General features: G+C 47.6%; 46 protein-coding genes and 1 pseudogene. 4 read left to right on the top strand and 43 right to left on the bottom strand.

The genetic code is table 11. The features are described 5' to 3' along the window. From DXA13_RS00980 to DXA13_RS00930, 10 genes are all read right to left on the bottom strand, one after another. Positions 1–712 (bottom strand): hypothetical protein (locus DXA13_RS00980; RefSeq protein ID WP_147347976.1); only part of this gene is annotated, 712 nt, incomplete at its 3' end. Between the two features lie 1,575 nt (positions 713–2,287). After that, positions 2,288–3,760 carry a DUF87 domain-containing protein gene (locus DXA13_RS00970; protein ID WP_181995482.1) on the bottom strand — a complete coding sequence of 491 codons (1,473 nt, stop codon included), beginning with the start codon at positions 3,758–3,760 and terminating at the stop codon, positions 2,288–2,290. Between the two features lie 4 nt (positions 3,761–3,764). Then, positions 3,765–5,777, bottom strand: coding sequence for a hypothetical protein (locus DXA13_RS00965; protein WP_118241290.1), 2,013 nt, complete (start codon positions 5,775–5,777; stop codon positions 3,765–3,767). Then, a complete protein-coding gene (locus tag DXA13_RS00960; RefSeq protein WP_118241289.1) occupies positions 5,771–6,421 on the bottom strand; it encodes a dynamin family protein in 651 nt (216 codons plus the stop codon). The genes DXA13_RS00965 and DXA13_RS00960 overlap by 7 nt, the downstream gene beginning before the upstream one ends. A gap of 27 nt (positions 6,422–6,448) precedes the next feature. Continuing rightward, positions 6,449–7,363: a hypothetical protein gene (locus tag DXA13_RS00955; RefSeq protein WP_118241288.1), complete on the bottom strand. Its 915-nt coding sequence runs from the start codon at positions 7,361–7,363 to the stop codon at positions 6,449–6,451. 13 nt (positions 7,364–7,376) lie between these two features. Further along, positions 7,377–8,162, bottom strand: a complete 786-nt coding sequence (locus tag DXA13_RS00950; protein WP_118241287.1) for a hypothetical protein — start codon at positions 8,160–8,162, stop codon at positions 7,377–7,379. A gap of 25 nt (positions 8,163–8,187) precedes the next feature. Beyond that, positions 8,188–9,615, bottom strand: coding sequence for a radical SAM protein (locus DXA13_RS00945; protein WP_181995481.1), 1,428 nt, complete (start codon positions 9,613–9,615; stop codon positions 8,188–8,190). An 11-nt stretch (positions 9,616–9,626) separates the two neighbouring features. Beyond that, positions 9,627–9,983, bottom strand: a complete 357-nt coding sequence (locus tag DXA13_RS00940) for a hypothetical protein (RefSeq protein ID WP_118241285.1) — start codon at positions 9,981–9,983, stop codon at positions 9,627–9,629. 41 nt (positions 9,984–10,024) lie between these two features. Further along, a complete protein-coding gene (locus DXA13_RS00935) occupies positions 10,025–10,207 on the bottom strand; it encodes a hypothetical protein (RefSeq protein ID WP_118241284.1) in 183 nt (60 codons plus the stop codon). 28 nt (positions 10,208–10,235) lie between these two features. Next, positions 10,236–10,661, bottom strand: a complete 426-nt coding sequence (locus DXA13_RS00930) for a hypothetical protein (RefSeq protein ID WP_118241283.1) — start codon at positions 10,659–10,661, stop codon at positions 10,236–10,238. A 350-nt stretch (positions 10,662–11,011) separates the two neighbouring features. On the opposite strand from DXA13_RS00930, the gene DXA13_RS00925 reads away from it, so the two are divergent. Then, positions 11,012–11,335 carry a helix-turn-helix transcriptional regulator gene (locus DXA13_RS00925; RefSeq protein ID WP_118241282.1) on the top strand — a complete coding sequence of 108 codons (324 nt, stop codon included), beginning with the start codon at positions 11,012–11,014 and terminating at the stop codon, positions 11,333–11,335. A 139-nt stretch (positions 11,336–11,474) separates the two neighbouring features. Here the strand turns inward: DXA13_RS00925 and DXA13_RS00920 are convergent, their stop codons facing one another. From DXA13_RS00920 to DXA13_RS00885, 8 genes are all read right to left on the bottom strand, one after another. After that, positions 11,475–12,245 carry a hypothetical protein gene (locus DXA13_RS00920; protein WP_118241281.1) on the bottom strand — a complete coding sequence of 257 codons (771 nt, stop codon included), beginning with the start codon at positions 12,243–12,245 and terminating at the stop codon, positions 11,475–11,477. 21 nt (positions 12,246–12,266) lie between these two features. Next, on the bottom strand, positions 12,267–13,049 hold the full coding sequence (locus DXA13_RS00915; protein ID WP_118241280.1) for a hypothetical protein: 783 nt from the start codon (positions 13,047–13,049) through the stop codon (positions 12,267–12,269). Further along, positions 13,034–13,933, bottom strand: coding sequence for a hypothetical protein (locus DXA13_RS00910; protein ID WP_118241279.1), 900 nt, complete (start codon positions 13,931–13,933; stop codon positions 13,034–13,036). The genes DXA13_RS00915 and DXA13_RS00910 overlap by 16 nt, the downstream gene beginning before the upstream one ends. A 19-nt stretch (positions 13,934–13,952) precedes the next feature. Beyond that, positions 13,953–16,916 (bottom strand): NACHT domain-containing protein, encoded by a 2,964-nt coding sequence (locus DXA13_RS00905; RefSeq protein ID WP_118241278.1) that lies wholly within the window; start codon positions 16,914–16,916, stop codon positions 13,953–13,955. A 111-nt stretch (positions 16,917–17,027) separates the two neighbouring features. After that, positions 17,028–18,146, bottom strand: a complete 1,119-nt coding sequence (locus DXA13_RS00900; RefSeq protein ID WP_118241277.1) for a hypothetical protein — start codon at positions 18,144–18,146, stop codon at positions 17,028–17,030. A 212-nt stretch (positions 18,147–18,358) separates the two neighbouring features. Further along, on the bottom strand, positions 18,359–18,514 hold the full coding sequence (locus tag DXA13_RS00895; protein WP_243008907.1) for an aspartyl-phosphate phosphatase Spo0E family protein: 156 nt from the start codon (positions 18,512–18,514) through the stop codon (positions 18,359–18,361). Further along, positions 18,511–19,392: a prolipoprotein diacylglyceryl transferase gene (gene lgt, locus DXA13_RS00890; protein ID WP_118241276.1), complete on the bottom strand. Its 882-nt coding sequence runs from the start codon at positions 19,390–19,392 to the stop codon at positions 18,511–18,513. Before lgt ends, DXA13_RS00895 begins: the two co-directional genes overlap by 4 nt. Positions 19,393–19,585: 193 nt before the next feature. Next, positions 19,586–19,774, bottom strand: coding sequence for a hypothetical protein (locus DXA13_RS00885; protein ID WP_118241275.1), 189 nt, complete (start codon positions 19,772–19,774; stop codon positions 19,586–19,588). Between the two features lie 66 nt (positions 19,775–19,840). Here DXA13_RS00885 and ychF point away from each other — a divergent pair, with 66 nt between their 5' ends. Then, the gene (ychF, locus tag DXA13_RS00880) at positions 19,841–20,938 is read left to right on the top strand and encodes a redox-regulated ATPase YchF (RefSeq protein WP_118241274.1); all 1,098 of its coding nucleotides are present in this window, start codon (positions 19,841–19,843) and stop codon (positions 20,936–20,938) included. 198 nt (positions 20,939–21,136) lie between these two features. Here the strand turns inward: ychF and DXA13_RS00875 are convergent, their stop codons facing one another. From DXA13_RS00875 to DXA13_RS00780, 21 genes are all read right to left on the bottom strand, one after another. Then, positions 21,137–21,919, bottom strand: a complete 783-nt coding sequence (locus DXA13_RS00875; RefSeq protein WP_118241273.1) for a protein phosphatase 2C domain-containing protein — start codon at positions 21,917–21,919, stop codon at positions 21,137–21,139. A gap of 2 nt (positions 21,920–21,921) precedes the next feature. Continuing rightward, positions 21,922–23,160: a CpaF family protein gene (locus DXA13_RS00870; protein ID WP_118241272.1), complete on the bottom strand. Its 1,239-nt coding sequence runs from the start codon at positions 23,158–23,160 to the stop codon at positions 21,922–21,924. Further along, a complete protein-coding gene (locus DXA13_RS00865) occupies positions 23,157–23,723 on the bottom strand; it encodes a TadE/TadG family type IV pilus assembly protein (RefSeq protein ID WP_181995480.1) in 567 nt (188 codons plus the stop codon). Before DXA13_RS00865 ends, DXA13_RS00870 begins: the two co-directional genes overlap by 4 nt. A 24-nt stretch (positions 23,724–23,747) precedes the next feature. Beyond that, positions 23,748–24,383: a hypothetical protein gene (locus tag DXA13_RS00860; RefSeq protein ID WP_118241270.1), complete on the bottom strand. Its 636-nt coding sequence runs from the start codon at positions 24,381–24,383 to the stop codon at positions 23,748–23,750. Then, the gene (locus DXA13_RS00855) at positions 24,365–25,498 is read right to left on the bottom strand and encodes a hypothetical protein (protein WP_147347975.1); all 1,134 of its coding nucleotides are present in this window, start codon (positions 25,496–25,498) and stop codon (positions 24,365–24,367) included. Before DXA13_RS00855 ends, DXA13_RS00860 begins: the two co-directional genes overlap by 19 nt. Then, a complete protein-coding gene (locus DXA13_RS00850) occupies positions 25,417–26,586 on the bottom strand; it encodes a hypothetical protein (RefSeq protein WP_118241268.1) in 1,170 nt (389 codons plus the stop codon). The genes DXA13_RS00855 and DXA13_RS00850 overlap by 82 nt, the downstream gene beginning before the upstream one ends. Before the next feature lie 28 nt (positions 26,587–26,614). Next, positions 26,615–27,277 (bottom strand): hypothetical protein, encoded by a 663-nt coding sequence (locus tag DXA13_RS00845; protein WP_118241267.1) that lies wholly within the window; start codon positions 27,275–27,277, stop codon positions 26,615–26,617. Positions 27,278–27,291: 14 nt separating this feature from the next. Beyond that, positions 27,292–27,879, bottom strand: a complete 588-nt coding sequence (locus DXA13_RS00840; protein WP_181995479.1) for an A24 family peptidase — start codon at positions 27,877–27,879, stop codon at positions 27,292–27,294. Positions 27,880–28,025: 146 nt separating this feature from the next. Continuing rightward, on the bottom strand, positions 28,026–29,363 hold the full coding sequence (locus DXA13_RS00835) for a WG repeat-containing protein (protein WP_147347974.1): 1,338 nt from the start codon (positions 29,361–29,363) through the stop codon (positions 28,026–28,028). 167 nt (positions 29,364–29,530) lie between these two features. Beyond that, entirely contained in the window at positions 29,531–29,797 is a 267-nt protein-coding gene (locus DXA13_RS00830; RefSeq protein WP_118241264.1) for a Flp1 family type IVb pilin, read from the bottom strand. 56 nt (positions 29,798–29,853) lie between these two features. Continuing rightward, positions 29,854–30,738 carry a type II secretion system F family protein gene (locus DXA13_RS00825; protein ID WP_118241263.1) on the bottom strand — a complete coding sequence of 295 codons (885 nt, stop codon included), beginning with the start codon at positions 30,736–30,738 and terminating at the stop codon, positions 29,854–29,856. Positions 30,739–30,752: 14 nt separating this feature from the next. Beyond that, on the bottom strand, positions 30,753–31,544 hold the full coding sequence (locus tag DXA13_RS00820) for a type II secretion system F family protein (protein WP_118241262.1): 792 nt from the start codon (positions 31,542–31,544) through the stop codon (positions 30,753–30,755). Between the two features lie 76 nt (positions 31,545–31,620). Further along, a complete protein-coding gene (locus DXA13_RS00815) occupies positions 31,621–32,391 on the bottom strand; it encodes a protein phosphatase 2C domain-containing protein (RefSeq protein WP_118241261.1) in 771 nt (256 codons plus the stop codon). A 3-nt stretch (positions 32,392–32,394) separates the two neighbouring features. Beyond that, complete coding sequence (locus DXA13_RS00810) at positions 32,395–34,146, bottom strand: DUF6382 domain-containing protein (RefSeq protein WP_118241260.1); 1,752 nt, start codon at positions 34,144–34,146, stop codon at positions 32,395–32,397. 21 nt (positions 34,147–34,167) lie between these two features. Next, positions 34,168–35,058: an AAA family ATPase gene (locus tag DXA13_RS00805; protein ID WP_118241259.1), complete on the bottom strand. Its 891-nt coding sequence runs from the start codon at positions 35,056–35,058 to the stop codon at positions 34,168–34,170. A gap of 28 nt (positions 35,059–35,086) precedes the next feature. Further along, positions 35,087–35,239, bottom strand: a complete 153-nt coding sequence (locus tag DXA13_RS20825; RefSeq protein ID WP_181995478.1) for a hypothetical protein — start codon at positions 35,237–35,239, stop codon at positions 35,087–35,089. 28 nt (positions 35,240–35,267) lie between these two features. Beyond that, the gene (locus tag DXA13_RS00800; RefSeq protein WP_181995477.1) at positions 35,268–36,017 is read right to left on the bottom strand and encodes a hypothetical protein; all 750 of its coding nucleotides are present in this window, start codon (positions 36,015–36,017) and stop codon (positions 35,268–35,270) included. Between the two features lie 39 nt (positions 36,018–36,056). Then, the gene (locus DXA13_RS00795; RefSeq protein ID WP_118241257.1) at positions 36,057–36,623 is read right to left on the bottom strand and encodes a PASTA domain-containing protein; all 567 of its coding nucleotides are present in this window, start codon (positions 36,621–36,623) and stop codon (positions 36,057–36,059) included. Further along, positions 36,620–38,224, bottom strand: a complete 1,605-nt coding sequence (locus DXA13_RS00790) for a protein kinase (protein ID WP_118241256.1) — start codon at positions 38,222–38,224, stop codon at positions 36,620–36,622. Before DXA13_RS00790 ends, DXA13_RS00795 begins: the two co-directional genes overlap by 4 nt. Before the next feature lie 3 nt (positions 38,225–38,227). After that, a complete protein-coding gene (locus DXA13_RS00785; RefSeq protein ID WP_118241255.1) occupies positions 38,228–38,923 on the bottom strand; it encodes a hypothetical protein in 696 nt (231 codons plus the stop codon). Continuing rightward, positions 38,866–40,389 carry a serine/threonine-protein kinase gene (locus DXA13_RS00780; protein ID WP_118241254.1) on the bottom strand — a complete coding sequence of 508 codons (1,524 nt, stop codon included), beginning with the start codon at positions 40,387–40,389 and terminating at the stop codon, positions 38,866–38,868. The genes DXA13_RS00785 and DXA13_RS00780 overlap by 58 nt, the downstream gene beginning before the upstream one ends. A gap of 244 nt (positions 40,390–40,633) precedes the next feature. Between DXA13_RS00780 and DXA13_RS00775 the strand changes: the two genes are divergently transcribed. Both DXA13_RS00775 and DXA13_RS00770 read left to right on the top strand, forming a co-directional pair. Continuing rightward, positions 40,634–41,233: a helix-turn-helix transcriptional regulator gene (locus tag DXA13_RS00775; RefSeq protein ID WP_118241253.1), complete on the top strand. Its 600-nt coding sequence runs from the start codon at positions 40,634–40,636 to the stop codon at positions 41,231–41,233. A 116-nt stretch (positions 41,234–41,349) separates the two neighbouring features. Then, the gene (locus tag DXA13_RS00770; protein ID WP_147347973.1) at positions 41,350–42,108 is read left to right on the top strand and encodes a hypothetical protein; all 759 of its coding nucleotides are present in this window, start codon (positions 41,350–41,352) and stop codon (positions 42,106–42,108) included. A gap of 52 nt (positions 42,109–42,160) precedes the next feature. Here DXA13_RS00770 and DXA13_RS00765 read toward each other — a convergent pair whose 3' ends face one another. The 4 genes and pseudogenes from DXA13_RS00765 to gltX all read right to left on the bottom strand — a co-directional run bounded on the left by DXA13_RS00765 (position 42,161) and on the right by gltX (position 46,599). After that, positions 42,161–42,496, bottom strand: a complete 336-nt coding sequence (locus DXA13_RS00765; protein WP_118241251.1) for a DUF1292 domain-containing protein — start codon at positions 42,494–42,496, stop codon at positions 42,161–42,163. 63 nt (positions 42,497–42,559) lie between these two features. Beyond that, positions 42,560–43,087, bottom strand: a complete 528-nt coding sequence (locus DXA13_RS00760) for a cob(I)yrinic acid a,c-diamide adenosyltransferase (protein WP_118241250.1) — start codon at positions 43,085–43,087, stop codon at positions 42,560–42,562. A 62-nt stretch (positions 43,088–43,149) separates the two neighbouring features. Continuing rightward, positions 43,150–44,981: pseudogene (locus DXA13_RS00755) on the bottom strand (ATP-dependent helicase). A 166-nt stretch (positions 44,982–45,147) separates the two neighbouring features. Further along, a complete protein-coding gene (gene gltX / locus DXA13_RS00750; protein ID WP_118241249.1) occupies positions 45,148–46,599 on the bottom strand; it encodes a glutamate--tRNA ligase in 1,452 nt (483 codons plus the stop codon). Positions 46,600–46,601: the final 2 nt, after the last annotated feature.

Below are 46,601 nucleotides of genomic sequence, written 5' to 3'. Positions count from 1 at the left end.
CCAGGTCGGACAGCAGTTCTGAACGGACCGCGCAGAATTTCTCGGACAGCAGTTCTGAACGGACCGCGCAGAATTTCTCTTCCAAGGCAGTTCTCATATATCTGCCCCCGCAGCCTCCCGTTCCTTCCGCTCCCGCGTCCTGCCCGACATAAGCGTTCAGGAGAATCAGGACCAGCAACAGGACGTGGCGGAAATCATCAGAATCCAGCCTCAGCCGGTCCGGCTGTATTTCGTCTCCTACGGAGCATCCATCCGTAAAATAATATAGATTTTCGATGGATACCATGGACTGATTCACGCAGTCGCATGCGTACTGCTTCAGACGGGAGAACAGACTGCCGGATACGGTGAAGGGAATCGATATCTCCCCTTTACTCGCGCCTGATGACTCCGGGCAGATCACAGCCGCCTCCGGTACGTCGCCGAATTCCACTACCGCAGGGCAGGATGTGCCGATGGTCTGGCAGGAAAGAAAAAGGGGATATCCGATGCATACGTTCAGCAGCGTCGTCTTTCCGGAGGTCTGACGCCCAGCCAGGCCGATGGTGCACGGCGTCTTTATGATTTCCTCCAGTCTCTTTTGGAGCCTTCTTTCAGAAGGCGGCATTTTATTATCCTTCCCATAAATCATATCCATAATATTGCAGATATTCTGCAGCTGTTCCCTCGTCATACGCTCACCATCTCTGCTCTCTTCTATGCTCCCGTCCATGCGCTCAGATACTGCATAACGTAACTTTTCAGGATCATAACTACAGGTTCCTCCGGCATTTTATAAAAAATCTTCCCAAGCTGCCTGTCCACCGCTTCGTTCAGTTCCTCTTCCTTCCCTTGTGCCGCCCATGACCGAGGCTGTTCTTTGCCCTCAACCCGGATATGACGTCTCTCAGAATTCCACAGTACATCGTCATCTCTCTGCACCCGCCAACTATGTCACAGATAGCGGGGTCCTGGCTGTATGCATAAATGGACGCCAGCCTGTCGTGAATCTGGACTGTCCGGAAATCGGCAAACATCTGGAACTCATTTCCTGTAATTTGATGCCCAGGCGCCGTTTCCAGGTCGATCAGCCTCCTGATGTACATGAGGGCAATTTTGTGGAAAAAGTACTGTTCCGGATACTCATCTGCCAGAAATTTCGATACCCCATAAGACACGAGCACCGCTGTGATTCTGCCGCTGCCGCATACAACGGCGAGCTCCTGGTATCCGTGGCTGGAAATCAGAAGGTCACAGCGTCGCCAAAGAATCTTCATGCCTTCCCGGATGCCTGGCAGCCCGTCAAAAAATGCCTGTAAGACAAATTTTCCACAGACTGCTTTCAGCTCTTTGCATAGGGCTGGGTTGAGAAGCATGGTGTCTACGGCGCTTCTTATAGAAAAAGTCTTTTCATCCTTTTCATCCTTTAATTTTTCAAGGACAAACGCTTCCTTCCTGCTGCAGAGATTTACCGCAATTTTAATCGGCGCCTCCATCTCTCCATACCTGACGAGAGCTGTTCCCCGTTCCAGGGCGGCCGTCACTTTGTCCTTATCTTCCAGCAGCAGCGCAGACCGCATCATTTCCATGTCTCTGCCAGAATCCACACGGTGAACGATCTTAGTTCCCGTATTTTTTATAATGCCTTCCGATACGCGGGACGGACTCTGGTCCACGATAATCACGCCTTCCCCGTATTCCCGGATCTCCGCCAGCATGTTATTCAAAGTCTCGACCATCTGCTTTCTTGCGCTGCTGCCATTGGACGATTCCGTATCTTCCATAAAAAGATGGTGGGCCTCCTCCAGCACGATCATATGCCTCATCCGGTGATGGTCCGTACCTGGAACGCAGCACTTGATATACTGAAAATATTGAGTGAGGAGCGTACCCATCACGATACATTTATCCGCATCTTCCGCCAGGGCGTCCAACTCGATAATCACGTTTTTCCGTGAGGTGAACCACCGTTTCACCGGCGTACTTCTGCTCGTATTGAGCAGCAGGCCCTTCGATCCCGTCGTAAAGGACTGCAGTCTGGAAAGCATGGCTCCTTTATAGTTGCCCCTGGCTTCCCCTTCGAAATCGCTGGATTCCACATACCGTTCGATTTCGTCGCACAGCTCGCTGAAGGTTGGATACATCATATCCTCGGGCAGCTTCCCCTGATAAATATTTCTGCTGGTGACCAGATCCCAGCCCATATTTACGTAAATACGGACCAGGCACTGCTGCAGGATGTCCGGCATGGCCGCGTAGAGGTCAAATGCAGACGAGATGATCGTCCTCAGGCTGTCAATATGGTACCTCAGATTGCTTCCATAGGGGAACCAGAAAGGTTGATGGAAAGCGTTTCTTCCGTCTCCGCCTCCATCGTATAGACCTCCGTATCGGGAAGCCCCAGCGATCTGTATTCCCCTTTCACCGGTTCGATTACCAAAAACGGCAGGTCCAGCTGTTCCAGCAGGCCGCATACCGTATTCGTTTTTCCTGAGCCGGTCATTCCGCAGATGAATGCATGCCTGTTGAGTTCAGACAGGGAGAGGGCAAATGAACGGGCCGTTCTTTTCTCATTCCACATGACCCTGCCGATTTCCACTCCCCTGTCTCCCTCTTTCAACGTTGGAGCCTCCAGAGCGAAGCCGCGGTTTTCAATTCGCTGAAAGCCTGGAAAATGATGTTCCGGCAGCCGGAACATGCTGTGTATCCTGTCCCCTTCCAGTATCGCGGATGCCTCCGTCCGGCGGTACGGTTTTATACGATCCCATGTCACAGACAGACCGGAAAGGAAAAAAGCTCCCGAGGCCGCCGCTTCCAACGCTTCCAGTACTCCCTCGTCCTCCGCTTTTGCCGTAACTGTAACCGACCATCCTCCGCTCCTTTTTATATGATTCATCTGCTCCAGGCGGTAACCAGCTTCGTTGGCCGCCGCTTCCGCAAGGGACTGCCGGAGAGAGGCCGACAGGGATACGCTGATCCCGCTGCTGTCCGACTGGTTCGTCCGGCCCTGCAGGTTCTCCACCACCTGTCTTGGAAGCCCCTCGCTTACGTTTACATTGGCTCCCGTGTTGGCGGAAACCTGCCATGAGGTCTGGGCGTATTCATTTAAAATGTCCTGCAGCCTTCTGAGTTCCCGTTCCCTCTCTTCCACCCACCGGATGTCCAGCGGGTCAAACCGGATCTCAAGGGAACAGGGATCATCCGGCAGGGCGGCGGCCGCTGCGTCAATCACGCTTTCCATAAGTTCCGATGAATCCTGTTGCTCCATGGCGTTTCTGTCCTGATATGCCAGGCGGCAGCGGGCAATGGCAGTATATTCTGCCCCCTTTTTTTCCGTCTGCTCCGCCGGCTCCAGTTTAACCTGTCCGAACGCCCCCCGCAGACTGCTTCCGATTATCCTTTCCGCATTTTTTCCGGAAAGTCCTATCCTGCACATGCTTTCCCCTCTTTCCGTCACTATGTAAGACAGAGAAAAGGAGCGGCCTAATGAGGCTATGGATCTGGCTGCGCCCAGCTGTGCTGTTTTTTCCTTTTTGTCGTCTCTTTCAGACGACCTGCCCAGCATGCGGAGGCTGCAGAGCTCCATGTCTTCCAGACCGATTCTGCCTTCCGGGAGCCTGTTTATCTCTTCCAGCGTCTCTCTTACGGTCTCTTCTGCCTTCCCGCCTGTAATGTCGTCCGGCGACCGGTCCAGCGTGCGGTAATGGGAAAAGAGAGACTGAAGTTCATCCAGGACCTCATTTTCTATATGGTATTTCTGTTTTGAAATGTCATCGTACATGGACTCACCTCCCTGACTCCCTATCAGCATTCCTGTTGTTCACCGTATCTTCGATCTTAACGAATCCGGCCAGGACGGCCTTTACGTCTTTTTCCGCCCAGCTCTCCTTCTTCATTGCGTCCAATGCCGGCAGAACTTCGTCTTTCAGCCTGCTGATCCTGTTGCCGAAATCTTTCATTCTCATTACCATCTCGTCGATCTGGCTGTCTATGTTGATTACTCCTGCCTGGACCGTATGCTGGATATATGTATTCAGGTTCCGCATATTATTAACAAAATCCTTCTTCATATCCATGGTGTACTCATCCTTGATCCTGTTTAAGGAGGATTTTACCCCTTTATCACCGTTCTTGTAATCGTCATAGATATCATTAACCTTTCCAGCCATCAGCCCGAGCGTTTCTTTACTGAAAAACGGATCGTCCACATTGCTGATAATTCCCTTGTAGTTAAAGAAATCCTTTTCCACAAAGAATGTCTTACCCATTGCGGAACCGATGTATTTTGTAAAAGCTTCCTGATACAGCTTTTCTACAGCCAGATTATAGGAGGCCAGCTGGTCGGCGGCCGCATTCTGAGCCTTCTCCATCTTCTGATCCGCCGCCAGGCTGGACGCGGCGCCGTTTACATATGCAGCCACCTGGACGCAGACCATCTCCTTGAGCTGGTTATACAAAGGCTTAAAGTGTTTCTCAAACTCTTCTTCCGTAATTCCTTTTTCCTTCATGGCCTTTAAAATGGCGGCATAGCTCTTGTCCATATCCTGCCGGAACGTTTCTGCAAACGAATTATACATACCACACAGGTCGGCGATTTTATTTTTGTAGCTCTTGTGGATATCCCCCGTGGTCGTTTTAAACTGATCGTTACTTTTCTTTAAATAATCACGGACGGAAAAGTTCTGAAGCTCGTTTTTCATATCGTTATAGATTCTGTAATTTGACTTCGCCTTGTCGTTGCCGTCCTTATCGATTACCATATGGCCGAAGAAATCCTTCTGCATACGGCCGATTTTATCTTTAATAATACCGGATACCTTTTTCTCAACATCGTCGATTCCTTTTATATATTCATCCTTTGACCGGTCGATATCCTTATCCTTCCTGTTCAGTTCAGCGATCATTTCGTCATTCGCCGCGGTGAATTCGGTGCTGAACTCCTCGACCAGTTTTCCTCCCGTCTCATCGATCGTCCTGATCATCGTCTCCGCCAGACCGTCTCCGCTCTGCCTGATATACTTGAGAATTTCCAGCCTGGTGACGATGTTTGTAATCACCATATGATAATTTTCCAGTCCGGCGTTCAGAAGCTCCAAACCTTTCAGGCAGCGCATCTTATCGACATAATCCCTTGTAATCATATTTACAAAGCCTTCCAGATTGATCGACTGTTTTTCCCCGTCGGCTCCAAAATAGGCGAACATGCGGCCGTAATTATTCTTCAGCTTCTTTTTGTACAGGAGCTTCATCTCCTCATCGCCTGCCAGATCCTCATCATCCCTCAGCTGGTTCTGGTAATATACGGTTCTCTCAAATGGAAAGCCGTTTTTCATGTGAAGATAGTCCCCGTACATAGAAGCCACCGGATATACATACGGCACATTCAGATCGTACAGGATTCCCTGTATCACATTCGTAGAAGATTTAATATTGGTGACCATGTCTGCTTTATTAATAACGGGAATAATACGGCTGTCCTTATTTGCGATCTCTTTCATCCGCTCTCCGGTGAGAATCACTTCCAGTAGATCGGGAATTTTCCCGGCCTGGACTTCCGGCGTAAAGATCATCATGACCGCATCAGCCTTCTGCACGTACCCAAGAGTAATTTCATCATGGGATTTCAGAACCTTTCCGGCTTTTTTCGCCGTTCTCACGGCGGAATCCAGGCCCGGAAGGTCGATGAGATGGAGGCCGGACTTGAGAGCCGGATGGTTCCAGTAAAGCTTTAATGAATAATTCTGGCATTCCTCCGGAATCTTGAGCAGGCGGAACAGCTCTCCTCTCTGTTTCAGCACTGCAAGTTCAATTTCCGAAGGATTCTCATTGTTCTGCCTACATACGTATCCAATAGGATCATCAGGAGTACTGCCGTATGGCGCGGGTCGCCTACATTCAAATCCAGATCCGCCCCATAGATCACTTCTTCGCCTTCTGTAACTGATTTATCGCAGAAATACTGGAGGCTCTCAATCCCCATCACGCTTTTATTCAGACAGAAGCATGCGTAGTCCTTCAGTTTTTGGAAAATAACGGGGCTGAAGCTCTCCGTTATGATCAGGCTGATTTCCTTTTCCCTGACCATCCCCTTTTCTTCAGTCTCATAGAGCACCGTGATTTTAACCGGATCTCCATACAGGATCTCCACCGAATAAGAAGTGGTGGCCGTCTGGCATACAGGCAGGATAGGATATCCCAGAATTACGTTATAAAGGGTGGATTTTCCACAGGACTGCGTTCCGGAAACAGCCAGTGAAAAATGGAAGCTTCCCATCTCGTTCATCAGCCCTTTATACCGCATACCGGATGGGATTCCTTTTAATGATTCATTTAATATCTTTTCCATCTGCTCAAAGTGCAGACGGGGAACTGTGTACAGGGCGTTCCCATGATCCCTGATATCATTTTCCATGTTGTCCATGGTCATATTCTCTTTCATCATACGTTCTCCTTTAACACATACAATATATTAAACAAAGCTTTCCGACAGCCGGTCGGCGGAACACAGCGCTTCCAGAAACCGGGCGGCCGCCGCCGGCGCGTATTCTGGTCTGACCTGCGGAAGGCCGTAGTCGTCCCACATCACGAACCGCTCATCCACCAGAAGGGTATTCACGTAGGTCTCGTCCAACCGGACGGCCGTCCTCCAGCTTTCGTAGAGCGCGCTGCCTGTGTAAAAATGTGGATATTTCTCCGGCAGAATCCAGTCTCTCAGCCCCATCACCTGCCGTATGCCCTGCCACAGGCTTTTCTCGTCCCGGCACCGCTGGAGATCCAGGTCCATTCTGTTGTACCATAATATGACGGTTCCATCCCACACAGCCGGATGAGCCAGTGAAAAATCCTGCAGGCTTCTGCCCATAACGATAAGCTTCTCCACATCCCTGCTCTCCTGTTCTAATACGGCTTCGTCACCTTCTGCGACAGGAAACTGCCATCCGAGACATTTTTCCGCCAGCAGGGCGGCCAATGTCTTTTTGCCCGTATAGGGGCGTTTCGAATAGATCAGGCAGGTCTTCCTCCGAATGACAGGATGGCTTTCTATCGCGCTTTTTAACTTCTCCATCCCATCTCCCTTCATCTGAATAATTTCCAAAGGAGAATCCACATCGCCCAGAATATCCTTTAGACGCGTAACCGTTCTGGAATTGCCATCATAGGCTGCGATGAACCACTGTCCCACTCCCTTATTTTCTTTTATAAAATCAATCTGATATCTCAAGCCTCCACTGGACAGGGAAAGAAAATACACCGCTCTGTCTGCATTCCCCAGGGCAAGGGAATGATCTATCGTCAGCTCTTCCACGCTGTACTCTGTCAGGTCCCAGCCTTTGAGCGACGGCCGTTTCATAAGATTTTTATCGTAAATTATTTTTCCAACCATACCGTTCCTCCCGTCAGGCCATAATACCTCTCAGTTTTTCGCCCAGGCATGCATTGTATACCTCTACCAGATAATCATCATATGCATGAGGATATGCTTCCATCTCACTCGTTATATACTCTTCAAAGTTCTGTCCCGCCACGTTGCCCATATTCGTCCTGCATGCCTCCTCGATTTCATTGCGCCACAGTTCCTGATGAGCCGATTCCAGAATTCTGCCGCCTGATTCCGTCACAGAAGACTGCTGCAGCACGTGGAGGGATTCATGAAACAGGGTTTCCATCGCCTGGTCAAAGGTGGCTCCCTCAGACAACAGGGCGCTGTTCAGTGTGATGGTCGGATTCACCCTCTCATCTACTACCAGCTCTCCTCCCTTTTCCAACCGTACAAAAAGATTGGTCGCTCCCAGAGTTCTTTCGTCCAGGACCGCCGTTTCCAGAGTCAGCCTCTTCTGAACTTCCCGAGGAAGCTCCAGTTCCTCGCCGAATATCTTCAGCATCCGGCCCATCATGACCTGCCGCCCCTGAACATCCGCCCTCTGCCATGCCGCAGGACCGAATGCCTCGTAGTTCTCCAGCAGCCTGTGGGAAATGTCCCTGCACAGTTTCGAAGGATTTCTCTCCAACGCCACAGCATGGTCAACTCTGTTCCTCGCCGCCTCTGCGAATCCTTCTATGGATAATGGATTCCTGACATTTTCTGAAACCTCACCCAAGGCTGACTTCAGATTTTTCTTTATTGCCTCCGCAACAGGAGCTGCCTCTTTTATTAATACCTTGCTTAATGCCGATGATACCATACACTCCACCTCTTTCTTTATACTGTCATACAGCCGCTGCTTCCATCCGGCCGTACCGCTTTATCTTATCCGGGGCCTCCTCTGCCGCCGTGCAGTAAAGCGCCAGATTGTCTCTGATCCTGTCCCGCATGAGTTTACATTTTTCGTCCATGCTCCCCTGATCGCTGCTCCCGTCTGCCGTGATATCTTTAAAACATATAGTGCAAAACCGCTGGGCCCAGCAGCCCGGACATCTGGCATTTCGCACGCTCAGATATTCCGCCATAAGCCCTTTTGTTTTCGCCATGTCAAAGCCTGTATCCACACTGCCCATATCCATATCATAAGGCGCTTTTTCGCATAGGTTCAGCCTTCCGTCTGCCTGCACGAAGATGTTGGTCAGAAACGGAAAACAGCAGTTTTCAATCTCCATGTGTCCCGTCAGCTGTTCCGGGCTTCTCTTGTGAATAACTGTCATCTCTGAATCAAACAATGAGCGCAGGAACGCGTCCTCTTCATATATGTAAGCGCGGCGCAGCTTTTCATATATTTCCTGACCGCTCTCTTCCCGGCCCTGCCCCAGACAGCGGATATATTCGTCCCCGCCTTCCCGTTCGATGCCTGTAATCAATGCAGGCGGACGACTCAGCACATGTTCATAATACGCTCTCAGCTGCTCGAGTTCCCTTCCTCCGGCATAGTTACAGATAAAGTTTACCTGCCTGGAATATACCTCCGGAAAACTCTTTTTTAATTTCATAAGGTTTCCCATAATTATGTCAAGACTTCCCCTTCCGTCAGGAAATTTTCTGTACCGGTCGTGGCTGTATCCATTTACCGTAACGTCAACCATGACCGACCGGTTTTCAGCCAGCCAGTGGTTTACCTCTTCCGTCAGGGCCGCGCCGTTTGTCGCTATATGAAAGTACACTGCTCTGTCTCCAAATACTTTTTCTGCGTAAGAAACAATTTTCCTGATCTTTTCAAATTCCAGCAGCGCCTCGCCGCCGTAAAAGCTGATGCATACCGCCTTTACGGCTGTCGAATGTTCTGCAAAGAGACGCACCGCTTTCTTCGCCGTCTCCAAAGGCATTGCCATGTCCTGATGGGTTCTTTCCCTCTCATATCTGCCTGAATAAATGCAGTAGGAACACCTCATATTGCATCGTCTTGTCAATTCCAGAGTCAGCCTGGAGGCTCCGCAGGAAAGCGTCCTGCAGTATTCTTCCCACCCGGCCCTGTACTCCATCTTCATCACACTCGTCTCTTTAATCAAGCCATGATCTTTCAAATAGATATGCAGGACAGAAGGAGCTGTGCAAGATGGTTTCACCTCTCCCTTTCCTTCTGTGGTTTCTATGGTTTTTGTGGTTTCCATATCTTCCATACCTTTTAGTCCGGCCATTCGGTTGGTCACCGCATCATAACACCATCCGGTCCCCGTCTGGGACCGGAATATTTTGTATAAATACATGAAGCCGCCTCCTATGTATGACCGATGGCACTGTTGGGCCCGTGGGGATTTCTGCTGTTGATCCCTCTTGCAATATCCACAGGATAACAATAGCTCGAGATACATTTATAATTACAGGCGGATAATCCGCCCTTAAAGGTTACGTCCCTGGCGCCAGGTTCCAGGATAACCGGCGTGATTCTTTCCTCATACGGACGGACCAGCAGGCCTTCCGGATCCCCGGCCGGATTCCCAACTGCGTCCGCCGTTTCCTCTTTCACGGTCTCTGCCGCTTCATGAACGGTTTCATCGATACCTTCCTTAACCGCGCTTCCTTCTTCCAGCCCATTAACCAGGCTCTCCGCTGCTTTTTCCAGCCATCGTTTCATATCATTCTCACCGCCCTTTCATATCTGTTTGATTTCCATATTTATGTTCCGCTTTTTACCGCTTCCATAATATATCTGTACAGATCATCAAACCATTTTTCCACTAATCTGCCGTTCGCCCTGTACTGCTCTTTTAACACTTCATCGATCGATACGGCTGGAGCTGAATTCTGTCTTTTCTCCGTAAACATATTCTTCTCATCTATTTTCTGTTTTGCAAACAAGGCCCCTCCCAGCAGAATCAGCGCGCAGCTACGAGATTCGAAGCCTTGGGAATTGCAATGAACAGGCCTCCCGCCAGGCGGATGCCGACGGCAGCAGATAACCGCTTCCTGCGCTCTTTCCTATGCCTGAGTCTTTTCCCATACCGTCTTCCGGCCCCGTAAATTCTGCGGCCCCAATATCACACAGAATAAAACTCGGTTTTTTGAGCTTCAATCCGATTTCCCCCCATGTGCCTGTCACCATAACGATGCCGTTCTCCTTCATGGTTTCCTTGATTTCCATTTCTGTATCCCGGAGCATATCAAAATAGAAGTCCGACAGCATCGCATTTTCCGTCTGCCTGATGGTTCTGGGATCATGTTCCACCTTCCGCCTGATCCCCTTGTATTCTTCGTCCAGTTTTCTGGTCTGTTTTCTACAAAGCTCTTCTGTTTTATCCTTGTAAATATCCATAATCCTACCTCCTTAAATTGTTTTTAAATTACGCCTTTCTATTGGTCATTATAACGTTTTTACGTTATTATTGCAACGCTCTTCAGTTGTTTTGACCAATTTTCAAATAGCTCGGACGAAGTTTCTGCTGCCTCTATTCCGTTTTAAGACACCCTCATTGTACTCTTATCAAAATTAAAATCTCTGCAAGTTTTTTCCGCAGCTCCGGCTGTTTGCTTTTTGACGCTTTGACGTTTTTTCGTCTTATATATAGCGTTTATTAATATCTATACTATTTTGTCATTTCCTTTATGATGAAAGGTAGAAATGGTCAGAATATTATTGAAACACTACAAACAGCGAGGTCTTACATGAACGAGATTAACCCATTAGAGCGGATTCAGGAGCTATGCAGAGAACGGAACTGGTCTTACTATCAGCTGGCCAAAGCGTCCGGCATCGCTTACTCTACGCTCAATACCATGATCAACAAAGAAAATATGCCGTCCCTGCCGACGCTTCAGAAGCTTTGCCACGGTTTTGGCATATCCATTACCGATTTTTTCGAGCCTGACAGAAGCCAGTCGGGACTTACCGAGGAGCAGGCTCAGTGCATATCTCTCTACACCGCCCTGCCTCCGGAAGACCGGAAACTGGCTGTCGCCTTTATGAAAGGGCTTTTAAAAAAATTGTAGTCATAACAGCGGACGTCATAAAAAAACAGAATAAGCCCCCGATACCAGATTCCGCGGCTTGACCGCCGCCTTGGACGGAATCTGGTATCGGGGGCTTCTCTAATGCTGTTTTCTCAGCTCCCTGCGTTTTAACGCCATTTTATTCAATTACGGCTTCTTTCTCCATCTGGTACAGCTCCTCCTGATGTCTGCCGATATCGTCCATCAGTTTATCCAGCTCTTCTGCTATTTGGTTCGTATAGATCATGGCTTTGTCTTCTATGGTTTTTTTATCCGTCTCCCATTTCATATCATCAAACCAGAATGACTTCAGGTCAGTCATGATCGTATCCTTCACATAAGCGGTTAATTCCTCATCCCATTCTGCAAAGAAGTAGTTAATCTGGCAAAAATAAAATCTGCGGGTATATTCTTGAATTGCAACGTCCTGCTCATAGATGAATTCCAATGTCTCCCTCAGCAAATCTCCTTCTGTTTCTGCATCCAGATAATATTTCAGTACCGTCAGGCTGTCAATATAGCTGGACAGCTCGACATTTCCCATTTCAGCCACTACCTTATATTCTGCGGCATCGATACCATATTCGTCGAGAAGCTTTAAAAAATCATCATCCATCTCCATAACTTCATAGGATTCGCTCTCTTCTGAAAACGCATCGATCTGCTTCTGTACCGCTTCACGGGCCTCCTTCAGATGATCTTCTGTGGAATCTTTTATATATACACCTGTTGTCTCCAATACCTGGTCGAATGCCGCACTGTCCTCATCCTGCTGAATAACCATCTCCTTAAAGTGGTCCACGATTAATTGATAGTCCTCAGATTGTGTTTTCTGGCAGCCGCAGACAAAGCAGATAGCAAAAAACACGGCAATACAATAACAAAAATTCTTTCTTCCTGACTTTATCATATATACACCTCCGTCTTCCCATTAAAATCCAAAATCTGTTTTTATTTGCTGTATAATTCGCTCAGTATTGTTCATCAGTATGCGTATAATCTCCATTTTCTCTGCCTTGTGCTCTTGCACATCTGTTGTACTATAGACTTTCAGCGTTCCCAATGCTATATCAAACTCCTTGAACATCAAATGAAGGAATTCCGTTTGTTTTTCTGGAATTTCTATATAATAGGAGTATAATGAATTTTTCTCATCGTTCAGTTCCCTCCAATACTTATCCTCAAAAGTTTCAGATTTATTAAAAATTTCAATACAATGCTGTCCCAGGCTCTCACTACTATTTTGAAATGCCATATACATTCTGTTCATTATAAGGAGCCGCACTTGACTTGACGGATTCGGTTTCATTGATGCATCTCTTGTATTGAAAGCTATATTGATATACCCGTACATGGTAAGCAGACGTCTGGTAAGCGGATCCAGCTGTTCTATATTAATATTTCTCAACTGATCCTTATACTTATCGATAATTTGCAGAATAGCTTGCTCCATTTCAGCTATCATCTGTTTTCTTTGCTCATTCAGCTCGCCGATTATAGTTTTAATTACTTTCTCATCTGCTATGCCTGCGAGTTTTCTCGCCTGAATCAGATCAAACTTTTCCTGAATCCCCGTTTCATATTCCGTTCCCTTAAACGGACTTGGACTTTGCGTCATATCGAACTTTGTTATGTCTCTGAACTTAGTGTTTAAAATTCCTCCATATTCAGCTCTGGCATCTCCGTTCTGACTTAGAATCAGCCAAGACAGCACTTTCGTAAATGCTTTGTTTTGTTTTTTCGGAAACTCACTAAAGTTTTCCTGATACTGAGCCTCCAGGCTTGGGGATTTACCATCGCTGCTGACATTGCAGCAGACTCCTGCGCGGGCCTTCCCGCGTATGTATTGTATGCAGCAGGCTGCATACCCGTACGCTCAACAGAATCCACATCCAACAGATATGATGCTCCGCTCAAATCAAAGGTTCCTGTTCTTTTCGCAATTTTTGAACGAGCCTTCCCCGTTCCCTCACCTTTACCGGATCCCTTCCCGGCATATCCCCTTGTTGCAAAAGGGCTGTATGCATAGGCATCATTATAGGATACAATAATCTCCTGAAATAGCTTTCTCCATTCTACATGGTTAAAATTATTAACGCCTGCCATCTCCTGAAAAGTTACATTAGCCTGTGCCACCCTTTTATTCGCTTCTTCAACACGTTTCGCATCCTCTTCATTTTGGACCGGAAGAGTTAAATCCGTCTCTAATTCCAGAAACAGCGACCGGTAAAAATCAACCGCCTCATAAAGTAGACGGCCTTTCACCACCTCTTTCTGATATTTTTTTATAAATGTATCAGCTATCGTGTGGGCGCCCTGAGCATCATCCACACCTGATTTCAATCCTGTTTTGGACCGGCCGGTTAATTTTATGGTATCTACTCCCAAAGCCTCCATCGGAACCTTCTGGTCTCGTTCTTCTACTCTGTACAGGGAAACGCCGGCCTCTACTTCTCGTTGTATCACGCCTCTTCCGTCTCCGTTCAGACGCAGCATTGCAGAATTCCCCATAAGTTGGGCTATATCCGTATCCCCCTGCCTGTAACTGCCCTGCTTCTTGTTTTCCTTCTCCTGATCCTGTTTTTTCATAAACTCCATCCCTATGCCTCCCCTTTATCTATGGCCATACGGCCATATCAAATTTTTGCATCCGCATTTCGCCCTCCGCATTCTTCAGAGAATTTTTTGCTGCATTCAGCCGGTTCTTAAGTTCATCTTCTGACAGAGCACCATAGGAACTGTCCGTCATATAAGAACTGAACAGCTGTGTCTGAACCATAACTGCCGTAATATCTTCTTTTGCCTCCCTGTCCAGAGGTTTCGTGACCTGCAGATATTCCAGATAGGCCACCGCTCCGTAATTTCTGATATAGTCCTCATATGCTTGTATTAATGGTTCTTTCTTCTCTATGCTGCTGTAAATACCGTCGGGGTTCATCCCTTCTTCCAGATGGGACACTGCCTGTCGGAAGAATTCCTGCATCTCCTTCGGCTTTTCGTACAGACCCCGCAGCGTGTCCAAAGGTACTGTATTTCTCGAGGAAGACAGCCTTTCAATCCAGTTTTCCCCGTCTCCTGATCCGCGGCTCATTCTCTCCGTCCCATTTAATTTTCGTTCGATCAGCTCACTCAGCTGTCCGTACGCTCGTTCATCTCCCTCAATCACATCCGTTTCCCTAGCCTTGTTAAGAATATCCAGCTGACCAGACAGCTGCATATCCAGAATTCCCATATTCCACGAAAGCATATCCATCGCATCCTTGACCGCCCCCTTCTCCTCTTCCGAATATGGAAACGGCCGGATTTCCGACACATGATGCGCCGCTGCAAAACTGATTGCCAGCACTGCTGCTCCCGCCGCAGTTCCCCGAATTACCCAGGATTTTCGTAAATACCTGTTCATAATCTTCCTGTTTTCTCTGTTATTCCGGTTCAGATATTCCATAAAATTATCGTGAATCAGATGATAGCTTCCTGATTCGGTCTTCTGCATCAGATTCATTCTTTCGATCAGCTGTTCTTCTACAGCATAATCAAACCATTCTCTCTGGTCTCTGATATCCGCCAGCATTTTTCTAGATTTCCCAAGATAACATGGAAATGCAATGGAAAATGACTTTGAGCGCAGGTTTCTGTAATCCTTTTCCAGCGCCGTCGTCAGTTCTTCTACCGATAAAACTGTCTTTTTTCTCTTTATCAGCTCTCCTGCAATTTTAGGAAGAAGATGGTCCAGAATATAGGAAATCCTCAGCTGTTCCTCTTCATTTCCCGAACTTGTTCTCAATTCCTGCATTTTCAGAGCCTTCAAATATTCCCCCAACATATCATCCATGGTCTGAATCCGCTGCAGTCCTTCCTTTTCTGCCTCTTTCCCATCCGTCTGCAGGGATACCGTCTTTTCATAAAGAGACAGCATCATGGGATTTCCCAGGAGCTTTAACAGGCTGGAATCTTCCGGAACTGGAACTTCTCTCTGCAGCAGGTACTCCTCCGTCTCCTCCTCGCTAAGGTGCAGAAGCTCTGCTGTCTGGAAGCGGGAGAGGCCATATCTTTTCACCTTGTCGGTACGGTCTGTTATAAGGACTGATACACCCTTTTTTTCTTCCAGCGCCTCGATCTCCGACAGAAGATATTTTCGCCTGCCTCCCGTTTCATTCAGACCGTCCAGCAGCAAAATCACTGACGGTCCTCCCTTTAACGGTTCTTCCAGAACCTTTTCCAGGCTGTGCATCGCATCTTCGAAGTGTGTTTCCTTACTGCCGAAGGAAAGCTTTTTCAGCAGAAATTTTCGTATGAAAAATGGCTCTCCTGTAGTCTCCTGATAACCGGAAAGAGGAATAAAACAGACGGCCGGAGAATCAGGTCTGTAGACGGCCGTCCCCTCTCCCCACATCCTTTTCAGAAAGCTGGTTTTTCCCATACCTCCTTGGCCTTTTAACAGCATGCTTTTCCCATCGAGAAGCGCCTGCGGCATTCCTTTGCAGGAGAAAATTTCTCCGTTTTCTGCCCAGGCTCTTCTTGGCAGGTAGACTTCTTCCCCGTTTTCCGGCTCCCCTTCTCTTACTGATATGGTATGAAAAGCCTCAAGGTATGCCTTTCTGCTGCTTTCCCACAATGCGCAGTGAGTAATCCCTTTCCCGTCGATTCTGGCGATCAGTTCGTCGATATCCCGGATCATCTCCTCCGCGGTCTGATACCGTTTCTCAGGAATGCCGTATATCCCCTTTGCTATGATCCGGACCGCTTTATATGAAGCTGAGGGAGGTGCCTCCCGCAGGATGGAAAGAGATTTGGGAAATGCCCGTTTCAAACCACTTCCCATTCGGTCCCTGTCCTCCAGTCTTCTTCCTGTCACCAGCTGGAAAAACACGGCGCAGACGGAAAATATGTCGGCTGGTATGCCGATCCTGTTTTCCTCTCTCATTTCCACTTCCGGAGCCGTATATCCGTCCTTAAAGCTCCAGCAAAGCTTCTCTTTTCCATTTCGTTCCACCGGCCAGACGCTATTGTAATCAATCAGTATCAGCCTCTCCTGCATGACCAGAATGTTGTCCGGGCTGATGTCCAGATGAAGATACCCGTTTCTATGGAAACAGCCAACCGCCGCAAGAAGTCGTTTGATGCAGACAGCCGCCGCCCGGAGCGTCCCAAAACTTCTGCCGTCCTCCATCAGCTCTGCTAATGTCTTTCCTCCATGCAGGGCCATAACGGAATAGTACGTTCCTCCTGCCTCATAGGAATTGATATTACCGGCTACGTGATCCGGCTCTGCATCCAGAAGTTCCAGATTCACTTCATTTCCGCTGTAAAAGCTCTGCCTGTAGGTTTCAAACAGTTCTATGCTCTCTCCCTCGCATACAATGCCGCCGTCTTCACCTCTGTATATGAGGCCCCGGGGATGATAGGGAAAAAGTTCCTTAATCAGCACCTGATGATAGCTGCCTTTATTCAGGCTATCTTCATATACTGCCCTGTATACAATCGAACTGTTGCCCATACCTTCCGCCTGTTCAATGACATAAGCCACCCCGCCCAGCATGAGAACATGGCCCGGAGCCAAGAGTTCTCTCTTTCTTTTCACCCTCCTGTCACCTGTCCTTTCCGAAACAATCCCTTTATAACGCTATAACGTATGTTGTCATCGTCTATACATTATAACGTACAATTTCCGGCCGGTGTGCAACTTTTTTCCTCACTCGCCCTGTTCACTGTCAAACAGCTCTGCAATCACCGCTTTTATTTTTTCGTCCATATACTCCTCTTCCTGAGTCTTCATGGAATAAAGAATAAGATAATCAAAGGGGCAGCAGGGGTCCAAACGGCTCATGCCGCATTCGTCCAGGATTCTGTTCATATTTTCAAACCTCAATTCCAACCTCGTATCCGGATCGTCGTCCAGATAATCGTCGTCCAAAAAGCTGTCTTCCTCTTCCTGCTCCTCGTCCAGCAGAAATTCAAAGCTGGTATATAGAAGAATCAGGGCCTTCCTGCTCACATCTTCCTTCCTGGTATACATATTCTGCAGTTTTCTGCTGTTCGGCCAATACTTTTTAACTATTTTCTGAAGCATGGTGAAATCTGCGGACTCTTTCGTCAGAGGAACATTCAGGCGGAGATACCGGTCTGAAATCCTGTTCATGCCGTATCTGCTTTCCTGCTCTGCTCCTTCAGGGCTTTTCAGCCGCCGCATCAGCTCCCTGAATTTCCGATACGCCGTATTATGCAGTTCTCCCATCCGTCCCTTATTTCTCCGGAAGAACTCCGCCAGCTCTTCCGTACTGTCCACATCCTTCAGTTCATCCATAATGAGCTGCGTATAAAAGCGGGTATCTTCCTCTTTTCCGCTTTCGCTCTCACCTTCTATTTCAGTAACCTTTTGCAGGAGATTTTGAGCCGCCTCATAAGACAGTTTCTTTTTCAACGCATAGGCATACACCACTTCTTTCGGATTTCTGTAGTGAATTCCGCTTTCCGATGTCATTCTCAGAATCTTCTCCGTCTCTTCAGTCCCCATATCCAAAGAGAAGCAGATCTGAAACAGCGTTTCTCTGTTTTGCGGAATGTTTCTGTCGCTCAGCCAGTTGCGCACTTTTCTCGCCACGCTGCCTGTCTCTTCGCCGGAAGACCTGGAGATTCCATCCGTCAATCGCCATACCAGATCGTCTTTCTGATAAATCCGGCGCAGGGTATCGCTGAACTTCCGTATCACGGCCTCTTCCTTCAGAAATTCCACAATTTCACGCGGTGTCTTTTCCCTTCCCATCAGATAATCTATATTTTTTTCAGACATCTGAGTCAATTCCACACGCATCGGCTGTACCTGCCTTTCATATGTATTTTCCTGCGGCCATTATACCATAAATAACCTGTTTTTTCCATGTTTTGGGGGCAGGCGTATCGGTTCGTAACAAGAATAATGCCTTTCCTGGAAAGTAAAAAAAGGCGGGCTGCCCGCTCATCGCCGGCAGCCCGCCTTTTATTCTTTTCCCATCCATTGGATTTATCTTTGGTAATCTTACTGTTTTAATACCCCGCTGTAAAATACTGCTCAATCAAGCAGTCCAATCTGATACTGTTCTGATAAATTTCTTCATACTGCGCATTGTCTTCAATGCTTTCATCAAGAGTTTTTCTGGCCCATTCAATTTCACGCTTCAATTCCTCTTTTGAATTTATCATATGCCCTCTCCTTCTGTAATGGTTTTCAGTTTCCTTCGCTTATAAATCAGAAAACAGAATGCCGCCAGTACAAGAAGCATGGATAGCGCCTGTGATACGGGTATGCCTGTCCCAAAGAAAATCAGCTGGTCTGTACGAAGCCCCTCAATCCAGCATCTTCCGAGGCCATATCCGATAAAATAAATGCAGAGCATCTCTCCATCGAACTTCTTGTGCTTCCTGTACCATAGCATAAACAATAAGACTCCCAGATTCCACACGGATTCATAGAGAAACGTTGGGTGCACCTGGATGTACTCCACACCGTTTTCTACGATTAAGTGGTTCAGAAGATCCTGTGAAATCATGCTGGGATTGACGATGCTTTTTTTAATTCTCATTGCAAAAAGACTTTCCGTATATCCTCCGAAAGCCTCACAATTGACGAAATTTCCCCACCTCCCGATAATCTGACCGGTAATCAGCCCAATGCAACCGCTGTCGGCCATAGAGAAAAATGACAGTTTCTTTGCTTTTGTGAATATCAGGAGCGTTAGAACCGCTCCAATTACGCCCCCATATATCGCCAGTCCGCCGCCTCTAAGATTCAGGATTTCTATTGGATTATCCTTATAGGCGTCCCACGAAAACAATACATAATATAGCCTTGCCCCTATAATAGAAAATATGATTCCATAAAGTGCAAAATCCAGATAAATCTCCGGATCCTGTCCTCTTCTTTTTGCATCTGACTGGGCAATCCAGATACCCGCCAGCATGCCGATTCCTATGATAATCCCGTAATAAGCAATTCGGAATCCAAAAATGGAGATACTGTTTCGCATATGCTCGATGGTAATACCGAGATTCACGAAACTTAAGTCCGCTCCCTGCTGCATAATATGTAATCTCCTTTCGAGGTTTTCTTCATTATTCTACCCCTAAATATGTCAAAAATCAAATATTTTCGGACGACACCATATACATATTTTCGACAAAGAACGTCGTCCATCTATTTGCACCGCCATATTCTCAATTTATCCGCTTCCTTTTTCCTACTTTTTATGATACAATGACCGCAAAGCGGTCGTTCTATCCGCGGCTGATTTTCTGCGGCAAACGCGGAAAATCAGCCGCCAAATTCCGACGAAGGTTTATGCCCGGGACGGTAAACATAGTAGGATAAGAGCCGCCTGTCAAGCTTGGATAACGCAGTTGTTCCTCTACTGGAAATGCAGGAGCAATAACCTGTTTGCAGTCAGGTTTATCACTGATTTTCATCTGTACTCCCGCCGTCCTGAACAGCTGCCAGAAATAAATTATACGATATAAGGAAGGTAATTGATTATGAAATTAGGTATCGTCGGCCTGCCGAACGTAGGCAAAAGTACCCTTTTTAACTCTCTGACAAAGGCCGGTGCAGAATCCGCCAACTACCCGTTTTGTACCATCGACCCTAACGTAGGCGTCGTTGCCGTACCGGATGAACGTCTGAAGCTTCTTTCCGATCTCTATAACTCCGAAAAAATCACCCCGGCAGTTATTGAATTTGTGGATATTGCAGGTCTTGTAAAAGGCGCATCCAAGGGAGAAGGCCTTGGAAACCAGTTCCTCTCCAATATCCGCGAGGTCGATGCCATCGTCCACGTAGTCCGTTGTTTCGAAGATCAGAACGTAATCCATGTGGAGGGAACGGTCGATCCGCTTCGCGATATCGAAACCATCAATCTGGAACTGATCTTTTCCGATCTGGAAATCCTGGAAAGAAGAATTTCCAAAACGGCCCGTGCTGCTATGAACGACAAGGCGCTTGCAAAGGAAGTCGCTGTTCTGAAAGAGCTTCAGGCACATCTGGAAGATGGAAAGCTGGCTAAAAGCTACGTGCCGGACGACGAAGAAATGCTGCCTTTCGTCGCTTCCTTAAATCTTCTCACTTATAAGCCTGTTATATTTGCGGCAAATGTCTGTGAAGACGACCTGGCTGACGACGGCGCCTCTAATGAGTACGTGCAAAAGGTGCGCGGATTCGCCGCTGAAAATGGATGTGAAGTGTTCGTTATCTGCGCTCAGATCGAACAGGAAATCGCAGAACTGGATGATGATGAGAAAAAAATGTTCCTGGAAGATCTTGGTTTAAAGGAATCAGGACTGGAAAAACTGATTGCTGCAAGCTACAGCCTGCTGGGACTTTTAAGCTATCTGACTGCCGGTGAAAAAGAAACGAGAGCCTGGACTATTACAAAAGGAACGAAAGCACCTCAGGCTGCAGGCAAAATCCACAGCGACTTCGAAAGAGGCTTTATCCGTGCAGAAGTCGTAAATTATCAGGACCTTCTGGACTGCGGCAGCTACACAGCCGCTAAGGAAAAAGGCCTTGTACGGCTGGAAGGCAAGGAATATGTTGTGAAAGACGGAGACGTCGTACTGTTCCGATTCAATGTATAATGAAATTTGATAGGATATTGTTGTTTACCAGATAACACATTAATATATTAAAAAAGAGGGGATTGCAAAAAGGAAATAAAGCATTGCCACTGATACCAGAATCCGTTCCAGATGTGGTGACTTGGCCGCCGTCTGGAACGGAATCTGATATCAGTGGCACAGCTAATTCGACTTTTTGCAGCACCCTCTTTATTAATTTTATCTTCTTTTAAACAACCTGGAAAACAGCCCATTTCCACCGCTGTGCTCCTTCTCTTCTCCCAGAAATATCCCTATGGCCGTATAGTTATCCATATTCTTTCCTTTTCCATTCTTCAGAACAACGGCTTCCATCTCTTTCAGCCACTCCTCAGGCCCCGCCGCTTTCTTTAAACAGGCTGTCATCTCCTTCTCTTCGATCAGTTCCCAGAAACCGTCTGAACACAGCAGAAATACCAGGCTGTCATCCCAATCCACCGGCTTGGAAAGCTCATATTTCGGCTTATCCCAGGGCGCGCCCATAACCCGCAGTAAGCGGTTCCTGTCCTCATGACCCCGGATGTCCTTTTCCTTAATTTCACCTGAAGCTACCAACATCTGAGGAACGCTGTGATCCAGCGTTCTTGCCGTTAAATGGCCTTTATAAAAACAGTACAGGCGAGAATCCCCGATATGGCCCCACTGCACCTTATTTCCATCGGAAACAAGAGCTGTCATGGTCGTTTTCATCTCTCCCTGCGCGTGCTCCTCTTCCTGTTTTGCAAGCAGCCTGGCCTGGCCGTTCTGAAAACAGCCGTTCAGAAATTCTTCCGTACTTCCGTAAAAACTGTTCCACATGGAGAGTCCGTTGTCAACGACCAGCTCAGAAGCTACTTCCCCTCTTCCATGGCCGCCCAGTCCATCAGCCAGAATGGCGCAGAAACCGCTCTTATTTTCCGTCACTCCTGCATAGTCCTCGTTGACCGTACGGCCACCTGTTTTGCTCAGTACATGATAAATCATAATTATATCTCCATCTTATAACCTGCCTGCCTTAACTTCTGGTCGTGCTGCAGCTTATTGTTCGTCCTTTTCAGCTTGCCGGATACTTTGTCGATTGTAGACTTTTCATCCTCCACAAATTCATATAACGGATTCAGCTGAATCCGGCCGTTTTCGTAGCCCAGCACCTCCGTTATCTCCATCGTCTTTCTCGAATGGTCTCGGAGTCTGGAAAGATGAATAATGATATCGACCGCAGAAGAAATCTGCTGGCGGATCGCTTCCAGCGGAAGACCGGCCGCTCCCTGCAGCACCATGGTTTCAAGACGGCTCAGCATATCCCCGGTGGAATTAGCATGTCCCGTACTCAGGGAACCGTCGTGTCCCGTATTCATCGCCTGCAGCATATCGAGCGCCTCGCCTCCACGGACCTCGCCCACTACGATGCGGTCAGGACGCATTCGCAGCGCCGATTTAATCAGATCGCGGATGGTGATCTGTCCTTCTCCTGACGTATTGGCGTTGCGCGTCTCCAGCGTAACCAGGTTATCGATTCCTACAATCTGCAGCTCGGCAGAGTCCTCAATTGTAATGACACGCTCTGATTTTGGAATAAAATTGGACAGGGCATTCAGGAATGTCGTCTTACCGGAACCTGTTCCTCCACTGATAAAAATATTATATCTGGCTTTTACCAGTGTCTGAAGCACTTCCGCAATTTCCGGAGTCAGGGAACCATAACGGATCAGCCGTTCCATGGTCATCGGCTCTTTCGAGAACTTACGGATCGTCAGCACCGGCCCGCACAGGGAAATAGGCGGAAGAACGACGTTTACACGGGAACCGTCGGGAAGGCGGGTGTCCACAATCGGCGTCTTCTGGTTTACCTCTCTTCCCGCCTGCTCCACAATTCTTCGGATTACCCGTTCCAGCTCATCTTCGCTTTCGAACTTCTGATTCAACTTCTGCTGCACGCCTTTTTTCTCTATAAAAATATGCCCCGGCCCGTTGATCATAATTTCCGTTATCTCGTCGTCATTCATGATGGAATCCAGCAGGCCGAACCCCCGCTGTCCGCTGTAGAGCTGCTGGACGATAAAAACCTTCTGTTCGATGGATACGTACTGGTCCTCCAGCGATTGATTGACGATCTTTTCTATCTCCTGGAACAGCTCGTCATCCTGCAGGGTCTGGAAGTAGCTCTGGCTGCGCAGATACTCCCTCAGCTTATCAAGTAATTTTTGTATATTTTCCTCTGTCATAACTGATCTCTCCATTTTTTCCACAGCCGCGACCTGACATTCTGCCTCAGCGTGATCTCTTCATACCCGAATACCTTAAACGGCAGTTCTACTGTATACTGTGCTTTGACCAGGAGATCTCTATCTCCATCCTCCAGACACGTTCCCTGAAAGCTTATGGAACCGACGCCGTCCTTCAGCCCGTACCGTTTCAGCACATCATCGGCCTTCTGATCGGAACCGGCTGCGCATGTTCCGTACATCATCTGCACAAGTTCTTCCATATCGCCGTCTTCCCATGCTGCTGCCAGTTGGATACTGTCCAATGCATTCTCGCCAAAAATCTTATCGGCCCACCACTCGACTGCCGTCAGCAGTTTGCTCATATTCGTATCGCGCTCCAGTTCGAAAGATACAGCAGAGAGTGATTTTGATGTCTGGATCAGACCGTGAGTTACATAGTTCTGCGCCTGATAAATCCGCCCCATGTCAACCAGGAACATGATGAGGAACATAAAGGATGTAAGGGCGATCGCCGCTTCGATGGACAGAATGCCGGACCTGTCTTTTAATAAATTTTTCAATCGAATATCCTCCGTACGAATATGCTAATATCCTCCATAATACACTTTTTCCAGATTCAGACCATGGCCGTTCGCGCCTGGAACGGTAGGAATCGGCAGCAACGGCACTGTCTGCGCCCTGACATCCACCCTGACATACGTATATGCGTCTTTCATCAGGAACGGGCCGATATCGCCGCTCACCTGCCGCTTTTTCGACATCTCCATCTGGATCAGGTCGGCCGTACGCTCCAGCTTGATTTCGTTCGGACGGAAACAGAGGAGCAGCCATATATACTGACTGTATGTCCAATCACCCAGGAATTCCGATATGCTGTCCAGTGCTGATTTATCCTTGCTCAGATCGACTTTCCCGCTTTCATCCGGTTTCGACAAATCCACTTTTCCGGAGGAGCCGCCTCCGCTGCCGCCGCCTGATCCGCCAGTACTTCCGGAACCGGCATTTCCCCATGCGGCAGGGTCCTTCATATCATTCATTCCTGCTTTGGCGGTATCAGAAATTTCCTGCACCACATTCCGAACCGCGTCATCTCTGGATGACATAGTATCATAGCTTCCAATCTTTTCCAAAAGCTTATCAATCCCGTCCATTGAAAGATAGATGCTGGATTTAATTAATGGCACTCCGTCATTCATCAGCGTCAGAAGCTGCATATCCACCAGACATTCTGCAGCCAGCCATACGAGATATACAATTGGGAAAAACGGTCCTGATGCCTCCATAACACCATGAGCGGTCTCGTCAAGCGCCACGGGCACACAATTGCTGAGAAGCCTGATAAACAGAATCTGCTGGAATGCCGCCGTCTGGTTCTGCACTTCCGACATGTCGCCGCAGAGTACGTATTCCGCTTCTGCCCCGAAAAGCGATATCCTTTTCCATAACCAAAAGTTTTAAACTCTATAACATCCCTGTTTAACCATCCCATCGTTTCATCCAACCCTGTTACCGTTTCTGACGGGGCCCGGTAGGATGAGTATTTTGCGAAGCTGCCAGCATTTGTCCTGTCGCTGAATTTTCCCACGATATATGTATTCAGAAGAACGCCGCGCATAATATATTTTGTGAGTTCACCCTGAAACATGATCGCAACGGCGAGCAGGGAACCCAGCATGGAAACGACATCAACAATTATACTGATAATCGTGGCGAGCTGGGTTAATCCCATAGACAGCAGATCAAAAATACTCGGATTCATCAATTTGTTACAGGATTCCAGCAGGCGCTGCAGACGGTAGGAAATATTATTCATTTCCCGTTCCAGCTGACTGTTCCCATTGTCATAATTTTCTGAAACAGGCATCTCATTTAAGTCATATCCGATTTGATCCGCCACTTCCCTGGTCTTGTCCAGTTCATCCCGGACCGTATTCAAATCCCCCTCCATGTGAGGACTTTCACTTCCGAACATGCCAGTTCGGCTTGGCAGCTGGCCTGCCGCTCCGCTCTCTATATTGACAATATACTGCATATCGAAAGTACTCGGTCCGCCTGCAAAAAAGGCGACAATTTTCAGAATCTTAATCAGAATTGCGAATGATTCCACAAGCTCCGAAAAGAATGATTCTATCATATTGATAACCTGGGAGATGATGTCCATAGGGCAGAGCATCTTAATCGGATCAATATGATAAGCCGCCGCAAGGCTGTCCGCACTGCTTTCTTTCGTAATGGAATCAACAGTAGTTTTGTTTACACGACTGTACTCATCATCCAGGTCATTCTCATAGCCTGTGTAAAGATCCGTATTTTCCGCTGCGAAATGCTGTGACAAGTAGTCCCAGGCGCCTCGTATTTTCTGTGAGTATCCTGGATAGCCCCTGAGATTTTATTAAACTTCCTCTTTTCATCATCTGTCATGGTTGTTTTATTTATGGAATACTGATCCATCTGCTGTTTATAATCCGGCAGGATATTTTTGTATGAGCTCAAAGCGGTCTTAACAGCTTCGTGCGCTGTTTTATAAGCTCCCATACCGCCTTTTAATCCTTTAATCGCCTGCATATAACTTGTTTTTGCATCCCCAAACGTTTCTTTATACTCTTTTAATTCCTTCTTATATTCTTTTACCGACTCTTCGTATTCTTTCTTTGCTTCTTTATAAGCCTCTACTTCCTCCTTGTATGCCTCTTTTTCATCATCCGTCATGTGATCCGGCTTTTCAGGAGGCTCCGGCTTGGAATCTTCCGGGTCATTCTCCTGCATAAACGTAATCAGTCCATCCAGGCCGGAATAATACTCTTCATAAGCAGTGTTGTATGTATCGATCAGGCCCTTAAACTTCCCGGCCTTTTCGCTGTAATCCACAACGCTGTATATGGTATTCACTGTGCTTTCAATCGCCCTTGCTGCGGCCTGCATCTGATTGAGTATCGGGAGCGCATTTTGTATTGTTGTCTCCAGCTCTTTAATAATCTTATCCAGATCCAGTGCGGAAGCTGCGAGATCAACAGGGCCTCTGTACTTTGTGTATTCCATGATCTGGCGTTCCAGGACGTCTCTGTCATTTAATGCGAACAGCTTTTCCGCCTCTATTCCCGACTCCTGAATACTCAGCAGTTTTTCTATATTTTTCGGGTCCTGGAGATATTCATTGGCCGTCTCCATCATATATTTATCCATTTCATCGATGCTGACATCAGGGTCCATAGCCAGAAGGCCGAACCTGCTTAAAAGATCAGGATCATAAAATGCCAGCATAGAATACAGGCCGTTATCAGCGATTTCGCTCAGTATAGCTCTGGCACTGTGAATTCTGGCTGCTTCCATCAGCACGGAACCAAAAGCGAGCATGGGAATCAGAATGATTGCCAGCATTATGGAAATAGCTCCGTTCTTTTTTCTTGTAAACCATTGAATCATAACTGCTGCCTCCGCTGCGCCTTATTTTCTACTTCGTTGCATCCGTAAACATTTTTATGAGCGGTTCGACCGCCTTGCTCCATACGGTCATGCCTTCTTTGATGAACTTTCCCAACGTCGTACTTTTTTCCGCCTCATACGCGATCTCATCACAGAACGTGATGCCATTGATATATTCGATCATATCGTAGCACTCTGCCACTCCTGTTGCCTTAATGGAATACTCTTTATCCAGACCGAACATGACAAAGGGAAATTCCGTCAGATGGGGATAAGTCCGCTCTATCGTCACCTGTACCTGCGTCTTTCCAAAGCTGTTCTTTTTCAGCTTGGCATCCACCAGTTCATAACCGGAACCGGCAGGAACATATTCGCCTTCTTTCAGGCGGTAGCAGGCGTACCATTTTCCCTTGTCCTCAACAGCTCCGTCATGACTCGCTTTAAAAATAGAGTGGCGGTAAAGTTCATGCTTTGTAAAGTAATCCAGCTGGGTATAGTTTTCAAAAGGGTCTTTATAGCTGGTTCCGTATGTCATCGCCACGTCAGCCGCCGCTTCATTGGCCGCCACAGACAGATTAACCTGATGATACACCGCCATACATATACTCATAAAAAGAAATATCATCATGGTTGCAATGAAGGCTACAAAGGTTCCTTCAATCATGATCTCTCCCCGTTCTCCTCTTCTCATATGCCTGCCTCCTGTCAAAAAGCCTGCAAAAGCACTGCCGTCACATAGCCTGCAAAAATAAATGGAGCGAATGGAATTCTCGTCTTCCTGTCCGCCTTTTTAGCCGCGAGAAGTACAATTGATACGACTGCGCAATATAGGAGAGAATAAAACAGCACATTAAACGTTCCCCAAAATCCCATATAAATTCCAATCGCAGCAAAAAGCTTCACATCTCCGAAACCAATGGATCTCTTTGACAGAATACTCACAAGAAATAAAAAGCCAAAGCCGAACAGCAGACCCCAAAAGGACGCCGCGGTGCTCTGCAGAAATGTCTCTTTCCGTAGAAAAAACTCCATGATAAGAATGATGAGACGAATGATCAGTGCTGCTGCGACCAGGCGGTTGGATATGATCCTTTTTTTCCAGTCTACAACAGAGGCTGCCAGTAATGCAGTGTAGATAACCAGTATCTTGATATTCAGAAGCAGATCCCACTCTCTGATCTCCAGAATCACTGATAAGAAGACTGATAAAAGGATGGCTGAGCCTCCGAGAGCTGCTTCTTTTCCCTTAAGCGGCCGGAATTCACAGACCGCTTCTTTTTTCCAATACCACATGCCTGCCGCGCCGCGGCAATTCCAGCCAGAGCATAAACTGCCTCCATTATAATCTCCTCCAAATTTTATTCTCCGCGGTTTGACCTGACAGTCAAGCCGCAGCATATAGTTCCGCGCTTTTCCGACATCGCTTTCACATCGCGTAACTATTTTTTGTAGTACAGGATGTCCAGTCTGAGGATATCCCAGCCGTTTTCTCCTTTGACCGGAGCAATTCCTCTCTCCGTTACGTTTCCGGCCTCCTGAAACTGCGGTTCTACAATGAGTTCATTATCTTTATTGATGTAGCCCCATAAGCCGTCTTTTTTTACTGGCGCATATCCATTGCAGAAAGGCCTTGCATCTTCATACTGAGGCTCCAGATACCAGCGGCCGTCAGATACGGCAAATCCCCATTTTCCGCCGGCCATAGCTGCCGTCGGCTGCCTGCTTTCAAATGCCTTCACATCTTCAAAGCCTTCTTCCGACAGAAGATTGCCTTTTTTATCCGCAAACCAGTATTTACCGTCTTTTTTTACTGCAAAACATTCGTTCATATAGGAATATCCAAAATTATTTTCCTTAACGTCATCAAAGGTGTAATCCGTAATTTCCTTCAGGCCATCCAGGCTGAAAAGCGCCCATTTCCCGCCTTTTTTCGAAGCCGTAAAGCCGTCATGGAATGCGCCGATATCATCCCATGTATTGTTTGATACCTTCATCCCACTGTTGACCAGATGGTATGTTCCTCCTGTAACAGCAGCGCCGTATCCCTGAGATATCCGTCCAACCGTATCAAAACTCACATCTTTATTATTTGCCAGGCTGTATCCCTTCTGATTTACGATCTTCCAGCTGCCGGATTCATCTCTTACAAGAAATTCATCCTGTTTATCTGTAAATTCTATCTTTGAATAACCGATATCCATCGCTTTAAAGCCGCTTTCATTTATTACGATTTCTTCCGTTATGTCTTTTCCATCTTCTGTTATTTCGGCAAACCGCTCCGCCACTGCCATTCCATTTTCAAATTCAAAAAGCGCGTCGAATCCTTTTTCTGAAATCCGGTATATCTTTTCCAACTCGTGAAATTTATCCTGAAAAACAGCGTTTTCAGGGAACCGCTCTTTTGCTGTATAAATAAAAGGAATCAGCTTCCTGTTACTTTCCTGGCTGCTGTAGTATTTTAATAATTTCTCATAAGCCTCCGGCCGATCCGGAGTTCCGTCAATGACCTGACGGCAGAGCTTAATACAGGTATTTTCTTCCCCCAGCTTTTCGTAGAGACCGATCACCTTCATCTTGATCTCATAATCGTCTTTCATAAACTCTCTGGCCGCCATATACTCTTTTATAGCGTTCAGATAAAGCTCTTTTTCCTCGTATTTCTCAGCTGCCTGCAAATGCTGTTTCATCTGTTTTGGTCCGCTGTGTCCGGCCTGGACCGTACACACCCATGCGGCTATAATCAGCAGGATCAGCCCTGCCGGAATCAAACGCTTCATTCCGTCTTCTCCTTTTGTATACACTGTTTTAACGATAATCTGCACGCTCTGCGCACAGGTCACCGCCTTCAAAAATGTGATACAGCATCCGGAAACCGGATACCATATCACTTTACTGCCGTTTTCATGCAAAGTATTGCTTAAAACGAATCCTGTGTATCTGATTTTTAGCTGAAATTCGTATTAATTTCGGCATCCGTTCCGCTTGCTCCGCTGAACTTCTCAGAAATGCTTTCCCACATTGCTGATACCATAGCAGCAATATTCTTTCTGAAGAGTGCAGCCAGGGCAATCACGATTACCAGCACCAGAATGATGGAAATCATATTGGTGTCCCCGTTTTCATCCGTAAAGAAATCCTTTACCGTATCCACTACCTTTTCTCTTGCCTTAATCAGGCCGTTTTTCAATGCAACCTCATATGTAAGCAGCATATTTCATTTCCTCCTTAAATTTAATATATATGGTAAATTCCCGCCTGGGACTTTACTTACATTTTTGAAAGAATCGGAACCAGTACAAGGATCATGATTCCTCCGAATATAATAATGATCGGCAGCAGGAGCTTCGCAGAAGCCTTTTCTCCCAGCTGTCTGACGTGGCTCGTCCTCTCCTGCCATACGGCTCCTGAAAGCTCTATCAGACTGGAAGCCATTTCCGAGCTCCCCTTTTTTATATTCTGAATAATGATCGTTGAAAATTTCCTGATTTCCGCGATCCCGCACCTGTCGGCCAGATTTCTCATCGCTTCGTATTCAGGCGTTCCGTTTCTGATCTCCAGAAGCGTTGCCTTCAGTTCCTGATACAGAATTCCATTTCCGCCTTCCGTGACTTTGCCGAGTGTCTCCCAAAGGGGCACTCCCGCGTTGACGAGAAGGGCAATCTTCGAAAGAATATGGGGAAAATCAGTAATGATTTCCTCCCGCCTCTTTTCCACCTTGTCCGACAGGTCGTACTCCAGGTAAAAGACAAGCGCTCCCGTAAGAAGCAGAGTCAGAAGCGCGATCGCTCCATCTCTTGCTATGGCGGATATCAGAAATCCAAAAGGCATAAATGTGAGAGCATACGTAAACTCTGCGCCGAAATTCATATAACAATAGGAACGGGCATTATCAGCCCCTTTCAGTTCTGCAAATAAGAGGCTCCTCTTTCTGCAGAACTGCGTATCCAGGTTCCATCGGCACATGTCCATAAAGCCAAAGCCGATGAAAAAAAGTTCCGGAAAGAGCCATGTGTTTTTTTCCTGTGTCTTTATGTAGGCGATATACTCCTGAAACTGTCCTTTATAATGGAAATAAAGCTTCAGCCACAGAATGCCAAATCCTGTTCCCAGCGCCGCAAATACGGCGGGAACTGCCATCGCACCAAAATCCATACTGCTCTCCTTTGCTATATCCTGATTTTAATCATCTTCTGTCCCATAATGTAAGCTCCTGCAAACAGGATGAGAACCAGAATTTTAACGCCCGTATCGATCAGAATGCTGCCCAGATCCCCGCCCGTATTGTTCATGCCGCGAAGCTGGGACACTACGATGAATGGAAGGACGATCATGATGTTCAGTTCACTTTTCTTTCCGCTGACAAGGGTCTGAATCTCCAGCTCAATGGCCATCTTATCGCTGATCACATTCTTCGTTTCGAATATGATCTCCCTGATGTCTCCGCCTGCCCTGTTGGCTGCTGTAAATACGTCTGCAAAGCTCTGGATGTCCTCATTCCCGCTCCGCTGGCCGAAATTCATCAGCAGGTCTTCGATTCTGATATTATTGTTAATGCCAATCATGATCGCTTCCAGTTCCCTGCAGATATAGGAATCTTTTCCATACTGGCCGTCCATATCGCCATACGCTTCTGAAAAGGAATCCACTATATTTTTTCCGGCTCCCAGGGAAGTGCTGACCGCTTCCAGCATATCGCGAAACTCGATCGCCAGCATGCGGTCGCGCTTTTCTTTCAGCCGTCCGCCGTATACGCGGATTCCCATGCGGGACGTCAGCACGGCACAGATCAGGCTGACAACCGGCTGAGCAAAGAAAATATAGATTACCAGAAATCCCAGAATCCCGCCTGCCAGGGCGCCTGTCCGCTTTTCTTTTCTGGTCATGTGATAGACGTGATAATCGGTCACGCTGCCTGCCAGCCCGGGAATCTCCACATAAATACTCTTTTTCTTCTTCATTCTGACTTTCATCCTGACTTCAGCTAAACCTTTCCTTTCTTTCTCATTCGCTGTACGCATGACCAACGGTTTTACGTCAGCTGTTTACTCGAAATACGAGAACTGAGATATTATCTGCTTCTCCCCGCTGCTTGACAAGCTCCGCAGCCCTTAGACTGTTGATTCTGATTGATTCCGTATCACTCAAATGTTCCGGACTGAAGAAGCCATATAATTCTTCCTCGCTTATATGATGCCAGAATCCGTCGGAGCACAGAAGAAATGTAACCTGATCTCTCAGATTGCCTCTGAAAAAATCCGGCTCGACCTTCGTTCTGGCTCCGATACACTGGAGGATCAGATTGCTTCGCCCGTCTTTCTTTGCCTCTTCTTCCGTCATTCTTCCGCACCGTACTTCTCTTGCAAGGAAGGAATGGTCTTCCGTAATCTGATATACTCCGGACGCAATTTCATACGCTCTGCTGTCTCCCACGTGGGCTACGAAGTACTGCCTGTCCCAGATGAGTACGGCTGTCATTGTCGTTCCCATGGTAAATCCGTTCTGCTGTCCGAAGGTGTATATTTTTTCGTTAATTTCATCGATCAGCTGTTCCCATCGATTCTGAAGAATATCCGCTTCTCCCTCCTGACCGATGATCTGGGGCAGCTCATAATCGAACCAGTCCGACAGACGCTGAACCGTCTCACGGCTTGCTTTCTCGCCCTGACTCAGCCCCCCGACGCCGTCACAGACAGCACCCATCGCCACCTTTATGTTTCCTGCCACTGCGGTTTTAATCACGAGAGCATCCTGGTTCGTCTGCCTCGTGGTCCCTATGTCCGTGTGACCAAAATATTGAAAATCCATCCTTTACTCTACCCTGAAATCGAATTCTTCATTTGACAGTTTCAGCACATCGCCGGAATGAAGTTCTCTCATTTCTCCTGCTTCCACTAAAATCCCATTTACATAAGTGTGATTCAGGGAATTCATATCGCGGATAAAAAACTGACTGCCGTCGCAGATAATATCTGCATGAGCGGAGCTGACCGTTGCATTGTCACCTATATAAAAATCTGCAAAGCTGCTCTCCTTACCCATATGGAATATAAGTTTATTGATAACCATACTCTGACCGTTCCTTCTTCTGATGACAGTGGCACGCAAGTTTCTTCCTTCTACTCCTGCCGCTCCCTTGCTGCCGCCTAGCATCATCGTACTGCTGTCATCTGCGCTCTCCCCACCGATAATGATGGTTCTGTTCTCATCATCGTCCGCGCTGCCTCCCATAAATGACTGTGGAACCGGCTTCTGAACCGGTGCAGGTCTAAAGCTATCCGACGGCTGCCGGCCGAATACAGGCGGCTGAACCGGAGCGTTCTCGAATACAGGCGGCCTGCCCGGCTGATGAGGCTGCGGCGGCTGGACGAATTCGTTTCTCACCGGCGGCGGTGTGACAGGCGGCTTTGCTATACCGCCCACTTGGGGGATGAAAGGCGCGGCTGGCTGTCCTGGTGCACCCTTCATTCCAGAGCCGCTTTGGACGCCCGGTACTCCTGGTATCGGCTGCTGTCCCGGAACAGCCGGAGCGCCCGGCGCCTTCAGGGCATCGGGGATACCTGGATATGTTTCTGCCGCTTTCCCGCCTTTTTTAGCTGCCTTCTTAGCTGCCTTAGCTGCTTCCTTTGCGGCTTTTTCTGCTTCCTTTATCGCCTTTTTTTCCGGATTTCCGTTAAAGAGGGCAAAGCCCTTTTTCTTTTGTTCTGCAGCAGGCTGCTGGATATTTACAGGGGGCATCACCGGAGGCATCATACCGGCCTGCTGGCTCTGTCCCTGAACCGGCGGTACTGCCGATGGTATATTATGATACGTCCCGGCCGCCTCCGGCTGTACCGGCATAACAGAATGGGCCGCCGCTTCCGGCTGCGGGCGGAATGGCGCTCCTGATACAGGAGGCGTATCCTTTCTAACCACCGGACCGTTATTCATATTTACAGCGCCTTTTGGCTGCTGCACCGGACCAGCCGGTCTTGCAGCCGGTGCTGCCTTTTGATCCGTCTTTACCTCGGCCGTTGAATCCAGCTGTTCCAGAAAATGATCCAGTTCCTTCATTCCAGGTTCTTTCGCCTGATTCAGATAGTTGATCAGCTTTCCTATGTAACCCATGTCTTCATGCTCGTCGTATGTGATCTCGGTGAGCATGGATTTATAGAATTTCTTTAAGCTCTGCCCGCCCTTCTGCTCCTCCAGAGGGAGATAGATCAGGCTCGCTTTCCTTGCAGATATATCCACATAAATATCAGCCATATCCAGAAGGAATCCTTCCGGCATCAGCATGTATTCCTCAGCTGATTCCAGCCCTTTTATGATAGAACGGAATATATCCATGATTTTGTGTTTCGTCATTTTTTCCCTGAAATATTCTTCCAAAGGCATTTTCGACGTAATGCTGTATTTCAGAAACTGCTCCGCATCTTTCTGAACGAAAGCCGGCTTTAAAACGCCCTCAATCTCATTGTTCTGCAGCATTCCTTTGGCGAAGCTGTCCACCTTTTCATCAGATCCCACGTGATAGACGAGATACGTATCCGTCCCCTGATTTTCAAACGTAAATTTTTTCATGGCCTTTCCTGCCTCTCTATCCTATCGTAATCTCTCAAAAATTTCTGGCTTTGTCAGCATAATCTGCATGATTTCGTGGACAGAAGCGTGTTTGACCGGCGGTATCTTTCCCACAACAGGAACTGCCGTCTGACCGATTTCATTGCTGGACTTGCTGCTGCTGAATTTGTTGTAAACCATACTCATATGGTCAAGAACTCTGATCTGCTTCTGCTCTTCCATAATTTCCAGCGCCCGCAGTGTACGGATTACCTTTGTATTTGCAATGTCCGTTCCGTCGTTGACCAGAATTATTTTGTCCACATAGTCCATGACATTCATACAACGGTCTGTCAGCGCAAAATCCATATCGATCATAATTTTCGTATAATCGCTGGTATTCTTAAGCGTTGTAAGGATTTCCATAATATCTTCGTCCGCCATTTCCAGCATGAACATGGCCATCTTACATGGCGCAAAGTAATAAACTCCATTGGCGTCACGTCTGACGCTGCTCTCCATCTTCAGATACAGATCAGTTTTTTTGCTTTTCAGCGCATAGATTACGTCTTCAAAACTGTAATTGCCCTCTCCCCGGAAGAAGCTGGCTGAGCTTCCCGTTGTTTCCAGGTTGAGGTAAAGAACCTTTTCTCCTGTCCTGGCGAAGTGAACGGCTGCGGCTACGGCTACGGTCGAAGCTCCTGTACCTCCGGCAAAGCTCTGGAAAAGAAGCATGTCACACCGGCTGTCCGCATTTTTCCGGTAACCGCTTTTTCCAGTTCCCCGCTCTGCATACAGGGCCAGAATATCTTTATAAATCAGCTCCGGCTTTTTAAACTTTCCGATCGCCGGGACGCCGTCGATTTCCGTCCTGCTGTTGTCATTGGACAAATATGCCGCCTTCACATCCGCCGGAACCTCTTCTGCTTTCATTCCAAAGTCTTCATCCAGGAGTACGAGATCAGCCGTATTTTCCTGGAGGAATTTTTTTTAAAAGCTCAGGTGTGGAAAACGCCCTCACCTCCACCTGTTCCATATAATTTCTTTCCAGAAAAGCAAGCATGGTATTCATATACCTTGCATCCTGCTCTCCCAGAGCCAGTTGAATCCTCATCGTTATCTACCTCCCGCCGTAAATCATTCTAGTAATAATACCTATTGTATCTGTCCTCGTTTCTCTGATAGATATCGTCATTCAGGTCTTCCACCATATCGATAAACTCTGCAATTTCCTCTTCTGTCAAAAGTGTCTTCAGGTTCTGGTAAGCATCAGATTCAAACTGCGCGTTCGTATAATATTTTCCCTCGGAATACTTCTTTTCCAGCCCTTTCATAACCACATCGGCCGTGTCGGTCGAATCCGGCATATAATCCCATTCATGGGTGTTGGAATTGTAGTAGGAGATTTTCCCGTCTCTGTCGTACTTGACGTTTCCGTCCTTCTTTCCCCGGATGATCTTTCCGTCGGCTCCGGCCTGGTATCTGTATCCGTCGAATTCAAATACCCCGGTTACCATCGCTCCCGTGTCATAATTCAGGAAAAACAGATCGTTTCCTATTGTCTGAAATCCTACCTGCATTACGCCTTCTCCGTTGAAATAAAACCACTGGCCCCCTACCTCGACCCAGCCGGTCTGAACGGCTCCTGAAGCGTCCATATAGTACCAGCACCAGTTGTAATTGTTCCATCCGGTCTTTAAATAGCCGTTCTCATCAAAGAGATACGTCTTCCCGTCGATCTGCTTCATGCCCTTTGCATAGGTACCGTCTTCATATTCGTACCAGTAATTTCCGTTCTCTCCCTGCTGCCAGCCTGCGGCAAAGGAAACGGTTGCTGCTGCGATCGAAATCCCCAATCCTAATCCCATTGTCAATAACTGTTTTCTCATCATTTTCCTTCCTCCTTCATTCATCATAATTACGGGAACTGCCTAATCCTCTCCCCATTTATCTATTAAAGAAATATCGTTCTTTACCTGATTATCCGCAGTCTCTTTCTTCGCTTCTGTCTGTGCCTGTGTCGTCTGAGCTGCTGTCTGGGGCGCTGTTTGAGCCTGGGTCTGGGGTGCCGAAGCGGACGTTCCTCCGCCTCCCGCCTGCGTCCTGTTCGGTTTGGCCGTCGTCGGCTGAGGTTTGTTGATTTGTACAGGCCTTGGTCCCATGCTCACGTAGAATACGACGGAAGTTCCTTTTTCCACCATGGATTCCGCTTCTGTCTCCTGGCGGGTAACGACTCCTGATGCGACGTTGTCGCTGTACTCTTCCCGCCTGTCTGCTGTAAGCCCGCTCGACCCAAGAAGGGTCATCGCTTCCTCTTCGCTCTTATATTGAAGATCAGGTACGTGTACCATCTCTCTTCCTTCACTTACTTTAATATGGATCGTCCCATTCTGTTTCAAAACAGTTCCAGGAGCCTCTTCCTGGCTGATAATCACGCCCTTTGGCACCGTATCGCTATATTCTGATATTTTGGCAAGGTATATGTAGTCGGCAATCATCTTCTGGCTGCCTCATCGTAACCATAATTTGTCAGATCGGGAATCGTTACGTCGATGCTGCTGTCCCCGCCTTCAATTCCAAGAGAAATTTCCAGGTCGATTCCCGTCCCTGTATCTACCTGTGTATCGGGATCTATGCTCTGGCTCACTACGGTTCCGGGAGGTGTCAGGCCGCTCAGTTCTTTATACGTCCCCTTCAGTCCCACATCCAGAAGCTTTGCTTCCACATCTTCTTTCGCCATCCCCGTAAAGTCAGGCACATATGTCTTTTCTATACCTGCGCTTATAACGATTCCAAGGGTTTCGTTGCATGCAACGAGCGTTCCTTCTCTCGTCTTCTGTGACAGTACCTTGTCGGCCAGTATTTCATTGGAATACTGTTTGTCATAGATCTGAACCGTCAGCTGGGCGCTCTGTCCCAGCTCAATGGCCTCGGCCCGCTCTCTGTTCACCAGATTGGGAACCCTTGTTTTCCCGTCCGGAATCTCTGTCTGCGGAGGGGCCGCAGGATTAAACCGGAGTATGGCTGCAGCCGCAAGAGATATTCCGACTGCAAGGGCGCATGCTCCCATAATAATTTTCATTCCAAGGGACCATTTCCCAATATCTTTTTTCTTTTCCTTTATGATAATTCTCTTTACATCGGCCGCCCTAAGTTCCTCTTCAAAGGCTTTCGCCGTTTTTGTCCGGCCTTCGATTTTTACATTCATGGCATTCATGACTGCCGTCTCGACACTCTTTTTAATCGGCACGCCCAGCTTTGAAGGCTCTTTTACCGTATCTTTTACGGCTCGCTCCATGGCGTCTTCCGGCGTTATTCCCGTCACCATCTTATAAAAGGTCGCCGCGGCCGCATATACATCGGTCCAGGGGCCCTGGTCCCCGCGGCTTCTGTACTGCTCTTCCGGCGCATAACCTGGTTTAATGATTACGGAAAGGCTTTTACTGTGGCGGCTTGTAGCATAACGGGCCGCACCGAAGTCCAGCACTTTCACCACGCCTTCTTTTGTCAGATAAATATTATCCGGGGCAATATCCCTGTGAATGATCCCAACTGCATGGACGGCTTCAAGGGCTTTTAAAACCGCCATCAGGATATCCAGCGCTTCATCTGCCCCCAGCTTTCCTTCCCGCTCCAGTTTTTCCCTCAGGGACTCTCCCTCCAGGTACTCCATGACGATGTACGCCGTATAGTTTTCTTCCAGACAGTCGTAAATATGGACAATACCCGGTTCTGACTTGAAATTTGCAAGCCTTCTGGCCTCGTCCAGGAATTTTTCCATGCCTGCAATGAACTGTTCCTCCCTGTCACCGGAATAGACGGTAATCGCCTGCTGCTCCGGCATTCTGGTGGAAAATTCACTGGGCAGGTATTCCTTAATCGCTACTTTATGGTTCAGAACCGTGTCATATCCAATATATGTAATTCCAAAGCCCCCGAATCCCAGCACTCGGCCGATTAAATACCGGTCCTTCAACATGGAACCCGGCCTGATGTGGTATGCTTCCTTCGGCGGCGTTCCTTCTTCATAGCCGCAGTTCGGACAGAATCGGAACTCCTCTTCAAATTCTTCCATACAGCCCATACAACGCTTTGCCATATCCTATCTCTCCTCTGCCGTTTCTTTCAGATAGCCTGCTGCAGTCTCTTTTCTGCCATACAGCTTCTGATACAGTGTTTCGCACGCTTCTTCCATCTCGTTTGCAGGGATGATTTTCACGTCTTCTATGATCTGTCCCAGGAAATCCATTTCTCCGTTTACCCCCAGGTAAACTTCCATCTGGTTCCTGCCAAGAGGCAGAGAACCACGGTTATTGATATGGAGAACTTCCTGCCCCTTATCACTTAAGTAATAATAAAGCAGCCGTTCTGCGGCCAGCCTCTCCGCCCTGGAAGCAGACCTGCTCACGCTCCACATATGGTTGAACCTTCCGACTGCTTCTTCTTCCGGAATGGCCTTCACAACGTAAAGTCCTTTCAGAATTTCCTGTACATCGTGATATTCCGACGTACTTCCTGCATACATGGCCGACTTTCCCCCGAGAAAACTTACTTTATCATTTTTATTCGTAACGGAGGAGAGATCATCCAGTTTCTTGACATTTCCGTACAGCACGGAAACCTCAAATCCCAGCGGTATCTGATTGGCCTCAGGAAAATAGGTTTCGTAACCGTCTAAAAAGTAATACTCATCCGGATTAAGCCTTTTGAAAATATCGTCCAGCTGTTGTGCCGCCTCATTCAGTTCATCTCCCAGTCCGCTGCTTTCAAACAGTACAGGCAGCTCCCTTTCTGCCAATGCCTTTTCAATCTGTGTATCATACGTTTCTTCCGGATATATGTGACGTCGAAGCCGACCTGAGGATAGTCCTTTAAAAACTCGGAAGCCATGTCCTCAAAAATGCTTTTTTCCTCTTCTTCTGTCCTTCCCTCTCTTATGGGAATCCAGATACTCACGTCTGCTTTGGCCAGAAAAGCTTCCGTCCTCTTATTCTGGTAGATCGTTCCGGCAATTCCCGCAGCAGCCAGCAGAATCACCGCTCCCACGCCGATTCCGACGGTCCGCCTCCGCCTTCTTCTCTTAACGTCGGCTTCCAGAGCCAGTACTTTCGTACGGTTCAGAATGGCCTCCTGAAACTCGCCGATCGTTTGAAACCGCAGCTCCGGGATCAGAGCCATGGCCTTCATAATGGCCCGGCTCAAATACTCAGGCACAGACGGTTCCAGTTCACACGGTTCCTGCACCGTATCTTCTACCACGCGGTTTACCGACTCATCAGGAACCTTTCCCGTTACGATGCGGTATAACGTAGCCCCCAGGGCATAAACATCCGTCCAGGGGCCCTGACGGCTCTTGGAGCGGTACTGCTCCGGCGGAGCGTATCCCATTTTCAGCACGATGGACATGGTTTTTTCTTCCTCTCCTGTTGAAAATCTCGCTGCGCCGAAGTCAATTAATTTAATTCTTCCGTCACTGCACAGGAATATGTTGTCCGGGCTGATATCTCTGTGGAGAATTCCCGCTCCATGCACCTGCTTCAATGCTTCCATAATAGCGCATGTGATCGTGACAGCCTCTTCATATCCCAGTTTTCCGCCCGCCTTCTTCATATAATCCTTTAAAGAAATTCCGTCCAGGAACTCCATAACGATGTAGGCCGTTCCGTTTTCCTCAAAGAAATCAAAGACGTTAACAATATTCGGATGGTCGCTGAATCTTACCGTATTCCTGGCTTCTTCCAAAAAGCGCTCCAGGCCGGACACAAATTCTTTCTTGCTCTTTCCTGTATACAGGATCACTTCCATTTCACCTGGAATCCTGTTGACAATTCCCGCCGGATAGTACTCCTTGATCGCTACCATCACATTTAATTTATTATCCCATGCACGGTAAGTGATTCCAAAACCTCCGAATCCCAGCACGGTACCGATCATATATCTTCCTGCCAGAACCATACCGGGGTGAAGATGATAAATCTCTTTCGGCTTCGTACCGATCTTAAACCCGCATTTCGGGCAGAACTTCGCTCCCGGTTTCAGTTCTTTCATGCAATTAGGACACCTTTTCTGCGCATTCACCGCCCAGTCGCGCGTCTCTCCCGCTGAAATCTCCCTGTGTGCGGGCTCCTGCTTTTCATAATCCGATTTTTCTTCTTCCAAAAGGACCGTCTTTTCAGACATTTCTTCCAGAAGAACCGTTTTGCCGGCCTCCTCCCCCAGAAGAACCGTCCTGTCCATTTCCTGATTTCTATCTTCGCTTTTCATCTCTTAATCCCCTTCAGGTACGCCTGAGATCCCTATACCTGCATACCATAAGCTGCCTGCAGCAGCGCGTCCTCACTGACACCTTCTCTTTCTAAAGATGTTTCTGTTTTTGGACAAAATTCGTCAATATTACTTTAAATTATAAGACAGACCCCCGTTTAATCAATATGTGCCCGGCAATGTGCTTGCATTATTTCCAATAATATCCTATACTGGATGATAATAGTATTAAGGGGGGAACGCTATGACCTTATTTGCAAAGCTTCTGAAACATTATATCGATTCCAGCGGATACACCATTTATCAGCTCGCCAAGCGGTCCGGTGTCAACAGAACTTCGATACAGAAGGCGCTATCCGAAGACCGTCTTCCGGTTCTGGAATCCATAAAGGAGCTGGAAAAGTACCTGAATCTCACGCCGGAGGAGCGCCGTCAGTTCTGGGCTGCCTACGAAATGGCTTTTTATGGAGAGGCAGTATTCTATCAGCGCCAGAGTGTCCGTCAGCTGATTACGTCTCTCTCCCAGTCTTTTTACGAAAACCAGTTCCGTCCGAGTCCCATGGTTTCGGAACCGATGCCTGTCTCCTTCCATTCCAGAAAGCTGTATCACAGCCCTTATGAGTTCTGCCAGGTTTTCCGTTATATCCTGGAAAATGAAGCAAAAAAGCAGGAGAATTCGGCCCTTTCGCCTGTTCTCATCTCTTTTTCTCAAACTCCGCCTCCATTTATTTTCGACAACTTCGCTTCGTTTCTCTCCGGCAGGCACAGCAGCAGAATAAGAATCCAGCAGATTATTCATTTTATCAAAAATCCCGGCAATTCCGGAAAGCGTCTTATAATCTGAATCTGCTTTCCCGCTATCTGCCGTATATTTTTATCAACCGTGAAAATTATGAGGCGTACTACTGTTACAGGGAAAGTCTCTCTGAAACGCTCCATCCCGAGCTTTTTCCTTCCTACATGGTCTTTGAGAGCTGCGTGATTCTGTTTTCCATCGACTATCAGACGATATGGGTGGAGTCAGACGGGGAAATACTCTCCCATTTCCGAAGTATTTTCAAGCAGTCTCTGGAAGAGGCCCGGCCTCTTGCAAACCGCTTTTATGACTTTATGGAAATGGCCGGGTATTTCCGGTCTCTCGGTCTCGGTTCAGGCTCTTTTATTTCCATCGAACATATGCCCTCCGGCCTTCTCTTATGCATGAAGGATATCCTGAGCCAGGAGATGCTTCTTCCAAAAGGAAGGGCGGCCCGCATTCTGACGGCATTTGAAGAATGGCGCACTCACTTTCAGACGATCTCCAAGACTATCGCTGTTTTCAATTCCGACAGCCTGAACCAGTTTGCCCTTACGGGCGTTCTTTCCACCATGCCGGGATCGTTTGTGAGGCCTCTAACTGTCCGTGAACGCGGTATTTACCTGGAGAACCTGGAAAGTATTGCCCTTCAGGACGGCGTGACCGTTCGGGCCGTCCTGTCTTCCAGAATGCCGCTGTCTCCCGGGCTTACCATCACCATTCATGAAAACAGCGGAATCTCATTCGGATTTCTGGATGCAAAAAAGGAATCCTGGTATTATATTTCCATCACTGAAAATACAATCGTGGATTCCTTTCGCGATTTTATTGATAATTCACTGGAAAATCTCTTTTTCCTGTCCCAGGAGGATACGCTGGAGCTGATCCGCCAGGCGCGGCGCCTTCTGTCGGAGACCGTATGATAACATCAGACAATGCGGCCAGACGAATCGGTCAGACGGTTCGGTTCGGCTCTTACTGTGCGTCCCCTTCTCCCTCTTCTTCAACAAGCTCATCATATTCCTGCTCGTCCAGCAGTTCATCGAAGGCATCTGCCACGACTTCATATTCTGCGTCGTCTTCGATGTTCTGCAGATCAGGCTGTCCGTTCACTTCCGAGTAACGGTAGAGGTAAACTTCGCCTTCCTCAGCGTCGATTCCTGCTGTAGGGAGAAGAGCAATATAATCCCTTCCGCCCGCTTCAAAAATTGTGAGGACTACGCACTCCAGCTCACTGCCGTCATCCAGAGTCAGCGTTACTGTCATCTCCTCAGCCGGTTCTTCTGCAACTTTTTTATTCTTGTCTTCCATAAGATTCCATTCTCACTTTCTTTTTATTTTCCCACTGTACCAGAATTTTCCCAAAAAAGCAAGTTAATATTCAATCCCCTCACGGGCGGGAATTCCTTTTTCATACGGATGCTTGACCGCCTTGATTTCTGATACATAATCAGCCGTTTCCATCAGGCGTTCCGACGGATTCCTGCCGGTCATCACTACTTCCAGTTTTTCCGGTTTTTCTGCGAGGAAGCGAAGAAGTTTTTCCTCCTCAATCATTCCGCTGGTGCACGCGGCCATGGCTTCATCCATAACGAACAGATCATATTCATCCGTTTTGGCCATGGAGACCGCTTTTTCAAACAGCTTCCCATACCAGGCCGCCGCCTGCCTTTTTTCTTCCTCATTCATGCGGAATACAAATCCAAATACCTTTTCGCAGGGGATCAGGGTAATCCCATCGATCTGTTTCAGCACGGCAACTTCTCCGGAATCATCATTTTTCAGGAAACGCACCATCAGAACATTTTTTCCTCTTCCTGCCGCCCTTACCGCAAGACCGACCGCCGCCGTCGTCTTGCCTTTTCCGTCTCCACAGTAAATATGAATCAGACCTCGATCCATACCAGTATCCCTCCTTTATTCTCAAGCGTCACTCATATGCAGCAATTAAACCATCTGTCTTGTCATGTATATTCCCCTATAAACCTGGAAATATCCTGTTTTTTTCCATACCGTTCCTTTACAGAGTATATGTGAAGCCGTTCCTTTGCACGCGTCATGGCCACATAGAACATACGTCTTTCTTCTTCCAGATCCGCATCCAGGACTGCTTTCCTGTGAGGCGTGATTCCCTCGTTGGCATCCAGAATAAAAACGATCTTATATTCCAGCCCCTTAGAGCTGTGCATCGTCATCAGATACAGGCAGTTTTCTTCCGTTCTGTTCCTGTCCTGGGAACGCGCCTGTGACTGAAGTTCCTTTTTATACTCCTCCATATGGGCAAACCATGCCTCAAAGGTTGGAAATCCTGCCGCACTTTCCTGCAGCTGATCGGCCGTCTCCAGCAGTTCTTCCGGCTTCATTCTTCTGAAATCCGCATATTCCCTGAGGTAATCGTCATATCCGACGGCCTTTCTGATGTAATTTACCGCAGCCACCGGCGCCATTTTAGAAACCATATGAAGGTCATACTCCAGCTGCTCGATCCGTTCCACCATCCATCCCTTATCCTGATAAAAAGATTTGAGGGATTCCCACGAAATAATCGGATCTTCCAGCGCATCCCTGCTCACATACCGTTTCGGGCGGTTGATTATTTCCATCACCTTCTGCCGTTCTCTGCTGCCTAAAGCCACCTGGATATAAGAAATAATATTTCTGGAAATCCAGTGTTCATAGAGGTTTGGCAGGGAATCATGCATGGCAAAAGGAATGTTGTATTCCATCAGCTTTTCCACCAGAAGGCGCGGCTCCAGGCTCGTTCGGTAGAGAACTGCCATATCGGAAAGGCTGTATCCTGCCCTTGTATAATCCGAAATCTCTTTGACGATACGGAGTGTTTCCTCCCCGGCATCCCCGCATATCTTTGTCACTACAGGCTTCCCCTCCCCTTTTTGAGATACGATCTCCTTGGCAAACCGCTCTTTATTGCAGGCAATCAGCCTGCTGGAAGCTTCCACGATATTCTTTGTGGAACGGTAGTTGATATTCAGAAGCACTCTTTTCGCATTGGGATAATCCTTTTCAAATCCCAGCATGATTTCCGGTTTTGCCCCGCGGAACCTGTAAATGGACTGATCGTCATCTCCAACGATAAACAGATTGTTTTCCGGCAGCGCAGCATGCGTATGATTTCGTACTGTACCCGGTTGATGTCCTGAAACTCGTCAATCAGAATGTATTTGAATTTCTTCTGCCATGCGGAAAGAATATCCTTTCTCTGGGTAAACAGTTCATGGCACATGACCAGCATATCGTCAAAATCGATTTTCCCAAGCTTTCTCAGGCTGCTTTCATACCCCTCATAAAGCTGTTTGAAAATACTTTCCGAGCAGTTTTTGGAATAATAGTAATCCAAATCCATCATACCGCCCTTAACCATGCCGATCTCACCTAAGACAGAAGATATGAATTCCCCCTCGTCCTCCACATCAATTTCGAGCTTTCCGATCATTTCCTTTAAAAAACGGATGCGTTCTTCCTCTCTTACGATATCTGCCGCCTCATACCGGTATGCATATTTCAGGATGCGGAAAAAGATGCTGTGGAACGTCCCGAAGGTTACCGGGACATGCTCCTCTCCCATCAGCCTTTCAAATCTCGCCTTCATTTCTCCGGCTGCCGCCCTTGTAAATGTGATGACCAGAATATTTCCGGGTTCTGCGCCGCATTCCCTCACCAGATGGCGGATTCTATATGTAATTACCGTAGTTTTCCCCGATCCCGGCCCGGCCAGCACCATCATCGGTCCATTTTTATGTTTCACTGCTTCCCTCTGTGCCTTGTTAAATGCCATAAAACTCCTTTATTTCCTTTAAAGAATAAAGAGAGTGCGGCAAAAATGAAAAACGTACTACCACCGATACCAGACGGAACGGCCGTGCCGCTGCCTGGAATAAAATCTGGTATCGGAGGTACATCTGCTTTTATTCTTGCAGCACCCTCTTAAAACTTCAGGCTCGTTATGCCTCTTCCAGCATATCGATTCCCTTTCTGATTCTCCTTAAAGATTCTTCTTTGCCAAGAACCTCCATAATCTCCGTAGCTCCCGCAGGCGTCATCTGCTTACCGGAAACAGCCGTGCGGATCGGCCACATGACAAAGCCGGTCTTTATGCCCTTATCTGCCACATAGCCGGAAAGCGCCTCATAGAGGGCGTCATTTCCGAAATCCTCCTGCGCTTCCAGGATCGGAAGCACTTCTTTCAATGTCGCAAGAGACGTTTCACCGTTCGTCTTCATTTTCTTGTGCGTGTACATAGCCACGTCGTATTCCGGCAACTCCTGGAAGAAATCGATATGTTCCGCGATATCCGGGAACACCTCAATTCTCGTCTTTACCATAGACGCGATCTTCTTAAGGTCGAGGTTCTTTGTAATCACCTTTTTGAGATACGGTTCTGCCATTTCATAAAACTGGTCAGAATCCATGGCTTTCATATATTCTCCGTTCATCCATTTTAACTTCGTCATATCGAAAACAGCCGGAGACTTGCTCATCCTGTGGTAGTCAAATTCTCTCACCATCTCCTCCAGGGTAAAGATCTCCCTGTTATCCTCCGGAGACCATCCCAAAAGGGCTACGTAATTCACGACAGCCTCTGAAAGAAAGCCCTGGTCGATCAGATCTTCGTAAGAAGAATGGCCGCTTCTCTTGGAAAGCTTCTTATGTTCTTCATTCGTTATCAGAGGGCAGTGTACATAGACCGGCACATCCCATCCAAAGGCCTCATACAGGCGGTTATACTTCGGAGAGGAGGAGAGGTATTCGTTTCCACGCACCACATGAGTGATTCCCATCAGATGGTCGTCCACAACATTGGCAAAATTGTACGTGGGATATCCGTCTGATTTGATTAGTACCATATCGTCCAGTTCGGAATTATCTACCGTAATGTCGCCGTAAATCTCATCGTGGAACGTAGTCGTACCTTCTGTCGGGTTATTCTGGCGGATTACATAGGGAATACCTGCTTTTAAATTCGCCTCGATTTCTTCTTTTGACAGAGAAAGGCAGTGCTTGTCATACGTCATAATCTCTTCGCCGTTGACTGTCTGCTTCAGGCTTTCCAGGCGTTCCTGGGTACAGAAACAATAATACGCCTCTCCTCGTTCGATCAGCTTTTTTGCATACTCCAGATAGATGCCAGAAGCCTGCCGTTCGCTCTGTACGTAAGGTCCGACTCCGCCGTCCTTGTCCGGTCCTTCATCGTGGATCAGCCCTGTCTTCTCCAGCGTTCTGTAGATAATCTCCACAGCGCCTTCCACATATCTCTCCTGGTCTGTATCTTCAATACGAAGCAGGAAATCCCCTCCTTCATGCTTTGCAATCAGGTACGCATATAATGCTGTTCTCAAATTTCCTACATGCATCCTGCCTGTCGGGCTCGGCGCATATCTCGTTCTTACTTTCATCG

The organism is Clostridium sp. AM58-1XD (genome assembly GCF_003464085.1).
GTDB lineage: Bacteria > Bacillota > Clostridia > Lachnospirales > Lachnospiraceae > Lachnoclostridium_A.
Note: the sequence above shows the minus strand (reverse complement) of the source record. Positions and strands in the feature narration are given on the sequence as shown.

What these genes read in the sequence shown, in the direction of transcription:
- DXA13_RS00835 (WP_147347974.1), bottom strand. Translation starts at nt 29,363, where the DNA reads ATGAAGCGTTTGATTCCGGCAGGGCTGATCCTGCTGATTATAGCCGCA.
- DXA13_RS00955 (WP_118241288.1), bottom strand. Translation starts at nt 7,363, where the DNA reads ATGGTTGGAAAAATAATTTACGATAAAAATCTTATGAAACGGCCGTCG.
- DXA13_RS00795 (WP_118241257.1), bottom strand. Translation starts at nt 36,623, where the DNA reads ATGATTGCCGACTACATATACCTTGCCAAAATATCAGAATATAGCGAT.
- gltX (WP_118241249.1), bottom strand. Translation starts at nt 46,599, where the DNA reads ATGAAAGTAAGAACGAGATATGCGCCGAGCCCGACAGGCAGGATGCAT.
- DXA13_RS00945 (WP_181995481.1), bottom strand. Translation starts at nt 9,615, where the DNA reads ATGTATTTATACAAAATATTCCGGTCCCAGACGGGGACCGGATGGTGT.
- DXA13_RS00875 (WP_118241273.1), bottom strand. Translation starts at nt 21,919, where the DNA reads ATGATTTATCATGTACTGAGCAAAACAGGTGGCCGTACGGTCAACGAG.
- DXA13_RS00770 (WP_147347973.1), top strand. Translation starts at nt 41,350, where the DNA reads ATGGTCTTTGAGAGCTGCGTGATTCTGTTTTCCATCGACTATCAGACG.
- DXA13_RS00950 (WP_118241287.1), bottom strand. Translation starts at nt 8,162, where the DNA reads ATGGTATCATCGGCATTAAGCAAGGTATTAATAAAAGAGGCAGCTCCT.
- DXA13_RS00895 (WP_243008907.1), bottom strand. Translation starts at nt 18,514, where the DNA reads ATGATAAATTCAAAAGAGGAATTGAAGCGTGAAATTGAATGGGCCAGA.
- DXA13_RS00940 (WP_118241285.1), bottom strand. Translation starts at nt 9,983, where the DNA reads ATGAAACGATGGCTGGAAAAAGCAGCGGAGAGCCTGGTTAATGGGCTG.
- DXA13_RS00920 (WP_118241281.1), bottom strand. Translation starts at nt 12,245, where the DNA reads ATGATAAAGTCAGGAAGAAAGAATTTTTGTTATTGTATTGCCGTGTTT.
- DXA13_RS00830 (WP_118241264.1), bottom strand. Translation starts at nt 29,797, where the DNA reads ATGCTGCTTACATATGAGGTTGCATTGAAAAACGGCCTGATTAAGGCA.
- DXA13_RS00790 (WP_118241256.1), bottom strand. Translation starts at nt 38,224, where the DNA reads ATGGCAAAGCGTTGTATGGGCTGTATGGAAGAATTTGAAGAGGAGTTC.
- DXA13_RS00765 (WP_118241251.1), bottom strand. Translation starts at nt 42,496, where the DNA reads ATGGAAGACAAGAATAAAAAAGTTGCAGAAGAACCGGCTGAGGAGATG.
- DXA13_RS00845 (WP_118241267.1), bottom strand. Translation starts at nt 27,277, where the DNA reads ATGAGAAGAGGAGAACGGGGAGAGATCATGATTGAAGGAACCTTTGTA.
- DXA13_RS00960 (WP_118241289.1), bottom strand. Translation starts at nt 6,421, where the DNA reads ATGATGAAAGAGAATATGACCATGGACAACATGGAAAATGATATCAGG.
- DXA13_RS00910 (WP_118241279.1), bottom strand. Translation starts at nt 13,933, where the DNA reads ATGGAGTTTATGAAAAAACAGGATCAGGAGAAGGAAAACAAGAAGCAG.
- DXA13_RS00805 (WP_118241259.1), bottom strand. Translation starts at nt 35,058, where the DNA reads ATGAAAGCAGAAGAGGTTCCGGCGGATGTGAAGGCGGCATATTTGTCC.
- DXA13_RS00850 (WP_118241268.1), bottom strand. Translation starts at nt 26,586, where the DNA reads ATGATTCAATGGTTTACAAGAAAAAAGAACGGAGCTATTTCCATAATG.
- DXA13_RS00930 (WP_118241283.1), bottom strand. Translation starts at nt 10,661, where the DNA reads ATGGATATTTACAAGGATAAAACAGAAGAGCTTTGTAGAAAACAGACC.
- DXA13_RS00780 (WP_118241254.1), bottom strand. Translation starts at nt 40,389, where the DNA reads ATGAAAAGCGAAGATAGAAATCAGGAAATGGACAGGACGGTTCTTCTG.
- DXA13_RS00800 (WP_181995477.1), bottom strand. Translation starts at nt 36,017, where the DNA reads ATGATGAGAAAACAGTTATTGACAATGGGATTAGGATTGGGGATTTCG.
- lgt (WP_118241276.1), bottom strand. Translation starts at nt 19,392, where the DNA reads ATGCAGCAGGGAGCGGACTTAAGTTTCGTGAATCTCGGTATTACCATC.
- DXA13_RS00885 (WP_118241275.1), bottom strand. Translation starts at nt 19,774, where the DNA reads ATGAAAATCAGTGATAAACCTGACTGCAAACAGGTTATTGCTCCTGCA.
- DXA13_RS00970 (WP_181995482.1), bottom strand. Translation starts at nt 3,760, where the DNA reads ATGTACGATGACATTTCAAAACAGAAATACCATATAGAAAATGAGGTC.
- DXA13_RS00900 (WP_118241277.1), bottom strand. Translation starts at nt 18,146, where the DNA reads ATGCGTGTGGAATTGACTCAGATGTCTGAAAAAAATATAGATTATCTG.
- ychF (WP_118241274.1), top strand. Translation starts at nt 19,841, where the DNA reads ATGAAATTAGGTATCGTCGGCCTGCCGAACGTAGGCAAAAGTACCCTT.
- DXA13_RS00815 (WP_118241261.1), bottom strand. Translation starts at nt 32,391, where the DNA reads ATGGATTTTCAATATTTTGGTCACACGGACATAGGGACCACGAGGCAG.
- DXA13_RS00760 (WP_118241250.1), bottom strand. Translation starts at nt 43,087, where the DNA reads ATGGATCGAGGTCTGATTCATATTTACTGTGGAGACGGAAAAGGCAAG.
- DXA13_RS00825 (WP_118241263.1), bottom strand. Translation starts at nt 30,738, where the DNA reads ATGGATTTTGGTGCGATGGCAGTTCCCGCCGTATTTGCGGCGCTGGGA.
- DXA13_RS00840 (WP_181995479.1), bottom strand. Translation starts at nt 27,879, where the DNA reads ATGTGGTATTGGAAAAAAGAAGCGGTCTGTGAATTCCGGCCGCTTAAG.
- DXA13_RS20825 (WP_181995478.1), bottom strand. Translation starts at nt 35,239, where the DNA reads ATGAGGATTCAACTGGCTCTGGGAGAGCAGGATGCAAGGTATATGAAT.
- DXA13_RS00810 (WP_118241260.1), bottom strand. Translation starts at nt 34,146, where the DNA reads ATGAAAAAATTTACGTTTGAAAATCAGGGGACGGATACGTATCTCGTC.
- DXA13_RS00775 (WP_118241253.1), top strand. Translation starts at nt 40,634, where the DNA reads ATGACCTTATTTGCAAAGCTTCTGAAACATTATATCGATTCCAGCGGA.
- DXA13_RS00925 (WP_118241282.1), top strand. Translation starts at nt 11,012, where the DNA reads ATGAACGAGATTAACCCATTAGAGCGGATTCAGGAGCTATGCAGAGAA.
- DXA13_RS00820 (WP_118241262.1), bottom strand. Translation starts at nt 31,544, where the DNA reads ATGAAGAAGAAAAAGAGTATTTATGTGGAGATTCCCGGGCTGGCAGGC.
- DXA13_RS00870 (WP_118241272.1), bottom strand. Translation starts at nt 23,160, where the DNA reads ATGACAGAGGAAAATATACAAAAATTACTTGATAAGCTGAGGGAGTAT.